We start from the raw sequence: 55,490 nt of genomic DNA on the forward strand, positions 1-55,490 counted from the left end.
TCCATGGCCCTAGGCGCCACCGCCCTCGGCCTGGTCTTCCGCATCGTCGCCCTTCAGGGCGGCCGTTCAATCGACGAAGATGTCGCCGAAGTCGAAGCCGAACTCCGCGACTACGCCCGAACTGTCTCCCGCGAAGCCCGCGCTATTGGCGTTAACCTCGCCGAAGCTCGCGCTGGCCTCGCTGCCCACGGCACCGACCTCGCCACTTTCGTCTCCACTGAGGCCCGCGCCGCCCTCGGGCAAGCTCTTGACACTCTCCGCACCAGCGCCTCCGAGATCGCGGCTGAACTCGCCGTCCAATCCGCGGCTCTGCGCGCGTCAGCCCACGCAATCGACGAAACTGTCCGTGCCCGCGCCGTTGAGCTCGGCGACGCCGAGTCCCGCTCCGCCGAAGCCGGCCAGCGCCTCGAGACGTCTCTTGTCCGCACCGCCGACGCCGCCGGCGCCCTCCACGACGCCCTGGCCACCCTACAGATCCGCGTTGCCGCCTCAATCGGCGAAGCCACTGGCGCCATAACTCGCCTGTCCGTTTCCTTCGAAGCCGCCGCTGCGCTCGCCCCCGATTTGGAATCGCGCGCCGGTGATCTAGACACCCGCCTCACCGCGGTTCACGCTGGCCTCGCCGCAGTCGAAAGCGGCGTCGATCGCATCGAAGCCGGTGTTGGAGCCGCCGGAACCGCTCTCACCGCCGCAGCGTCTCGCGTTGAAGCGACAGCAGTCAAAATCGATTCCGAGGGGGAGGTTGCCCTTGACCGCCTCCGCGAAGCCACGGCCGCGGCCGGCGAGCGCATCGCCGCACTCGGCGCCGACGCGATCGACCGCCTCGGCCGCGAAAGCGCCGAGCGGCTCAACCGCCAGTTCCAGGAGGGGCAGGACGTCATGGCCCCGCTCCGCGCTCAGGCAGACGAATTCGAGCGCCGGATCGCCGCCGCCACGGGCGCCTTCACGACCATCGTTGACCGCTTCGCCGCCGACCTCGCGGCGCTCCACCGGGAAGTGAATCAGCGTTGAAGAGCCGCGCCGCCGCCGAACGTCACGACCAGAACGAACAGGTCGTCACCTTCACCCTCGTCGAATTCCTCACCGCTTTGGTCTTCATTGCCATGGCTCTCGGCCTAATCCTCAGGAGCGAGGCGCTGCGGGATCTCGACCCGGACCAGGAGAAGATGCAACACCTCCGCACTCAACTCGCGGAGCGCGACCGCCGCATTCGTGACCTAACTCGCGAGGTCAGCCTCCTCCAGGCCGAGATTGAAGCTCAGCGCAGCTTGGTCCGCCGTCTTATGAGTCAGGCCGGCATGACCCTTCCGCCTGACGAGCATGTGGTCCTCTCCCGCGCCGACTATGATCGCATTCGCAACGCCGTGCTCGTCTCCCGGGATCAGCAAAGCCAAATCGCCGATCTTCTCCGCCAGATTGCCGCTCTACGCGGTGGCGGCGGCACCGACCTTCCCCGCTGCACCACCAACCCAGGCATGCTCATCAGCATTCGTCTCAACGGGGACGGAAGTTTTTCCGCTGCCCCCGCTTGGCCTGCCGAATCCTCGGCCGCAGTATCCCAGATCGACGGCCTGAGCGATCTCATAAGCGCTGGCGCAATGACGCGCGCAACCTTCCTCCGGCATGCGTCCCGTGTCGACGCCTGGGGCGAACGCCAGGCACTCTCCTGCGCCTTTAACGCCGTCGTCACCCGCGGCCACGGCAATCTAGACCTTTACCTGCGCCAGCTTTCTGCCGTCGAACAGCACTTCTATGTCCGACGCGCTCGCTGAGTCGCTCGCCCGCCTCAACCGCGAAGCCGCCGCGATCATCGACGCCCTTCGCCGTGCTCGCGCGCCCGGATCCGTTCCGCGCCCGGCAGCCCTGCCTCAATCTGCTACGCCCGAACCCGCACCCCATTGGACACCCGCCCTTCCACTTGGACTCACCCCTGATCAGCCAAGCGCCGAACGACCTCTCATCCCCCCGGGGTCTCCCCACGAAGAACTCCTCACGCCGGAACCGCCGCCACCCGCCGTCCGCACCTTCGCCGCCTACGTTGGCGGCCTCGTCAGCCTTCTCTTCCGGCGCGGAAGCTGACCAACGCCGGTGGATGGACAAACGAGCAGGCGCCCCGCCTGTTAGGGAGCATCCTGGTGATAGGTGCCCTCGGTCCGTAGGACTTCTATATCCGGGGTGGGATCCTGGCACCCTTGTATGGGATCGCAGCCATATATTTGCGCATGAGCAATTCGAGGTCGAGCGATCGGCGACTCTCGCTACATTCCGTGGCTCAAGGAGATGCTCATGTCGGAGCGCAAGTTCGAGGTCAGCGGGACCGACGACGACGGCGATGTTTGGACATTCTCGACCACCGATCGGGAGCGAGCGAATGGCGTTTTCGCACAGATGCGGGAAGATTTTACCGAGGTGAAGCTGCGGGTGGGGAACGGATAATCTTCCTCAGCATCATGTTACCGGGACTCCGAAGGTGAGAGCGTGCTCATCCCGCAAGACGGGACGTCCACAGATCGAGAGAGAGAACGCGACGCCCGTTCCGCTCGGGCACTACATTCACGACCTTCAAGGGCACTGCGACCCTTCCGGCGCGGCATCAGTCACAGCTTCATGGCGACCCCCCTCTAGTCTAGGATAGTGCGCCTAATTTGCCGTGTCGCCGAATCACCTTTTCAGTCCGAGCTGGTCGTAAATCCCCGCCATGGCATTGGTGAGCGACTGGCGGCGGCCGAACACGATACAGTCTCGCGTGTCGGGCGGCGGCGTAGTGGCGTCCCGCCAAAAATTGTCGAACGGCCAACGCTCCTTCGCGCCGTTCGCCAGAAAGGCTAGCAGGAACCGCAGCATCACGCTCTTCTCCACCGGCCTCTCCTGGCATTGTCGATATACGTCCTCCAGCGCATAAAGCGCCATGTCGCGGAGGGCATTGGGAACGAAACTAGAACAGAGCGACCGCGACTGGAAGCTGATTGAGAGCCTTCCGGTCGAGGAACGCCCGTTCCGCTTTCGCTGGGCGGACGGCGCGGAGACGGAGATGGCCGGCTTCGATCCGGTGATGTGGGGAGAGGACGGCCACCGGCCCGAGCCCCTGATCGAATGGCAGGATCTGTGACGCGGCGAGCGCCTGCGGGCTACAGGCGAATTGACCGGATCGCTGGCTTGGTCGCCATCCTGGTCATGGCCTGGATTCTCTGGAACATCGTTTGACGCTCGCGGCTAGAGCGCCAAACTGACCGGAGGGAGCCGTCGCGGATTGACTCCAGCGACGGCCCGGCCTTTCGTCGGGCCATGTGCAACCGCTTCCGCCAGGTGAAAACGAAGGAGAACCTATCTCTCATCTTCAACGCGCGCCCGCTGCTTGATCGTCCTGAGCCTCGCGCTGAGCTTTATCCGAAATATCCCGGCGCGGTGATCCGCAAGGAAGAAGGCCAACGAGTCCTCGACGTGATGCCGTGGGGCATCCCGCTCAGCATGAAGGGCAAAAGCGGCCAGCCGCTGGCGCCCAAGCCCGTTACCAACGTCCGCAACCTCGTCAGCGGCTTCTGGAAGTCGACGATCGCGCGCGCCGAGTGGCGCTGCCTGGTGCCTTTCACGAGCTTCGCCGAGCCGAAACCCGGCAAGGGCGACGACGGCCGCCCGGCCTGCTGGTGGTTCAATCTGCCTGCGAACGAGGTGGCAGCCTTTGCGGGCATCTGGCGGCCGTCACAATGGGGCGACGTGTTCGCCTTCCTCACCTGCGAACCGAACCCTCTGGTGGAGCCGCTTCACCCCAAGGCCATGCCGGTGATCCTGGACCCCGAGGACTATGACCGCTGGCTCGACGGCGACTATGACGACGTATGTTCGTTGGCAGCGCCGTTCCCATCGCAGCTAATGGCGGTGTCATGAACCAGTCGCGTCAATTTCAGGCGACTCCCTCTGCTGGGTTCCGTCTGAGGCCGGCCCATGGACGCGGTCGAGATAAATTCCAGCCATCGCATAGTGAGCGCGCACGGCGTTCGCGTGTGTCGCCTTCTGGGCCATTTCGACCTCCGATTCCGCCCGTCGCTCGAAATATTCCGTATCAACGTCCTGCCCCACGTCTCCTCCTTATCTGAGGGCTTCATTGCGCGAACAAAATCGCGTCGAACTGGCGCCTGGTTCCGCGAAAACTGACTAACCTGGCTTGGTCTGCGGGAGCTGTCGATTTCCAAGACAGCCTGGTTCAGCGTGAAGCTTGCGACGCGACAATTCCGTCGGAGCTTTCCTACAGCCTGTGTTCCCGCCCACCTGGATGTGATTGCGGCCCAGCGCCACGCCGTTCGGGGCTTCAGGATCGGCTAATAGACGATACTGTCGGCCGAGGAACCGATGCGTTTGACCGGCGACATAGAGAAGCTCAGGCGTGCGCGGTCGCAAGCGGTCGAAGCACGCCGGGATTTGAGGATCCACGCACCGCGCTTCCTGAGCCGTTCCTCGATAACGTCGAGCGGCGTGCCGGCAGGGGCGGCGATGTTGGCGTCGTCGGTGGACGCAGCTCATATGCGGGGAGCTCTCGGTTTCGAAATAAATTCGTGGCGGAAGGCCTGCGCGACATCGGCGTCTCGATGGGTAGCCTGCCACCGCGCCGCCCACACCTCGAATCGCGGGAAATTGCTCAACAGTTTTACACCAAGATTCAATCGAGTTCGAAGGCAGGGTTGATTGGCCAACCCCCAGCCGATTTTTTTCCGCCGTGCAAAAGGTCAGTTTTCGGGCGCCACGAGGCGATCCCAGTGTAGGGCAGATCTCCGATTGGTTGGCCATCTTTCCTGTCGGTCCTAGGCACAAGGGCAAGCACCCCAGTGCCCGGCATCTCACCAGTCGCTAGAGACGATACGGCGCGATTCGGTGGAACATGCCTTCGCGGGATGTGACGTTGAGCTTCGCGTAGAGCTGTCGAATGTGCGATCGCACCGTCTCGATGGACACGCTCAGGTGCCGGGCCACCTCGTCCGCGGTGTTGCCCTCGAGCATATCCCGCAGCACTCGATATTCGGTGGGCGTCAGCTGAAACGCCTTGTCCAAGTTCGCGAATTTCGCCGTGAACCCGCTGACGCTCGGGAAGAAGATCATTCCAAAGATGCGGCCGCCCACCGATCGGCCGATTTCCTGCACACGAAACAACAGATGCTCGTCGCCGTCCGCGCAGGGCAGGCAGAAGCTGTTCAGATCCTTTCCCGTTCCGTCGATGAATTCGATCATCGTCTCTTGCCGACCACGATCAGCGAAGCAGAGTTGACCCTTGTGGTTGGTGAGGCAGTCACGCCGGGCCAACAGCGCTTCGGCGGCCCGGTTTGTCCACAGCAGGTTGAGATGGGAATCGACGACGGCGCGCGGAAGGGGATCGCGGTCTGCCCAGCCGAGGAGGATATCGCCAAGCGACGTCCCCAGCGCGGCGGCGGCACGCCGGTCAATGGGAGGTTCCCCGGCGCGAGTAGTTGAACCGCCGGCATGCCCACTATCGCCACTCTCCCCATGCATGGAAGGATTCTCTCGCAATGGCGGTGTGCGTTGACGTATTATCGGCGCAGTAGCTGCCATAGCATGGCCACCCCCCGGCCGCGTCAGAACACCCAATCATACGCGAACTACGAATGACGAATGTGAAGCAGCGACTGAAGCTCCACTATCCGGGACTTTCCCGGATGTCCTTCCATGACACACTTGTAAGATTCACCAGCCCAGATCGGGCGCGTCGCAATTTGTTCGTGACTTGGCGCGCCAAATGGCGAAAGTTGACATATGCTGAGCAGCTCGTCGCTTGCCAATGTTTGGCGGACGCAAAAAGGATCTGGCCTCGTATCGATGGTCGTCCTGTTGCTCGGCTATGCGCTCCTTTACATAGCGCTGCACGGCCTCGCGGCATTCTGGGGGGCGGGAAAGCTCTACAGTCTTTGGTTCCCTGCCGCCGGAGTCCGCTTTGCCATCATGTGGCACTATGGCCCTCGCCTCGCCATTCCGCTGGCACTGGCGGAACTGGCCGCCCTGACCGCCGGGGGCCTTGTGGGGCTGAGTTCGGTGAACGACCTGTTGTTCATCGGAAGCATCGTCGCTCCACCCCTTGCCTACGGCGTCGCCGTCTGGATCGTGCGTGCGATTTCGCAGGAGCCTCGAACCTGGTCGAGAAGCGCCCCGCTGCCATTCGCACTCGCCGCTCTCCTCGCTCCGTTCCTTGGCAGCCTGGCCAGCTTCCCCTGGCATCTGCTCCTTGATCCGGCCCGCCTGTCGCCTCCGGCCGACGCGGCTGCGGCGTTGACGACCTTCATACTGGGCGACTTGCTTGGCGTGCTGCTCGTCGCGCCGCCGCTTGTCTGGCTCGCCAACCGTCGCGGTGGCCGTCCGCTTGTTCGATCGATGCCCTGGCCCCGCCCGCTAGAGGCGCCATTTGCATTGGCATTGGCCTGGGCGGGGGTGGCGGCGATTGAGTTCGCCGGCGAAGGCCTTCGCCTGACGCCGGTCCTGCTGGCGACCATCTGGATCGGGTTGCGTTTCGGTCGCTTTGTCGCATGGGTCGCTATCCTTGTGGCCTTCCTCGTGGTCCTCTCGCTGCCGGACTTTGGCCTGGCCGGCGCGACCCGCTTTCAACTCCACCTGCTGCTCGCCGGCATTGCCGCCACCGGCTATTTGGCCGGCAGCTATGCCGACGCCGAGGCAGGATTTCTCGCGGACATCCGGAAACGTGACCGCCTGTTGTTTCAGGCGGAGCGGCTGAAGGCGCTCCGCGCGATGTCGGTCGCGATCGTGCACGAGATAAGTCAGCCGCTGTCGACCCTTTCGATCGAAACGAAAAACCTGGCGCGACTCGGCCATGCCGGACCGGTGGCGGCGGAACTGAGCGAGAGCATCGCCCTTGTGGAGCGCAAGACCGCCCATCTTGAACAGATGGTCTGCCGCCTACGCCGCTTTGGCGGCCGCGCCACCGACGCCCCCGCCCATATCTCGGCCGCGTCTCTCGCTTGCGAAGCGGCCGAATTGGTGGCGCCCGAAGCACGACGACTGGAGGTCTCGGTGCAAACTTCGTCCGAACCGGGTCTCGCGATCTGGGGTAATGAGATAGAGCTCCAGCAATCGCTCGCCAACCTGATCCGCAACGCCGTTCACGCCTCTCCTGGGGGGATGATTTTGGTGTCCGCCATGGCGGCCAAATGGGGGGACGTTCGCTTCGATGTCGTCAACCGCACCGGTCTCTCCGAATCCGCTCGACCGGGAATGGGGGTGGGGTTGCTCATCGCTCGCGCCATCGCGGCAGCGCATGGTGGCCGTATCGTTTCCACGGAAACGGGAGGGGAAAGACGCGTCTCGCTCATCCTTCCCGAGCGATATGGATGTCCCACTGAGGCCGAGTGCGATGGCTGAGCAGGCGACTCCCCTAGTTTACGTTGTCGATGACGATGTCGATCACGCAGCGGCCGTGTCGCGCCTGCTGCGCCGCCGCGGCTACGCTGCTCGCGGGTTCGAGGCTGCCGACCCCATGCTGCGCGAGCATGAGCGGACACCGGCCGATTGTGTCGTCACCGACGTGATAATGGAGGGCGCAAGCGGATTCGTCCTGGCCGAACGGCTGCGCCGGCATGGCCCTCGGACGGCGATTCTGTTCATGACCGCGTGGCCGAGCAGCTCCGATGCCGTCGACTCCGTTCGTCGCCTCGGCGGCATCGACTATCTTGAAAAGCCTCTGGATACGGATCGGCTCCTATCTTCCCTCGCCGAAGGCATCGTCTGGAGTGAGCGCGGGCGCGTCGCCACGATGCGCCTTTCCGCCCTGACGCACCGCGAGCGCGAGGTATTCGACCTTCTCGTCAAGGGAATGAGCAACAAGGCCGTGGCCGTCGCGCTTGGCATCAGCCCCAAAACGGTCGAAGACCATCGCGCGGCCATCACCGCCAAGACAGGCGCCGGCAATCTGGCACAGTTGATCGCCCTCGCCGCATCGCAATAGCCGCCGTTTCCCGCCAACTACCGAACGTCCATGGGAGCCGTGTAAGGTCCCCGTTTCTATCGTCAATGATACCCGGGATTGCCCCGCGCCAAGGAAACGGCGCAATTTCAATTATGTGAATCAAATGATCTCCCCAATGTTGGGGATGCTCAAGACGACTTTCCCGTTTACGACTCGTTAAACCAAAACGAGAGCAGAATCGCCAGTCCGGCGAGGGGGAAAGTTATTGTCCACATCATCATAGCGAGCATGGCGTAGTTAGTAGCTTGCACGAGTGCGCAGCCGCACTCGTCGAGCCAATCCGCCTACTGCTCCCGGTTACATATCATTAATTTACGTCACGACTGACTGGTCGCGATGAAGGACTCTTATTGTCTCTGGCATTCCTGAGAGGAAGAAACCATGAATCCTGTCACGCTGTATGATGAAGACGGTGATCTCGTCGACACCTTCGCGACTATTCAGGAAGCGATCGATTTCGCCAGGAATGGCGACACGATCATTCTTTCCGCGGGAACCTATGCCGAACAGATCGTCGTCGATGACTTGAACGATTTGACCATTCGCGCCGCCGACGGCGCCGACGTCACAATCCAGGCACCCGCCGACCTGGTCGAGACCGGCCGCTCGGGCGGCGATCGTGAAATTCACTCGGTGGTCACCGTCACCAACAGCGTGAACGTCGCGATCGAGAACATCACCGTCGATGGCGCCGGGGCCGGCAATACGGTCAGCGAAGGCGGCGGAGCTGGTCAGGCCAATTTTTACGGTGTCTTCTACCGCAATGCTTCCGGGGGGCTCGAGAATGTCGACGTCACCGGCGTGCGCGATCCCTATCCGGGTGGCATGGCGGCCGGCGGCGAGCCCATCGTCAGCGGCGTCCAGCGCGGCGTTGCCGTGGTCGTGGACAATGACGCCCCGGCCCTGCCCGGAGATCCGCTCCTCTCCTTCTCCATGACCGGCGGCACGATCGACGATTTCCAGAAGAACGCGACCGTCTTCAGCAATGCGGATCTCAATGTCACCGGCGTGACGATCACCGGCGGTGGCGCGCAGACGATCATGGCGCAGAACGGCCTTCAGGTCAGCGGCTCGACCGGAACGATCTCCGGCAACACCATAACCGGCATCGGCTATGCCGGCCCGGCAAACGCTTATTCGGGCCTTATTCTGGCGTTCGGCAATACCGACCTGGACATGATCGACAACGTCATCACCGGATCGAACGACGACAATTTCGGCGCCAAGACAGTTGGCATTTTCGTGCTCGACTTCGGAACGCCCAACAGCGGCGGCGAGATCAGCGGCAACACGATAAGCCATGTGGACACAGGTATCGGCGTCTATGGCGGAATCCTGCCCGACGGCATGCTTATCGAAAACAATGCGATTACGGACGTCGATAACTCGGACCCCTTCGCGGCCGGAGTGGATTTCGAGCCTGATCCGGCATTGACCACGGCATTCGACGTCGATGGTTCGGACGCCTCGGACATCCTTTTCGGCGCGGCCGGGGACGACAGCCTCTCCGCGCTCGGCGGAGACGATCTGCTCGCCGGCAACGGCGGCAACGACAACCTCGACGGCGGCAACGGAACCGATACCGCTACCTATGCCGGTGACCATGCCGACCATGCCGTCACCGCCGTCACCGACGCCGGCGGCCGCGTGACCGGCTTCAGCGCGGTGAGCGATTCCAACGCTGGAGACGGCGATAATGGCAGCGACACGCTAGCCAATGTCGAGGTGCTTCAGTTCGGCGACGTCACCCTCGACGCCACCCAGGCGGTCCAATTGTTCGACTCGGGCGGCAATCTCGTCGGCACGTTCGACACAATCCAGGAAGGGATCGACGCGGCGTCGGACGGCTACACAATCCGCGCGAACGCCGGAACCTATGACGAGGATCTGGCCATCGACAAGGCCATCACTATCCTCGGCGCGGATGCCGGCGAAGCCGGGACGGCCCGCGATGCATCGGACGGAAGCAGCGCCACCAACATCATCGGCCATGCCAAGATCACGGCCGCGGACGGGGTCACCATCGACGGCGTCCGGTTCGTCAACGACTCGACCACGTCCGGCGGCGGAGCCTCCAATCCGTCGCTCCAGATCCTCACCGGCGGCGGCGCGAGCGGCCATCAGGTGGTCAACTCGATCTTCTGGTCGACGGTTGCCGGCGGCGCGGGTGGCGTCGACGATCGCGCCATCTCCATCTCTCCGATCGCCGATGGCGCTATCGAGATCATCAACAACGCCTTTTCCGGCGCCTCGCAGGGCCAGTTCTCGACCGCCTCCTGGGGGCGGGCGATCTGGTTCGACGGCGGCGGAGTGGATCTCACCGCCACCGACAATCTCGTCGAATGGGCGCGCACCGCGGTAAACCTGGACATGGGCGGCGACTCCACGGCCACTGTCGCGAACAACAACCTCCACGGCCTCGGAACAGCCATCTCGGTGGGCGTCGATGACGATGGCGTTACGATCACCGGCAACGACATCAGCCAGGTCGGCACGGACTTCAACTTCCGCAACCTCACCGACGGCGTCACCTTCGACGCGGAGGATGCGATCGACGCGCTGACGCCGACCGATGCCAACAACGACATCGTCGTCAGCCTCGGCGGATCGGGCGGCGACGACCTGACCGGCACCGCGGGCGCCGATTATATCGACGGCAACAACAGCCCGACCGCGCCGGCCGCGGCCGACGCCGATACGCTCGACGGCGCCGGCGGGGCCGACCTGCTATTCGGTCGTGGCGGCGACGACAGCCTGACCGGCGGCGCGGGGGACGATTCACTGAACGGCGGCGCGGGCACCGACACCGCCCATGTCGGCACCGGCGCGGGTTTTGTAGCCAATGGGCCGGATTGGACGGTGACCTCCAGCGACGGCAGCGACACGCTGGCCGGCGTCGAGATCGTCAGCGACGGCACCGCCACGACTTTGCTGGTCGGTTCCGGCGGCTTCGCCACCATCCAGGAGGCCATCGACGCGGCGAGCGCTGGCGACACGATTCTGGTCGCGACCGGCACCTACGCGGCCTTCACGGTCGACAAGGCGGTCACGATCGAGGGACTCGGCGACGTGGACATCGTTGGCAGCTTCCGCACCGACAATGGCGTGCCGTCCGGCACGTCCGTCGGCGAGTGGCTTCAGACGGCAACCGCCTACAGCGGAGCGGCGGGCGCGGGAGCGACAATTGGTGCGAATGGCGTCACGCTCACGAACCTCAACTTCTCGAGCTTCCTCTCCGGCGTGGACTTCGGCGACAGCGACGATCTCACACTGAACAACATCGACATTTCCGACAGCGTCCGCGGGATCGTGAAGCTGACCGGCGGAGAAGCCACTGGCTTCACCATGACCGGCGGCTCGATCACCGACAGCTACCAGGGAGTGATCGTCGATTCGAGCGGCGGCACCGACGCCGCGTTCGATGGCGTGACCCTTGACGGCGTCACCTTCGAAAACCTGACCGAAAAAGGCTTCTACGCCGATCATCTCAGCAATGCCGCTCTGCTCAACCTCGTCATGACCAATGTCGGCGAGTTCGGCCGAGGTCCGGCTTTCGGCGCGTCCGGCAAGGGCGAGTTCGGCGCGGGCATCGACATCAACGTGAAATATGGCGACTATGCGAATATCGAGATCGCCGGCTTCGACTTCACCAATGTCGGATCGAGCAGCGAGCCGGACACGGTGCCGGGAGATTTTGGCGGCGCCATCACCATCAAGGCCCGCGACGACGCGCCGAGCTATAGCGGCAATCCCGCGACGCTCGATGGCGTATCGATCCACGATGGGACCATCGACGGAACCAGCACCGGCATCCGAATCGGTGAACCGGGCAAGAACAATGCGGGACCGACCAACGTGACGGTCGATGATGTCGCGGTCACCAATGCCGATGTGGCGACCGTCGATAACGCGTCGCAGGCGGTGCTGACCGTCTCCGGCACCGGTGGCGCCGACCAATTCACGACCGCACCGACCACGACCGGGCCCATCGTCTTCAATGGCGAAAGCGGCGCGGATGAAATAGCGGGCGGCGGTGGCGACGACACGATCAACGGCGGCACCGGCGGCGACACGCTTGCCGGCGCGGGCGGCGACGATCTCATCGAGGGCGGCGCGGGCAACGATTTGGTCGACGGCGGCGGCGGGATGGACACGGCAATTATCGGCGCCGGCTCGTCATTCGCCGCGACACCACTCGGGTGGATCGCTACTTCGGCCGACGGGACCGATATTCTCGTCGATGTCGAAATCGTTGACGACGGTTCGGGAGCGCGAACGCTGCTGGTCGGCGAAGGCGGCTTCGAGACCATCCAGGAAGCGATTGACGCCGCTCTGGACGGTGACACGGTCCTGCTGGCGGCCGGCACCTATGCCGGCAACGTGACGATCGACAAAGACATCACGCTGGCCGGGCCGAATGCCGGAACGTCGGCTTCCGACTCCCGGGCGGGCGAAGCGATCATCGACGGCGGCGTCCATATGCATGCCGACGGCGCGAGCCTCGACGGCCTGACGATCTTGGGGGGCGGGACGCTCGCGGGCAATCCGGCAGGCATCTATGTCGACACCGACAACGTCACTCTTGCCAATTTGATCGTTCAAGGGGACGGATCCGCCAACACCGGCATTCTAACACCCTTCAACGGCGGAGTTTCCAATCTGGTGCTGTCGCACAGCGCCATCAATGACTGGACGAACGGCACCTATTTCAATCCGACTACTAAATTCTCCGCGACCGGCAACAGCTTCGATGGCAATTCGGTGGCGCTGACGGGCGATGATTGGGAAAACGGCTCGATCATCAGGGCCAACGACTTCACGAACAGCAGCCTTGCCCACATCGGCTACGGGTCCTTCGACAGCGTCGAAAACGTGGGATCCTATCTTCGGGCCAGCAACACCTTCGATGCTTCCGGCGGCCGGTTGGGAATCTTCGCTTATGGCGACGGCGACGCCGGTGGTCAGACCATCACTGGGACCGTCATCGGCGACTATATCGTGGGAGCTGAATTCGTGGTGGGTTCCGGTAATGATGCGACTTTCCGCGGTGGAAGGGGAGACGACTACCTGGACGGAGGCTCTGGCGATGATTCCTTGTCCGGAAATGCCGGCGACGACACGCTGATCGGCGGGGATGGCGCTGACCAGCTGAACGGCGGCGACGGGCTCAACCTGCTTGAGGGTGGGGATGAGGACGATCTCTACTTCGTGAAGGAGGCCACCGATGTCATTGTCGAGGAGTTGAACCAAGGATACGATGTGGTTCGAAGCAACGTCGACTTCACCCTCGCAGACAATGTCGAAGAGTTGCGGCTTTCGGGATCCGCCTTCTCCGCTACCGGCAACGGGGAGAACAATGAAATCTATGGAAGCGCCTCTGCCAACCTTCTGTCCGGTCTGGGCGGCCATGACGTCCTGGTCGGGCGTGGTGGCGCCGATGATCTTCAAGGCGGCGGGGGCGAAGACAGACTGAGCGGAGGCAACGGAAGCGATGTGCTGACGGGGGGAGCAGATGAGGATATCTTCATTTTCGGCAGTGGTAGCACCAGTGCGGATCGAACGAAGGCTGACCGCATCACGGACTTCATCGGAGGTGAGGACAGGATCAGCGTGAGTCAGATCGATGCCGATGCGGATACGGTCGGGGATCAAGCCTTCACCTTTATCGGTGCCACTGGATTCTCAGGAGCGGCCGGAGAGTTGCGCACCGAGGTGTTTGGTAGCGATCTTTATGTCGAGGGCGACATCGATGGCGACAGTATCGCCGACTTCTCGATTTATGTGGAGAATGTGACGGCTATGGCAGCGCCGGACTTCTTCTTATAGACTGGGAGGCGACCGCTGGCGACGTTTGCTCTTCGATCGATTACTGAGCTCGCTCCTCGGGGATGGCCTGCCTCAGCACCTCGTAGCTGACCGCGCGCTGAAGCAGCTGGTCGCCGACGATGAAGGTCGGCGTTCCGGTGGCGTTGACCGCGCGGCGATCTCTTGATTCTTCTCGATCTCGGTCGCGAGCTTTGGCCTCGGAAGCGGTGCCTGCCCGTTCCGTCGAAACAAGAAAGGGAACAGGATGCGCAAGTTGACAGACAGCGAGCTGCGCCACATCGCGGGCGCCGGCAAGAAGCCGAACTACGGCGGCGGCCCTGGCAACAGCGGTCCCGGCGACAAAAACGGGAAGAACGAGAAAGGACACGGCGGACAGCCGACCGACCGATAGAGCGGCGCTATCGGGGGGGGGGACGGCTTCGTCTGCCCCTCTCCTGATAGAAGATGCAATGCCTACCGCTCATGCTGGCGCAAAAGAAGCAGTGTCCTACACACGCAAAATTTGCCTAGCTGGCGACATGAAGCGAATCGATCCCATCGAAATTGAGTTCGGCATCGTCCTGGCAATTGTCGCCTCGGCGCTGCTCTACGGCATTGGCTCGGCCCTGGTCGCGCTATGGCGATAGGCGAGTGGGAGCTGTGGGCTTGCGCTGATGAGGCGATCCGCCAGCATCGGCTGGATGCGCCCATCTTCGCGGCCATGCGGGCCGATGAGCTGCTGGAACAGGGAGATCAGGAAGGCGCGAGGACTTGGCGCCTGATCGTGACGCGGATCAATGGACTGCTGTCTCAGCCGGCGGGTGCGCCGCATTGAGCGGCCTAAGCATCGGGGTAGCAATTTCCCGCTCGCGTTTGGGCACGTTGAAGAGGACGCGGCACCGCCAAAGCGGGACACTGCTCGATGGACCCTGCTAATTTTCGGCGCGCATCTTCTGCTCGTATGGCAATCTCGGCGCATCCTCCGCTCGATCCTCGGGATGAGAACTAGGAATTCCACGGCGTCGGTCCGTCGGTCACCTCTAGGCCCGAGTTCCTGCATCTCAACGCGATCAATGGGCTCTCGGTCTGCCACTGGGCTCCCCGCACCCACTCCTGGTTGAACGAGTCAACCGTGGCCTGCCGGACCAAGAAGAGCTAAACCCGCGTTTTACAGACGAAACCGCAGGGACCTGGTGTAGGGCAAAAGCGTTCCCTCCCGAGATTCTGTCGTGAGCAGCCGGACCGATCAGGCTAGAAATCGTCGAAAACCGTCAACTTTTATACAACTTTTTTACAACCACACCGACCAGCCGTGCTCGACCGCGGACCGACTGCCACCGGCAGGAGCGCCGCCCAGGGGGCACCAGCTATCTCTGCCTTTGGCTCATTGCGGACATTCTGAGACAGGTTCATACATTTGGATGATTATGGCTCGAAGCAGACGCGGCGCGGGCGGAATCGCGCTAATGATTTTCCTCTCCTGCTGCGCGAGTCCGGTCCTTCGGGCTGCGCCCGAACGACTGGCTTCGTGGACCACAACGCTTCGAGCTCAACAACCCGATGATGCCTTCACGGCTGTCTATGACGCCGGCCCCCACCAGCTCATCTTCATCGGTGCGCAGCATAGCAATGCCACCGACAGCCGAACCTTCCATCTGATCACCGACGCTTATGCCCTCTTCAACATCGACACTGTCATCACCGAGGGATCACCCAGGTCCCGAGGCCCCAATTCCGAACGTCTGATAACTTACGCCTCTCAACCACCTAAGGACGGCTTCCAAGAAGCGGGTGAATTGGCGCCCTCCGTGGTTGGCGCGTTGCAAGAAGGCGCGACTATCTGGGGTGGTGAACCGGACGACCTGGACATCAAGTCGCGGGTGCTGGCGCAAGGCTTCCCGCTGGAAGACTTGCTCGGGTTTTACACGCTCCGTTCGGTTCCGCAGTGGGTGCGTGAACAGAAGATCGAGAACGCAGGGGACCCCCGGCTACGCGCTCTGGTCGAGGAAGAACTGACCCAGAATCGCACGCGCCTGGCACTGGAGCCGACCGTGCTCCCCGCCTACGCCGATTGGGCGAGCTGGTATCAAACCAGGAACGGCAAACCAATCGGGCCCGCTTTTGCGAATGAGGAAGTGGGACCTTTAGCCGACGGGCCATTCGGCTCGAACAAGATTGCCGCGGCGATCTCGCGAGCTCGTGCAGCTTACCTCCATGAGTTGGTGATATCTCATTTGAACGCGGGGGAGACCGTTTTGGTTGTGTTTGGCGGAAGCCACCTGATGATCCATCGCCCTGCGCTGGACGCCGTGGTCGGCCCACCATGCTACGCCGGGGCCGACCTGCGAGCAGCGCTCAACTGCCGCGGCTGACGTATTCGACGAAACTTCGCGCTTGCGCGGTTCACTTATGTCCGCTTCCACTCAAAGGGGACATTCCGCCGGTGGATGGCTCGAGCCGAGCGGCACCCCCTGATCGGCGGCATCCGGGTGACGGACTCCGCGCGAGTGTAGGACTTCTCTCTTTACACGAAGCAGCCGCTCGCGGGAGCAATGCGACGGGTTCTACCTAAGTCGCAGTCTCAGTGGCACGAGCCGCCGTCCACATAAGCGGCGAGTTCTCCCGGCGCGAGGACGGTGACCGACTTCACCTTGCACGGATACGGCTTACCGATTGGGGATTAACACGCGAGACTAGCGATCATTCTGGAGCTCCTCAACGCACCGATATTCCGAAAGGAGCTTGTCTCGAAGCGGCTTACCAGTTTGAGGCAAGGTGTTTCTGGTAAGCCGCTTTGGTGCAAGCTGTTGGGCCGCATAAGGCTTCCGGCTGACGCTCAGGCACGCTATCAATGTCCGCGAGCTGCCGGGGGATCGAGTTGCCCATATTGGATTGGATGACGCGCGGAACGGATGTGCGTGCCGCCGAGCGCGTGCCCTACCGGCTCGTCGAGCCCCAGCCAGAGCTCGATGGTGGCAATGGTGACGCCGGCAACATGCTCATTCAGGGCGACAACCTCGACGCTCTCAAGGCGCTGCTGCCTTACTATGCCGGCCGGGTGAAGTGCATCTACATCGACCCGCCCTACAACACTCGCTCGGCGTTCGAGCATTACGACGACAATCTGGAGCACAGCCAGTGGCTGGCCATGATCTACCCGCGGCTGGTGCTCCTGCGTGACCTCCTCGCCGAGGACGGCAGCATCTGGGTCAGCATCGACGACAACGAAGGCCACTACCTCAAGGTCGTCATGGACGAGGTTTTCGGCCGTCGAAACTTCGTAACGAACGTGGTGTGGCAAAAGGCTTACACGTCAAACCAAACAGCCAAGCATGTATCCGACACTCACGACCATATACTGGTTTACGCACGGTCCGAACCTCAACTTCGCTTGGGCAAAGTGTCTCGGTCGCCAGAGCAGGAAGCGTCTTTTAAGAACCCGGACAACGACCCGCGCGGACCATGGAAAGCGGAGAATCTCTCGGCTGGCAAGTTCTACAGCGCGGGCCAGTTCACCATCGTTGGCCCCACCGGACTGGAGTTTCGCCCGGCAATTATATACTTTACTTAGCAAGCCATCTTTGGCATAAGGCTCCTACAGGGAGCGAATGCCATGAACGTCAACATCACCGACCCCATCTTCCACAACGAAGAAGCCGCCCTTCGCCACATCGAGGCGTCGCGCTGGCCGGATGATGAGCCCGTTTGCGCCCATTGTGGTTCAACGAACGTCACCCGCATGGGCGGCAAAACCCAGGCCGGCATGTTCCAGTGCAACGATTGCCGCGACAAGTTCACGATCCGCACCGGCACCGTCATGGAGCGCAGCCACGTTCCCTTGCACAAGTGGCTGCTCGCGACGCACCTCATGGCCGCTTCCAAGAAGGGCATGAGCGCCAAGCAGATGGAGCGCATGTTGGGCGTGACCTACAAGACCGCGTGGTTCCTCTGCCATCGCATCCGTGAAGCGTTTGACGGCGCCGCCGGGAACGCTCCCCTCGGCGGCGGCAACAAGGTCGTTGAAGCCGATGAGACCTATGTCGGCGGCAAGGCGAAGAACCGTTCCACCCGTCGCCCCGCGCCCAAGAAAGCCGTTGTCGCCCTAGTCGAGCGCGAGGGTCACGTTCGCAGCTTCCACGTCGCCAATGTGACCGCCAAGCAGCTTCGTCCCCTGATCGTTACCAACGTCGATCGCGCCTCGCACCTCTGCACCGACGAAAGCATGGTCTACACCCGCGTCGGCCGCGAGTTCGCCGGTCACAGCGTCGTCAATCACAGCGCCCGCGAATACGTCACCACCGGCGGCTTCAAGCACTCCAACACCGCCGAAAACTTCTTCTCCATCTTCAAGCGCGGCGTGATCGGCACCTATCACCACATGAGCGAAGCCCACCTTGGCCGCTACTGCTCCGAGTTCGATTTCCGCTATAACACCCGCTCCATGACGGACGGCGAGCGCGCCGCCATCGCCTTGAAGGGCATGGAGGGCAAGCGCCTCACCTATCGGCGGACTGATAAACTCGCCGCCTAAGATGGCGAAGCCGATCAAGGTTATCGGCGAGCCTCGCAAACGCTGGACAGGCCGCTAATGAGGGCGGCCGACCTCCACTACCGTCGCGCTCCTGATCTCACCACGGTGCCGGATAACTTCAACGCGAGCCCAGAACGGCGTCTGCGTCCATTCTGCTTCGGAAATGATCTTACGGTCATCCCCTGCAACCAACGCGTCACGAATTCCGGCAAAAAACTCTTCGCCATCATCTGCGATCAGTCTGATCCGAAATGCACCATTCGGGTCCGCATCGTTTCGCCTAACGCGAAACATTCCGCGTAGCTCCTCGATTTCAGGCTCGGTCCGTGCGTTGCGCGCCATGCGTTTAGCAGCCTCCGGCACGATCTCAACGCCAGCCACATCGGTGGCATCCACACGGGCCGCCGCGCGCAAAACGCCCTGTTTGCCCTCGTCACTGGCATCAATCATCGCGCGCGTGCCCATCGCCTTTTCAATCGCGCTAACCAACATGCGCGTCTTCTCAACGTCCGCCTCTGTCGCAAATCGCTGTGCCGCCAGAAAATCCCGAGACGTTTGGTTTCGAGCCTCTTCCGCTGCTGATTTGGACTTATGATCCAGCCAGGCCCGCCACGCGGCACCGCCCGCAAACAGCAAGGCAAAGCCTATCACGGTAATGGTGATCTGGGTTCCGGTCATGTTGGCTACGACCTTGCTTATAAACGTATTCAAGAGGCCATCCCAGTCAGGAATGAGCTTTGTGCAACCCTCCCCAACCTTGAACCGCATTTCGTACTCGCGCCGCTCCTCATTCGAGAGGCCGCGCAGGTTCGTCGTGTCATCTGTTACGAGAAGGAATGACCGATATAGGCCGGCTTGGTAGGCGAGCAAGGCCTCCATCATGGGCGCAGTGAGCACCTCGTGCTCCTCACCCAACCAGAAGACTATCTCGTTGGAAGGCCATCCCTCAAAGAGAGGAATTATGGGTGCGTCGCCGTGCTCGCCTGACTCGATGATGCGCAACAATTCCCACGCATCATCCTCAGAACGAATGACGCTGAATAGATCGCCATCCTTCTCAGTGACTGCGATAGCCATGCATGGTGCCCCCTTGCCTACATAGGAACGGGGATTCCGTCGGTTGTCAAACGCCTTACCTTTTCGTTGGCGCCGACCGGGGCTTATGCGGCTTATGCGGAGTCGCCAGCATCCGCTTTAGCGCGGCCTCGCGACGCGCTACCGTCTCCTCTTCGGAGTAGGTTTCATTCTTAGGATCGGTTTTTGACATGGATGAAGACCCCAAAGGCACGTCCTACAACATCGTTCCTACGCTTACGGCGGCTCAAGCGCAGGAGCTTGGCTACCTTGTAGCTTGGTGGGCCTTCCTTGAACACCAGGTCGCCGTCATGGGAAAGGATCTACTCGCCATCAGCGAAGAAGAAGGGCGAGCAGTGTTTACCCAGATGAACATCCGGCCCCGCCTCCAGACCATAAGCCTGCTGCTACCGAGCCGCGCCATCTATGACCGAGACGTAAAGAGGTTCGCAGAGTTCCGAACAGCCATTGAGGAGGTGCAGGCAAAGAGAAACCTGGTCGCGCACGGATTGTGGTCCGAGGATCACGATGGTGGCCGCTTTGTCCTGCAAATGTGGGGCGGCAAGGATGGGGTTAAGCGTCTAGAGCCCGAAGCGCACCCAATGGATGATGAAAAGATCAGCCAGATATGCGGTGAGATTGCGATGCTGGCGGCTGAGTTTACGAATTGGTGGGGAGAGGCAAGCCAGAGGCTAATGCCATCGACGTATAGACCCTGGTGAGAACCGCCTCATCCGACTCCCACCCTGGTTGGTAGCCGCGCAATTCCCCACGACCCGCGTCAATCATAGCGCGAGTGACTTGAACCTCAGTGGTGTCGCCGGCCTGTCTCTCTAACACTTACTCGACTCGCCTCTGCTAAGTAAAGTATATAGTTGCCTTTCGCCCTCCGGTAAACCGCTACTGGCGGTGCAACGAGGCTCAGTATCGTGCTTGGTTAAGCGATGATCGCATTACGTTCGGACGCGCTGGCACTGGCCGACCAATGCTCAAAAAGTTTCTTGTGGAAATGCAGCAAGGGCTGACGCCGAACACATGGTGGATCCATCAGGAGGTCGGCAGCAACAAGGAGGCTAGCCTCGACCTGAAGGCCCTGTTCCCTAAGGAAGAGGTCTTCGGCACGCCGAAGCCTGAGAAGCTCCTTGCCCGCATCATTGCTTTGGCGTCGGCACCTGGGGATCTTGTTCTCGACAGCTTCATCGGCAGCGGCACCACAGCCGCCGTCGCTCACAAGATGGGCCGCCGCTGGATCGGGATCGAGACAGGCGAGCATGCGGTCACCCATTGCAAGCCGAGGCTCGACAAGGTCATCGCCGGCGAGGAGGGTGGCATTTCGCAGGCCGTTGCCTGGCAGGGCGGAGGGGGCTACCGCTTCTACCGGCTTGGAGACCCGGTGTTCGACACTGACGGTGCCATCGCCGCGGGGATCCGCTTCCCCACGCTGGCAGCGCATATCTGGTTCAGCGAGACGGCGACGCCTTACGTCAGTGACGGCTCCAGCCCGTTCCTCGGCGTCCATGATGGCACGGCCTATGCCCTGCTCTACAACGGCATCCTCGGCGATCGCAGCGTCAGCGGCGGTAACGTGCTCACCTCGCCCTTGTTGACGCGCCTTCGGCAGGACGGCACTGGCTGGGCCGGACCCATGGTCGTCTATGGCGAAGCAACACGGCTGGGGGCAGCACGCTTGCGGGAAGAAGTCGTGACCTTCAAGCAGACGCCATACGACGTGAGCGCACGCTGATGGAGCTCAAAGCCTATCAGGTGCGCGCCCTCGACGCACTCCGCACCTTCCTCGCGTCAGCTGCCGTGAAGCCGCACCACAGAGCATACGGGGATGCTGTGGAGGTTGGGCAGCCCGGCGCCTTTGCAGCGGCCTACAGGCCGCTCTCTGGGCTCGCTGGGACGCCCTATTGCTGCCTCCGCCTTCCAACAGGTGGAGGTAAGACCCTTCTCGGCGCTCATGCGGTCGGGGTAGCTCGTGACGCCTATCTCGACAGGCGCTTCCCGCTCGTTCTGTGGCTCACACCGTCCGCAACGATCGCTCGGCAGACTGTCGATGCCTTGAAGAAGCCGGGACACCCTTACCGCCACGCTCTTGCCGATGCGTTCGGCGGAGCCGTCCGCGTCTACGAAGTCGACGAGCGTCGTCAGATCCGTCCGCAGGACCTGACCGATGCCGCGGCGGTGATCGTCGCCACGGTCCAGTCCTTCCGCGTCTCAAACGTCGCCGACCGGAACGTCTATCGAGAGGACGAAGAGCTGGAGCCGCACTTTGCCGCCGTGCCGCCGTCCGCAGGTCTCGCGGTGCACACCGAAGGTTCGCGTGCAGGCAAGCCTGTTGCGAGCTTCGCCAACCTGCTGAAGCTCCACCGGCCGCTCATGATCGTGGACGAGGCGCATAACTTCACATCGACCCTGTCGGGCGAAACCATCGGCCGCATCGCACCAGCCGCCGTCATCGAGTTCACCGCGACGCCGGTGCGCTCGAACGTCATCGTCTCAGCCACGGCCGCGGAACTGAAGGCGGCCGACATGATCAAGCTGCCCATCCATTTGTCGCAGCATGTCAGCTGGCAGCAGGCGGTTCACCACGCCGTGATGCAACGCGCCTGGCTGGAGAGGATCGCCGCGAGCGATGCCGGCCGTATTCGGCCGATCGCGCTTTACCAGGCGCAGCCGGCCCGAGCGGGTGCCGAGGCGACAGTCGACGTCTTGCGGGTCTACCTGATCGAAGACCAGCAGATCCCGCCGACCAGCATCGCCGTCGCAACTGGGGATCAGCGCGAGCTCGATGGCATTGACCTGTTCGATCCTGCCTGCACTATCGAGCACGTCATCACCGTCGACGCGCTCAAGGAGGGGTGGGACTGTTCGTTCGCCTACGTCTTCTGCTCCCTCGCCAGCATCCGCAGCCCCGGTTCAGTGGAGCAGCTTCTCGGTCGGGTGCTACGCATGCCGTTCGCGACCCGTCGCGCGTCGGAGGAGCTCAACCGGGCCTATGCCCATGTCTCGGAGCTCAACTTCTTTGAGGCCGCCGAGGGGCTGAAGGATCGCCTTACCGCCATGGGCTTCGACGAGCGAACAGCGCTCGCCGCAATCGTCGAACAGCCGGCCGAGTTCGATTATGAGCATGGCTTCGTTCTCGAACACCGCGCACAGCTGCCTCCGCTTGTGGTGCAGCAGCGACCTGACCAGACCAGCTGGTCGCCCGACATGATCGCCGCCGTCAGGATGGTTGAGGACGCCGCTGGGAGCGTCACCATCGCCTTTGAGCCCACGGCGCCGGACGAAGTGCTTCGCTCGCTTGCGACCGCTCTGGCGAGCTCTGAGGCGCCTTCCCTCGCCGCCGTCGAAGCCTTCATCGAGCAGCGCCGGGCGAACTCCTCTCCCGCCGAGCGCGGTGAGATCATACAGGTGCCGCAGCTGGTCCTCGACCGGGATGGCCAGCTCGAACTGATCTACCCAGAGACCCTGGTGGACCTCGGAGGGTGGGACCTCCGCCAGGTTGACACTAGTTTGCCAGGCTTCGAGGTAACCGAGCGGCCCGATACCTTCGAACTCGACCTGGACGGCGACCACATCACCTACCGCAGCATCGCCGCCCCGCTGGAGTTGGCGCTCGATGACTCGACCAGCTGGGATGCAGCTGCACTCTCGCGCTGGCTCGACCGCACGACCAAGCAGCAGGACGTGCCGCAGCCCGTCTACCTCGAATACTGCCGGCGGGTCTGCGAGTGGCTGCTGGAAGAACAGGGGATCCCCCTCGCCACCCTCGTGCGCGGGAAATATGCGCTCCGCAGGGCGGTCATGGCGCGGGTGCGACAGCTGCGTGACGCTGCTGGTCACCGCGGTGCGCAGCTGCTGCTCGACGGTGTCACGCCGGTCACGATGCAAATCGTCAGCTTCACCTTCTCGAAGGCCGGCTACGATCCGCGCACGCCCTATGCTGGGCCATGGCTCCCACAGAAGCACCTGTTCGGCCAGATCGGTGACCTCCGCCACGGCGGCGAGGAGTGGCATTGCGCAGTGGCCATCGACCGGCACCCAAAGGTCCGGCATTGGGTCAGGAACGTGGACCGAACGCCGTGGTCATACTGGCTGCCGACATCCACCGACCGCTTCTATCCCGACTTCGTCGTCGGCCTCGAAGACGGCCGCACCCTCGTGGTGGAATATTAGGGCGCCGACAGGACCGATAACGCGGACAGCCGTGAGAAGCGAAACATTGGTCTCCGAGCCCAGGAGATGAGCGGCGGGACCATGCTCTTCATGTGGGCGGAGGAGAACCCCAACATGAGCATCAGCGACCAGATCAGTCAGGCGATCGCCGGAGGGTAGCTGCCGACCCAAACGAAGCTGCCCGACCGCGAAGCAGCCGGGCAGACCAAGTCAAACGGATCGGGCGCTCTCCTCATGGGGCATGTCGATGCGCCAGCCAGTGCTCTCATCGTAGGTGCCGACACCCTCCATCCCCAGCTCCAGGGCTTGCCGGAGGTGAGTTCGGTGAGGCTCGACGATACCACCCACGGTAACGCGCTCACACCAATACCGGCAGACCGGCACGTTGTTGAGGACCTGGTGGGCCAAGAAGAGTTCCGAAGCCCTGTGCTGACCGATAGCGAAGACGTTGCGATCGAAACCACGATCGTTCGAGAAGAAGAAGAGCATCATTGGTAAACCTCATCGTTCGTTGTTGGTAAGAGAGGTTTAGCTTCGCGTGATGCTCTGGTCGGGTGGCTTCGACCATAGCTTCGTTGGCAAGCTCGATGCGGTTAATCACGCCGCGCATGCCAGGCCAAAATACGTTATCTTCCGAGGCCCAGTTTCCATGGTATGAACTTCGCTTCCAAAGGGTCCATCCCCTTCCGTATGCGCCCATGCGAATCCGACAACGAAGACTACTGTATATGCTTGATATGGATGTCCGGTGTCGCCGCTACGCGCCGACACCAGGCGCGCCTCCGCTTCGCTTCGGCTTGCCTTGCCTTTTTTCGTTCGCTCTGGTGGACCTGAACCCTTCCCAGAGAAGCTCTATTCCCCCCCGCACCTGGCTTCAGCACGAAACTCGCGCGGAACCAGATGCAGGGGGATTGTTCGACTTCCCGTCGAAGTGGAGAGGGATCATTAGCTTACAAGGCAGGTCGGCGGAGTCCTTGGTCCGACCAATTAAATCCCCAATCCGCCGCCTAAGCGGCACTCGGTTATCCAGACATGCTGGAAGCACCTCGGGATCGCTCTCATCTCCAACTCCTCCGAGGTCGGGAGCTGCGGCCACGCAGAGCTCCCGTCTTTCAACGTCCATTCGGCGGCCCTGACCCACCTCGGCGACAACCGGGGATTGCACCCGATCCTCCGTTCGCTGCACTGCTCATAGCGCCGGTCTTCGTCCCGGTGTCACCGTTGCGCCGGGAGGTGCCGGCGTTGATCCTCTGTGCGTATGGCACCGTGATGTCTCACAATGTGCCGGCATTATAAGCGGAATGCATGTGTGTTGCAAGACACGCATTAACTTCACTTCAGCGCCGCGATGAGAGCGGCCCGTTGGGAGTGGCTCAAGCCCTCGGTGGTGAAGCCGGGCAACAGCTCCCTTAGCAGCTGCACCGCAGGGATCTCCGCGTGTAACAACCAGCGACGCCGCGGTCGCGCGTCCGTCACCAGCTGTCGCATTATGTCCTTCTGATCCGACGTCAATCGTTCCAGGGGGACACCGGCGATGGACTCCAACTCGTGGGCGAAACCCACGTCGATATCGTCGCAGGCGTCGACGCCACTCACCAGCAGATGAGCCACTTCTGGGTGCCGTTGGTCCATGACGGCCATCAAGAACTCGCTTTGCGATAGCCCTACCGCCTTCGCAATCTCCGGCGCCTTGTCGATCGGGATCGGCACCCGACCGTTGGCCATGTGGCTGAGCACGGTGCCCTGGCTGTAATTGAGTTCCTTCGCGATGTCGCGGATGCTCTTCTTCTGCACCTGCATCCGCTTCAGAGCCTTAGCCAGCATCATCGCCGCTTCGCTGTCGGCGTGGGGGAAGGTCTCGGTGGCCAACTCGCTTACCTTTCTACGTCACGGAGCATTTTCGACCTCGACATTATCGAATGCGTGTCATATAACACGCGAATGTTATGCGAAACAACACCCGCCAGCGAGCTGGCTGAGAAGCTTCGATCCTGTGCGCGAGTGGGCCGAACGCTTCGTCTTTCCCCCGAGCTGAGCGCGATCCTGCTCTCAGAATCTATCTACAACGAAATCTGCCGCTTGGAAGCCGAAGAGATCAGACAGCAATGCCGCGTCCACATAACAAGCGCCATCAAATCGGAAACTTCTGGCTCTGGCAGCGGCCCGGCATCGGCACCTGGTGCATCTGCTGGCTCGACCACGTCGATGGTCGAGGAGTCACGAGGCGCAAGTCTATTGCTGCAAGAGGCGGCAATCCAGACGCTCCGCCGCAGCAAGCACTCGACGCACTAGCAGCGCACCACCTCGCGCACTGCACGCCGCGTAAGGAAGCGAAGGACGAGGCGCTCGTCGAGGCGCTCATGGCCGACTGGTTGACGCATCATGTCACGACGCTGGCAGCCCCCGACCGCTACGTCTATTCGGTCCAGCACTGGATGGCCTTCTTCGAGGAAGAGCGCCGCCATGGCCGTATCGTCTCTGGCCCCGTCGTGGCCGATCTCACCCCCGACCTTCAGGCCCGCTTCCGTAAGGCGCGTGCCGCCGCTGGCGCCGGCGGTCACACGATCAGCCGTGACCTCGCAGCGCTTCGAGGCGCGTTGACCTGGGCATGGAAACACCAGCGTATCGATCATCCCGCTTTCATCGCGGACATCCCGGCGCACCAGAAGGCGCCTGCACGCGACCGTCTTCTCGCATTCGAGGAGCTCGCACGCATCCTCGATGCGTGCGCCGACCGACCGGAGCGGGAGCACATTGTCCGGTTCATCGTGATCGAGCTGGGCATTGCTGGCCGCCCTGAAGCCGTGCTCGGCCTTACCGACGCCAACATCGACCTCCGACGTAACCTGATCGATCCCAACCAGCCGGGACAGGTTCACACCCGCAAGCGGCGGCCGATCGTGCCGATCGCCAAGGCAGTCCGCCCCTGGCTTGTCGGCATCGAGGGGAAGCTCATCAAGTATAAGGTGCCGATTGCGGAGCGTCATAGAACGCCGGGTGGGCCGACCCACTTCGAGCGGGAAACCGCCTCGATAAAGACCAGCTGGAACGCGGTGTGCCGCGATGCCGGTGTGGAAGGCGCTACACCCAAGACCCTACGCCACACCATGCTGACGTGGTTGGCGGAGCGCGGGGTGCCCAAAGAGCAGCGCGAGATGCTTGCTGGCCATCGTCCCCAAGGCACGACCTCCAAGAACTATGAGCACCTCTCCCCAAGCTACCTGCGGCGCGCGATACGCGAGGTCGACACTTTTTTCGACGAGCTGTCGAAGCACACGAAAGCGCACTTGCGATACACCAGCGATACACGCGACGACGTGCCCGTCGCGGCGTGATCCGGATTGTCGTTGATCTGGAGAGACTTAGGTTGGTGGAGCCGAGGGGAATCGAACCCCTGACCTCTGCAGTGCGATTGCAGCGCTCTCCCATCTGAGCTACGGCCCCGCGCCTTCATGCGGACCCCGGCGAAGTGGAAATTTCGACGGGCGCCCGTTGGCGAAGGCGCCCCCAATAGCGGCGCCGATGGCCCGGCGCAATGCGCGAATGCCGGGGGCCGCGACAGCCTTGGCCGCGGGCGCCGTTTCGTTCCGCCGACGCACCGCCACGGATGGGCCTTGCCGCCGGAACGGCCCGCCCGCCTGCTTCGTTTCAATGGCGAAGATGGGCGCGGCCCGGCCGTGTCCCGCGATCCGATCCAACCCGGAAAGAAGGAGAATCCTCATGGCCTATGAACGCGGCGACAATCGATATGGCGGCAACAATTATCGCTCCGGTGGCGACCCCTGGCGCGAGCGCGACCGCGGCTATCGCGGCGGCGACGATGACCGGGGCTTCTTCGAGCGCGCCGGCGACGAGGTCCGCTCCTGGTTCGGCGACGACGACGATCGCGGACGGCGCGAAAAGGGCCCGTATGAAGGCCGCCGCCGCGACTATGGCCATGACGTCGGCAACCGGGGCGGCGGCCGTTCGGCCGACCGCTACGGCTCCGGCTATTTCGGCGGCGACGAACATTATGCCGGAACCGGCGGCGGCGCCTCCGACAGTTGGGGCGGTTCCGGCTTCGGCGGCGATTTCGATCGCGGCCGCCGGTTCGACCGCATCGATGCGGGCAGCACCGGCACCCACGGCGCCCATCCCATGTCTTCGCCGGTCGGCGGAGGCGTCTATGGCGCGGGCTATGGCGCGACCGCAGCGGGATTCAGAAGCTCGGCGCGCGAACAGTCCATGGTCCAGGGCGGCCGAGGCGGCGCCACGAACGAGATGCACGACCGCCATTATTCCGAATGGCGCAACCGCCAGATCGATCAGCTCGACCGCGACTATGACGAATATCGTCATGAGCATCAGTCGAAATTCGATCAGGAATTCGCCGGCTGGCGCGAGAAGAGGCAGGGGCAGCGCAATTCCCTGCGCAACGTCTCGGAGCATATGGAGGTGATGGGATCGGACGGCCAGCATATCGGCACGGTCGATTGCGTGAAAGGCGATCGGATCATCCTCACCAAGAGCGACGAACGCGCTGGCGGCCGGCACCATTCGATCCCCTGCTCGTGGATCGAAACGGTCGATGAGAAGGTGACGGTCAACAAGAATGCGGACGAGGCGATGGCCGCCTGGCGTGACGAGGACAGGAGCCGCGCCCTTTTCGAGCGCGAGGACCAGGGAAGCGACGGACCGCATATGCTGAACCGCAGCTTCTCGGGCACCTATTCCGACCGCGAATAGGCTCTGGCATCCCCGTGGGGGTGACAAGGCTTCCTTTGCCCGGCCTGTTCATCCGGCCGGGCTTTTTTTGTCGGTCTTGCGCGCGTAGGTTGCGGATCGAAACGAGAAGGAGAGACACATGACCGGCTCCCGCGCCTGGCATTTGGCATCGCGGCCCTCGGGCCTTCCGGACATGAGCCATTTCGAGCTGAAGCCTGTCGACCTGCCGCCGCTCGCCGACGGCGAGGCGCGGGTCGAGAATATGTGGCTGTCGGTCGATCCCTACATGCGCGGGCGGATGAACGACGTGAAAAGCTATGTGCCGCCGTTCGAGGTGGGCGCGCCGCTCCAGGGCGGGGCGGTCGGCAAGGTCGTCGAATCGCGCTCGCCCGATCTCAAGGTCGGCGACACGGTGTTCCACATGATGGGCTGGCGCGAGCAGGCGTCGGGGCCGGCCGCTTCCTTCAACAAGGTGCCGGCCATGGGGGTGTCGGACGAGCAGTGGCTGGGCAATCTCGGCCTTACCGGCGCGACCGCTTATTTCGGCCTGCTGCGTGTGGCCGAAGCAAAGGAAGGCGACATCGTCTTCGTTTCGGCGGCGGCGGGCGCGGTGGGGTCGGCGGTGGTGCAGATCGCCAAGGCCAGGGGCATGACCGTGATCGGCTCGGCCGGAGGCGAGGAGAAATGCGCCTGGGTGCGCGAGCTCGGCGCGGATGCGGCGATCGACTACAAAGCGGGGCCGGTCGTCAAATCGCTCATAGAGGCGGCCCCGAAAGGCATCGACGTCTATTTCGACAATGTCGGCGGCGACCATCTCGACGCCGCTTTCGCCGCCGCCCGCAACAACGCCCGCTTCGCGATCTGCGGAATGATCGAGGGCTACAATGCCGGCCCGCCGCCTTCTTTCCGCTACATCATGCGGGTGATCGCCGCTCGGATCAGGATGCAGGGATTCATCTACACCGATTATATGGCGGAGATGGACCAATTCTATCGCGACATGGGCGGCTGGATCGCGAGCGGGCGGGTGAAGTCGCGCGAGACGGTGCGCGAGGGGATAGAGGCCGCGCCCCGGGCTTTCCTCGACCTTTTCTCCGGCGGCAACATGGGCAAGATGCTGGTGCGGCTCTGATCCGGGCCCGCCGCGTCGGTCAGGCGCCGTCCTGGGCCGCCCGCGCCGCCTCCGCCAGCGCCCGCATGGCGATCCGGTACGGGCCGGGTCCGTGGCTGATCCGCGCCACGCCAAGCTGGGCCAGCCGCCGCGCCGGCGGAGTCGCGGACGAGGCCATGACGTTCACCGGGAGCGGCGATTTGGAGCAGATAGTCGCTATCAACCCTTCGTCCGCGAGGCCCGGCACGAACATTCCGCTCGCCCCCGCCTCGGCATAAGCGCAAGCGCGATCGACGGCGGACCCGACGAGGGCGCCATGCTCGCCAGGGCCGGCCTGAAGGAACAGATCGGTGCGGGCGTTGACGAAGAAGGGGATGCCGGCCGCGTCCGCCGCCGCTCGGATGGCCTGCAGGCGCTCGCACTGGTCGTCGATATTGTGGAGCCCTTCGCCGCCGACGATCTGGTCCTCCAGATTGCAGCCGACCGCGCCGCCCCCGATCGCTTTGGCCGCCGTCGCGCCGACCTCCGCCGGCGCCAGCCCGTAGCCGCCCTCCAGATCGATCGTTACCGGCAGCGCCACCGCCGCCGTGATCCTTTTCAGATTGTCGATCGCGAGGTCCAGCGGCAGCTTCTCTCCATCCTCGAAACCGAAGGCCGCGGCGACGGACCAGCTCCCTGTAGCCACCGCCTTCGCCCCGGCATCGGCCACCGCTCTGGCGCTGCCCGGGTCCCAGGCGTTGAACAGGATCAAGGGCGTGCCCGGCCTGTGCAACGAAGCGAATATCCGGGCCTTTTCACTCTGCATCATCGATTTCCTCGTCATAGCCGCGCAAGCGGGAATCCCGCTTTTCTAATCCGCCTTCTCCGAAAAAAGGAAGCGTGATCCCCACCTTGGCGGGAATGACGGGAAAGGCCGCTCCGATGCTTGCGATCAAACCCCGAGCTAATGGACGAAGCGCGCCACCACGTCGCGATAGGAGCGGCTGACCTTCACCTGGCTGCCCGAATCGAGCACCAGGAAACATTCGCCATTGGTGTGCGGCTTGACCTGCCGGACGAGGTCGAGATTGACGATGCAGCTCCGGTGCACGCGCTGGAAACGGCGCGGGTCGAGGCGCTTTTCGAGATCCTTCATCGTCTCGCGCAGGATCAGGGTGTTGTCGCCGGTATAGATGCACATATAGTCGCCGGCCGCGTCGATCTTCTCGATCGAATCGACGTCGACGCGGAATATCTGGCCCCGGTCCTTGATGTTGATGAGCTTCTCGTAACGGCTGGACGAGTGGGAATCCTCGACGCCTTCGACCGCCATCGATTCCGGCGCGACCTCGGCCAGCACTTCCTTCAGGCGCCCCACCTCTTCGGCGCCGCGCTTTTCCGCGAGGCGCTGGCGCACCCGGTCGAGCGTGTCCGCCAGGCGGTCCTCCTCGACCGGCTTCATCAGATAATCGGCCGCTTGCGCCTCGAAGGCGCGGATGGCGTGGTCCGAATAGGCCGTGACGAAGACGAACAAGGGCGGCTCCACCTCCATCAGCCCCTGGATGACGGAGAAACCGTCGAAGCCGGGCATCTGGATATCGAGGAAGACGAGGTCCGGCTTGTGGGTCTTGATCGCGCGGATCGCCTCCCGGCCGTTGGAGCAGGTCTCCACGATCTCGACATCGTCATGCTTCTCCAGGCGCAGCTCAAGCCCCTGGATGGCAAGCGGCTCGTCGTCGACCAGGATCGTGCGGATGGTCATTTCGGTTCCTCGGTTTGGATCTGGAAGGGAATCTCTATGATAACGCCAAAGCCCCCCTGTATGTTCGTTTGAGTCTCAAAACGATGTTCCGCGCCATAGGCCTGCGCCAGACGGTCGCGAATATTCGCCAGTCCGACTCCGGTGGACGATTGCCCGGCCTGCAGCGCCTGCCCGTCCGCCCCCGGACCGCTGTCGGACACGGTGATCACCACCTTGTCGCCCACCTTGCGCGCCTCGACCGATATGTCGGCCCCCTCCTCCTGCGGCGTCACCGCATATTTGATCGCATTCTCGACCAAAGGCTGAAGAAGCAGCGAGGGCAACCGCGCGCGGGCCGCCGCCGGATCGATATGGAAACGCGGCCTCAGCCGCTCCTCGAAACGCATCTTCTCTATTTCGAGATAGAGCTTCAGCGTTTCAACCTCCTGCGCCACCGTGACATAGCCCATCGGCTCGTTGACCAAAGTGTAGCGAAGGAAGGACGAAAGCCGCGAGAGCATCGCGTTTGCCCGTTCCGTCTGCTTGAGAAGGACCAGAGTGGAGATCGAATTCAGCGTGTTGAACAGGAAGTGCGGATTAAGTTGGTAGCGCAGCATGGCGAGTTGCGCCGCGCTCGCCTGGTGCTCCAGCCGCAGGAGCTGATCGGTCTGCTCTTCCAGCAGCAGATAGTAATTGACCCCGTAATAGAGCGCCGACCAGGCCGCGAGCAGCGAGAAATCGAGCAGGATCGCGCCCATGAACTCGACGCCCTCGGGCCGCGTGCCGGGCCGGAGGAAGGTCGCGTGGCTCCACGTCTCGATCGCCGAGAAGCCGGCCGAGGCAAGCAGCACCAGCACGATCGAGACCGCCCAGGTGATGATCGGCCTGAGGCTGATGAGCCGCCGGTAGGCCGCCGCCATCAACAGGGTGATCGAATAGCCGGTGCCGGTCAGCAAGGCGGTATGCACGATGAAGGTGAAGCCGAACGCATTGGCCACGCCCGAAAGCGAGCGCAGCACGAAATAGCCGGCCCATCCCGCCGATTGCAGGATCCAGAAGGCCCGATTCTTGTCGGCGAAGAATGGCTGCTGCTGGAGCCGGAGGGGCTTCCGCCGCTTGCCCGCGTCGCCGCCCAGGGGCGTGGTCAGGGTGAGGGGTTCAGTGGCCACCGCCATTCGCTTTACCCGGCAAAACCAGCATCGACCAGTCGCCAGCGTCGGTCACGTGCTTCGCGACCGCGGCTTGGACATCTTCCGCCGTCATCGTCGCATAATCGGAAAGGAAGCTCCGCGTCTGGTCGATCAGCTCGGGCTTGCCGATCCAGCCCTCCATCGCATTGAGCCAGTAACCGTTGGTCCTGAGCCTCCGCTCGATACCGCTGATGACCGGATTCTGCGCACGGGCGAATTCGTCCGGCGACGCCGGCTTGGCCGCCAGGTCGGCGACGACCTCGCGCGCGATGCGGAAGAAGGTGTCGGCGCTTTCGGGGGGGATTTCGGCGGCGGCGTAGAAGATGCCCCAATCGGGAAAGACCTGCGACGTGCTCGAAATGGCGGTCGGCGAATAGGTCGCCCCTTCCGCCTCGCGCAGCCGCTCGTAGAGGCGCACCTGGAGCATGTTGGCGGCGAGGCTGAGCGCGCGCCGCTCCTTGATCCGGTCGGTGCCGCCGAACGTCGTCCAGCCGACCACCGCATAGGCCTGGTCGGGATCGCCATTGTGGGTGAAGGTCCGGGCTTCCGGATCGGGCGACGGCGGCCGAACGGCCAGCGACGCCTCGGTTTCCCGGACCGGCGTCCGCGTCGGCAGCGCCGCCACGCTCTTCGCCATGGCGGCGACGGCGGTTTCGAGGTCGACATCGCCGACGACGATCGCGTGAACCGGCCCGGCCGCGAGCAAAGGCGCGAAGAAGGCCTCGAACGCCTCCGGAGTCGCCTCCGCGATCGCGTCCCTGTCGGTCGGCGCCCAGCGTTCGTCGCCGCTGCGGCTGAACGCGGGGAATTCGCGTCCCGCCCGCGCCGCCGCCGAGGCGAAGTTGAGTTCGTAGCTTTCGAGCGCGCTCGCCTTGAACCGGGCGAAAAGCGACGTGTCCCAGCGCGGAAAGGCGAGCTTCGTCGCCAGCAGCCGGAGCTGGTCGGCCAGGTCGGTGCCGTTGGTCTGGCCGCGCAGGACCAGGGCGTCCTCGGCCATCCCGAAGCTCATCGCCATCTTCCGGCCGGTCAGCAGCCGCTCCATCGCGTCGAGATCGAGGTCGCCGACGCCCGACGCGCTGACGATGCCGTCGAGCCAGGCGAGCGACGGCTCGTCCGCGGGAAGCCCCGCTTGCCCCTCGCCGAAGCGGAGCTGGACCGAGACCGACCCTTTCTCGAAGTCGGTCTGCTTGAAGGTCAGTGTGGAGCCGTTGGCGAAGCGGACAATGGTGACGCCCATATCCTCGATCGCCTGGCGGGACACCTCCTCGCCCGGAGCCCCGAGCGGCGGCAGGTCGTCCATATCGACCAGCCGCCCTTCGACCCGGTCGGACGGCGCGATGTCCCCGGCCACGGCCAGCGCCGCCTCGACGGCCGGGACCGGGACGGATTCGGGGCCGGCGAGCATGATCCGGGGGCCGGCCCCCTCGAACAGATCGCGGGTCGCCGCGCCGATCAGCTCCGGCGTCATTTGCGGCGCCAGCGCATCGAGGACGGAGAGCGCCGTCGCCGGGCTGGCGACGATGCTGTTGCCGTCGATGGCGTTGATCATCTGCTGCGCCCATTGCTGCGAGCGGATCGTCGATGCCCCTTCGACGGCCGAGGTGGCGGCGGTGCGCAGATTCTCGATCTCGCGCGCGATCTCCGCCGCGCTCGGCGGGGCGCGGAGCGCATCGTTGAGGATCGCAAAGGCTTCGCCCAGCGCGTCGCGCCACCGGCCGTCACGGACGGTGATCGAAAGCTGGGTCATGTCGGCGATATGGGTCGGCCTGGCCTCGCCGAGAGAGGCGTTGATGAAGGCCGCCTGGCCGCGCGCCTTGGAATCGAGCCGGCGGTTGACGATTCGGGAAGCGAGCGAGCGGGCGAGATCGGCTTTCTCCCGCGCCATCGTGTTGGGCAGAGCCTCGTAGGGCCTCAGCCAGAGCAGGGTCGCGCTGTGCGGCGCGCCGGGATAAGCAAGGGTGGCGGCGGTTCGGTCGGTGTCCGCGACGACGCCGTAATCGGGCTCCTGCGGCGCCGGACCGGTCCCCCGCCAATCGCCGAAATGGGTGGCGATCATCGCCTCCATCGCCTGCGGATCAGCGTCGCCCACCATGATGAGGGTGGCCCGCTCGGGCCGATACCAGCGTTCGTAAAAGGCGCGCAGCCCCTCGGCGGTGGCGTCGCGCAGGGTCGCGTCGGTGCCGATCGGATCGCGCTCGGCGACCTTCAGGCCGGCGTAGAAAAGCGGCCAGCTCGCCTCCATCATCCGGGTGGTGAGCTCCGGCCGGCGCCTCTTTTCCGCCAGGATCACGCGCCGCTCGGCCTCGACCAGAGCGGGGTCGAACAAAGCGCTGTCGGCCATGTCGGAGATGACGTCGAGGCTGAGGTCGATTTCGGATCGGTCGGCGCCGGGCAGGTCAAGCTGATAGACGGTCTGGGTGGGGCTGGTCGACGCGTTGGTGTCGCTGCCGAAATTGGCGCCCAGTTTCTGCCAGATCTGCCGCGCCTCGCCGTCGCCGAAATTCTCGGTACCTCGAAACGCCATATGTTCGACGAAATGCGCCCAGCCGCGTTCCTCATCCCGTTCGTTGAGCGATCCGGCGTCGATCCTGAGGCGGATCGAGACCTGCTCGTCGGGCAGCGCGTTCCGCCGCACCGCGTAGCGCAGCCCGTTGGGCAAGGTTCCGAACGTCCAAGCCTCGTCGCGGGGAATGTCGCTGCCGCGATAGAGCCAGTCGGCATCGCCGGCGGCGGCGGCCGGCGCGGCGGCGAGGATGAGAAGGGCGAGAAGGCAGCGGCGAAGAAAGGTCATGAAATTCCCGGATGAGTCCTGTGTCCCTACCTCCCGGGTGCGAGAGAAGTCGAGGAAAGGCCTGGGCGAAGGAGGATGGTTTGGAAAAAACTTCTTTGCTTCCGCCATGTTGACTCTGGATGAATGAGAGGAACATAAAAGGAACAAATGAGTCCCTGGAGTCGTCATGCCTATCCTTTCCTCCTCCCGAGCCGAACGGCTGGCCGCCCTGCGCGCGGAGGTGCGGGCGATCGAATCGGCGACGGTGAAGGGCAAGGAATGCCTCCCCTTCGGCGTCGCCGCCCTCGATCGGCGGCTGGAGGGGGGTGGCCTCGCGACCGCCGCCCTGCATGAAATGGTCGGGACGCGTCCCGGCCTTTCCGATGACGCCGCCGCCACCCTGTTCGTCGCCGGCATCGCCGCTCGATTGCCTGGCGCCGTCCTTTGGACCTTGGCCCGCCGCGACCTTTTCGCTCCCGGCCTGATGCATGCCGGCCTTCCGCCGGATCGTGTCCTCTATGCCGAGGCCCGAAGCGACGAGGAGGTGCTGGCGGTGATGGAGGAGGGGCTGCGTCACGGCGGTCTCGCCGCGGTGGTGGGCGAGATCGGCCGCGCCGCCATGGCCTCCACCCGCCGCCTCCAGCTCGCCGCCGAGGAGGGGGGCACGACGGCGCTGATGCTGCGGCGCTGGCGCAAGGCCGGGGAGGACCCGTTCGCCCCGCCTTCCGCCGCCGTCACCCGCTGGCGCATCGCCTGCGCGCCCTCGGGGGACTTGCCGGTGGAGGGCATCGGTCGTCCCCGCTGGAAAATCGAGCTCGCCCGCCAGCGCGGCGGCGCCCCTTTCACCTGGATCATGGAGGGTAATGATGCCGAGGGTCGCCTCGCTCTACCTGCCGAACCTCCCCACCGACAGGCTGCGCCGGATCGAGGGGACGAAGGCCGCCGCGCGGCCGCCTGAGCTGTCCCCGCGCGCGGAGCCGTGGCCCGAGCCCGCGGCGGATCCGAAAGTCGGTGCCCGCATCGAAGAATGTTCCTGTCCGCGCGGCGGCGGCTGGCGGCCCGGCGCGCGCTGGGCTCGTCGCGAGGAAAGGCAGGCCGGGATCGATGCGCTCCCGGCGCATCGGCGCCCGCCGATGCGCGAGCTCGGCCGCCGCACCGAAGCCGCGCCCGTGGCGTTTCGCGAATCCTCCGCCTGGCGGGAGAACGGCGGAAGGGCCGAACAGGCGATGGTCACCACGCATCGTCTCGGCCAGCGAATCGTCATCGCCGCGGCTTCGCCCGAAGCGCTGGCGGTCGGCATCGAGCCCGGCATGCCGCTCGCCCAGGCGAGGGTGACCACTCCCGGTCTCGACATACGCGACGCCGAGCCGGAGGCGGATGCGGCGCTGCTGACCCGGCTTGCACTGTTCGCCGCCCGTCGCTGGACGCCCCGCGCCGCGGTTGCGGATACGGATGGGCTGTTCCTCGATCTTACCGGCGTCGCCCATCTGTTCGGCGGCGAACAGGCGATGTGCGCCCGCATCCTGCGCTTCTGCGTCCGCCTGGGGTTCGCCGCCCGCATCGCCGTCGCCGAAACCTATGGCGCGGCCCATGCGCTGGCCCGCCACGGCGGCGAGGCGATCCTGCTCTGTCCTGAGGGAAATATCGCGACGGCCATCGCTCCCCTGCCGCTTGTGGCGCTACGGGTCGATGAAAAGATACTCGTCCCCGCCCGCCGCCTCGGCATCGAACGGGTGGGCGACGTCCTGGCGATGCCCGCCGCGCCGCTTGTCCGCCGTTTCGGCCAGATTCTGCTGACTCGCCTGAACCAGGCGCTGGGCCGGGTCGCGGAAGCGTTCGAGCCGATCATACCCACCGATCCGCCCCAGGCCCTTCTTCGCCTGCTGGAGCCGATTGCCACCGCCGAAGCCATCGAGCGCGTGATGGCCGATCTGGTGAGGGCTTTGGTTCGCACGCTGGAGGAGCAGGGTCTTGCCGCCCGTTCGCTGCTTCTCGTCTGCACCCGCGTCGATGGTTCCGAGCAGCGCCTCGCGATCGGCACCGCTCGCGCCACTCGTGAAGCCCCCCATCTGCGACGTCTCTTTCAAATGAAGATCGAGACGATCGAGCCCGGTTTCGGCATCGAGGCGATGCGGCTCGTCGCCGCGCGGGTCGAGCCGCTCGCGCCACAGCCTGTCGAGGGCGGGCTGGCGGACGAGATCAAGGCCGCCGATCTCGTTCCGCTGATCGACCGGCTCGCCATCCGTCTCGGACCTTGCCGCCTGTATCGCCTGAGCGCCGTCGAAAGCGACGTTCCCGAACGCTCGGTCCGCCGCGTCCCTCCGCTCGCCGGCGTCGCTCAATGGCCGAGCTGGCCCCGGCCGGTGCGGATGCTCGTCCCGCCCGAACGGGTCGAGAATGTCGTCGCTTTGCTCCCCGATGGCGCGCCGCGCCGCTTCACCTGGCGCGGCCGCAGCTATTGCGTGCTGCGCGCCGACGGACCCGAGCGCATCCATGGCGAATGGTGGAAGCGCCGCGCCGAGGCCGGAAGCGTGCGCGATTATTTCCAGGTCGAGGACGAGCAGGGCCGCCGCTTCTGGCTCTACCGCCGCGGCGACGCTCTCGACGCCCGCACCGGCGATCTCAGCTGGCACCTCCAGGGGATGTTCGGGTGAAGGGCTTAGAGACGCGCGTCGATGACGCTGACATGGCCGGCAGCGGCGTAAGCCAGAATCCTCTTGTCCGGAGTAAGCAAGGGACAGCCGAGTTCGCGCGCGGTCGCAATGATCAGCCGATCCGCTGGGTCGCCATGTATGGCGCCAGGCAGGCGGCCCGCATCTACCGCAATGGCAGGGCTGATCGATGCAATGCGCACCCCAGGAGCCGAAAAGACGGCCTCAATCCATTTCGAGACTTCTCTGCGCAAATCGAGGCGACCTTTGTCGACGAGCATGGAGATTTCCCAAGCCGTGATCGCCGAAACCCGGACTCCCTCTTCAACTCGGGCGTCCTCGATCAAGGCTCTTCGTTCCGGCTTCAGCCGGGTATCTCCCATGATCAGCCAGACCAGGACATTGGTGTCCAGCAGGATCAATCTTCGTCTCCAAGAATGCCAAGCTCGGCATTCCATGGCCGGTCATATGCCGGGCTGTCGGGATCATCGAAACGATACCCGTCGTTTTTCAGCATTCCGAAAAGAAATTTCGGTTTCTCTTCCTCCACCCGTTTCATCTCCATGAACGGCTTGCCGCGCTTGGTGATGACCACGGTTTCGCCGCTGCGACTGGCTTCCTCCATGATGCGCAGGCAATGCGCCTTGAATTCCGCCGCGCCGATCATCTTGCCCATGGCAAACCTCCTTGAAGTGACCACTTTACCTAGTCACTTACGGCGAAAATCGCAATGACCTACGTCGAGCTTCAGGTCACCAGCCATTTCAGCTTCCTGCGCGGGGCGGTGAGCCCGGAGGAATTGTTCTCGGCCGCCGCTCTGCTCGGCTATCCGGCGCTCGGCGTCACAGACCGCAATAGCGTCGGCGGCCTCGTCCGGGCGCTCAGGGGCTCCAGGGAAACGGGAGTCCGCCTCGTCGCCGGCTGCCGCCTCGATCTGATGGACGGCTCGTCGCTCCTTGTCTGGCCGGAGGATCGCGGGGGCTGGTCGCGGCTCACCCGCCTGCTGACGCTCGGCAAGGCGCGGGCCAATCCCAAGAAGGGTGAAAAGGGACAATGCTTCCTCCATTGGGAGGATGTCGCCGCTTATTCGGACGGTCTGGTCGCGGCTTTGATCCCGAACGAAGCCGATGCCGTCACTGAGATCGCGCTTGCCCAGATGGCGGATGCATTCGGTCGCAAGGCTCATCTTTGCCTAACCTTTCGCCGCCGTCCCGGCGATGCGCTTCGTCTCCATGCGCTGGACCGGATGGCCCGTCGCCATAGCGTCAGGAGCCTCGCCACCGGCGACGTCCTCTACGATTCCCCCGACAAGAGGATGCTGCAGGATGTCGTCACCGCGATCCGCAACAAATGCACGATCGACGATCTCGGCTTCCGCCGCGAACTTTATGCCGACCGCCACCTCAAGAGCGTGGCCGAGATGGAGCGTCGCTTCCGCGCCTATCCCGACGCGATCCACGCCACCGCCGATATAGCGACAAGCTGCACCTTCTCGCTGACCGAGCTCAGCTACCAATATCCCGACGAGATCGTGATGTCGGGGCGAACGCCGCAGGAATCGCTCGAATTGCTCACTCGAGCGGCGATCGACGGCAAGATTCCCGCGGACACGCCGCCGGAAGCCTATCGGGAGTTGCTGGAGCATGAGCTCCGGCTGGTCGCCCGCTGGCGTTACGCGCCTTATTTCCTCACCGTCAATTCGATCGTCCAATATGCCCGCAGCCAGGGCATTCTTTGCCAGGGCCGGGGTTCGGCCGCCAATTCGATGATCTGCTACATTCTCGGCATCACCTCGATTGATCCGGTGAAGCACGGCCTGCTGTTCGAGCGCTTCCTGTCAGAAAACCGCGCCGAGCCGCCCGACATCGATGTCGATTTCGAGCATGAGCGGCGCGAGGAAGTGATCCAGTGGATCTACGAGACCTACGGCCATCGCCACGCCGCGCTGACCGCCGTGGTCAGCCGCTACCGCACCCGCGGCGCATTGCGCGAAGTCGGCAAGGCGCTCGGCCTTTCGGAAGACATGACCGGGGCCCTCGCCGGCCAGGTCTGGGGCTGGTCGAGCGAAGGAGTGAGCGACCGCCATGTCGACGAACTGAATCTCGACAGAACCGATCCCCGCCTTGTCCTCACGCTCGACCTTGCCCGCCAGCTGATCGGGACGCCCCGCCATCTGAGCCAGCATCCGGGCGGCTTCGTCCTCACCCGCGACCGGTTGGACGATCTGGTGCCCATCGAGCCCGCCGCGATGGAGAATCGTCGCGTCATCGAATGGGAGAAGGACGATATCGAGGAATTGAAGTTCATGAAGGTCGACGTGCTGGGCCTGGGCATGCTCGGCTGCATGCGCCGCGCCTTCGACCTGCTCGCCGAGCATAAGGGCAAGCGTATCGACCTCGCCTCGCCCGAAATGCAGGAGGATGACGAGGCGACATACGAAATGATCCGCAAAGCCGACACGATCGGCACCTTCCAGATCGAGAGCCGGGCGCAGATGAGCATGCTGCCGCGGCTGCGTCCGCGCAAATTCTACGACATCGTCATCCAGGTCGCGATCGTCCGGCCCGGCCCGATCCAGGGCAATATGGTGCATCCCTATCTTCGGCGAAGGGAAGGGAAGGAAGCGGAGGAATATCCTTCCGAAGAATTGCGGGAAGTGCTCGAAAAGACAAAAGGCATCCCGCTCTTCCAGGAGCAGGCGATGAAAGTGGCGATCGTGGGCGCGGGTTTCACGCCCGCGGATGCGGATGCCCTCCGCCGTTCGATGGCCACCTTCAAGGCCACCGGCGGCGTCAGCCGGTTCCGCGACAAGATGATCGGCGGCATGATCGGCAAAGGCTACACCCAGGATTTCGCCGAACGCACCTTCAGGCAGATCGAGGGCTTCGGCAGCTACGGCTTTCCCGAGAGCCATGCCGCCAGCTTCGCCAGGATCGCTTATGCCTCGTCCTGGATGAAGTGCCACCATCCGGACATCTTCTGCGCCGCGCTTCTCAATGCCCAGCCGATGGGCTTCTACGCCCCCGCCCAGATCGTCCGCGACGCGCGCGAGCATGGCGTGGAGATACGCCCTCCCTGCATCAATGAGAGCCTGTGGGATTGCACATTGGAGGGCGACGTCCCTCGCCCTTCGCGGGGGGGATTATTGCCCCTCCGCCTCGGCCTGCGCATGACGTCCGGTCTCGCCACCGGCGACGTCGAAAGGATTCTTGCCGCCCGCGCCGCCGGGCCGTTCGCTTCGATCGAGGATGTCTGGCGCCGCTCCGGCGTCGCCCGTGCCGCGCTCGAACGGCTCGCCAACGGCGATGCCTTCCACGCTTTCGGTCTCAGCCGTCGTCAGGCTCTGTGGCAGGTGCGGGGGCTTCGCGACGGGCAATTGCCCTTGTTCGCCGCGGCCGACCTGCGCGAGGCCGCGCGCGAGCCGGCGGCGGCGCTTAACCCGATGACCGAAGGCCGCGAGGTGGTCGAGGATTATCGCCATCTCCAACTCAGCCTGCGCGCTCATCCGCTCGCCTTCCTGCGGCCGGAACTCGACCGCCTGAAGATCACCCGCTGCGCCGACCTCGCGCGGATCAAGGACGGCCGCAAGGTCGAGGTCGCGGGGCTCGTCCTCGTCCGCCAGCGGCCCGGGGAAGGCAATGTCATGTTCGTCACCTTGGAGGACGAGACCGGCATCGCCAATGCGATCGTCTGGATGCGGGTGTTCGAAGCCAATAGGCGCGTGTTGATGACCGCTCCGATGATCGGCATCAAGGGAAAGGTCCAGCGCGAAGGCGAGGTGATTCACGTCATCACCGACCAGGTCGAAGACTACACCCCCCTCCTCCGCACCGTCGGCGATCTGCCTTTCCCGCATCGCACCGGTCATGGCGATGGCGCGAGGCACGCCGGCAGCCCCGACCGCGGCGAACCGGGGTGGAAGGAGCGGTCTGACCGTCTGTCACCGAGCGCTCGCCACGCGGACTCCGTCCTTCGCCAGAAGAGCCGCGACTTCCACTGAGCAACGCTCTCGGGCTCATGACTGGCGCTTGCCGCCCGCGCCAATTAGATGGGCAAACCCCAATCAGGAATTTCCATGCGCCCTTATCTTCCGGCTTTCGCCACAATCCTCCTCGTCGCGACCCCTGCATCCGCCCTCAAGCCACCGCGCGAGGAATCGCCCGCCAACCGGGAAATCCTCGCCGCGGTCGGCGCCGGCAACAGCGACGCGGCGCTGGAGCAGGCGATCGCGGCGGCCGCCGCTTACCCGCTCGGAAGCCTGCAAAATCCGGTCCGGGTCGCGGGACCGGAAGGGGAGCGAAGCTACCTCGCTCGCCTGCGCTGCGCCGACGGCGCCAGCCCCGATATCGGCGCCAAGCGGCCCGCGGGCGTCAGCGGCTACGGTTCGGTGGCGAATCTCTATCCGCTCGACTGTCGCGCCGCCGGCCCGGGCAAGCTCGATCTGGTGATGGACCAATATCATGCCGAGCATGTCGAGACGCGCGCGCCGGCCGGATTCACGTTCGAGACGCGCTGACCGGTGCCAGGCGCCCGGGTCTGGCTGAGGCGGCTCGGCACCCTATTGCTGTTCGCCGTGGTGGCGCTCTGCTTCGCGCCGACCCTGGCGCCGCCGTTCCTCGACCGCATCTATTATCGCGGCCCCGCCAGCGGCCATTTCGACGGCGAGCGTTTCTTCAACCCCGATGCCGGAGGAAAGGAAGCGGCCGCCCATGCGGGCGGACGAATGGGCTTCCTCAGTCGCTTCTTCACCGGAGACCGCGCGCCATGGCCGGAGCAGGTGCCGGTGCGCCAGGGCCGACCGCCCACCAGGGTCCACGGCGAGACAATGCGGGCCACCTGGATCGGCCATTCAACCATGCTCGTGCAGACCCAGGGGCTCAACATCCTCACCGATCCGATCTGGTCGGATCGCGCTTCGCCTTTGTCGTTCCTGGGCCCTCGGCGCGTGCGCAGGCCGGGCGTGGCCTTCGCTGACCTGCCCCCGATCGACCTCGTCCTCGTCAGCCACAATCACTACGATCATATGGACCTGCCGAGCCTGAAGCGGCTTTGGGAGCGCGACCGGCCGCTGATCGTCACCAGCCTCGGCAACGACACGATCCTGGGCGATGCCGGCATCGCCTCGATCGCGCTCGACTGGGATGGCTCGGTGAAGGCTGGAAAAGCGATCGTCGCGGTCGAACGTAACCGCCACTGGAGTTCGCGCCGGGGCACCGATCGAAACCGGGCTTTATGGTCCGCCTTCACCGTGCGCCTGCCCGGCGGCAATCTCTTCTTCGCCGGCGACACCGGTTATGGTGATGGGGCCTGGATAAGGAAAGCCGCCGCGAGAGGGCCTGTCCGCCTCGCCATCATCCCGATCGGCGCCTATGAGCCGCGCGATTTCATGGCCGCCAATCATATCGACCCGAGCGAGGCGGTGCGTATCTTCGAAGCGCTGGACCCGGCCATGGCGATCGGCGTCCACTGGGGCACGTTCCAGCTTACCTTCGAACCGATCGACGAGCCGGTGCGTCGCCTGGCGGCGCTCAGGCGGGCGGGCGCCATAGCGCCCGGACGCTTCGCCGCCGTCGAGGCGGGCCGGAGCGTCGAGGTGCCGCCGCTCGCGCGGCCTCGCTGACCGCGCCGCTTAGGCCGGCCCGACCCGGAAGACACAGAATTTGTTGCCGTCGAGGTCGCGGAAATAGGCGCCGTAAAAGGCGCTGTCGCCTTCCGGCCCGCGCAAGCCCGGCGCGCCCTCGTCGCTGCCGCCCAGCTCCAGCGCCTTGGCGTGGAAGGCATCGACCTTGGTCCGCTCATCCACCGCGATGGCGACCATATTGCCGTTGCCGACGGTCGCGGGCTGCTGGTCGTAGGGCCTGGTCACCGCCATGGCCGGACGATCCAGCCTGGTGCCGTACATGGTGAAGCCGTTCTGCGGAAACTCCATGATCCGCTTGGCGCCGATCGAGCCGAACAGCGTGTCGTAAAAGCCACGCGCGCGATCGATGTCGTTGGTGCCGACGGTCGCATATCCGATCATTCTTCCCCCCTTTTCAATTTGCAAGCGGCGCGAGCGGCCGGTTCGAGCGGCCGCTCGCCGAAGCGTCACACGCCCACGCAGTCGCCGACGCGCTTGCCGGTGGTGCGGGCCTTGATGGTCATGGTCATGCCGCCGGGCAGTCCGCTCGTCTCCATGTCCATCATCATGTCGTAGCTTTCCGGGCCGTAAGTGCCGTCCATCTTCATCTCGATGGACCCCGGCATCTGGCCGCCGGTGCAGGTCATGGTGCCGGTCATACGGCCATTGTCCATCGCCCAATCCTGGTACGTGCAGTTGCTATTCTCCTGCACGGCCAGGAAGTTGGCGTTGGGCTTGGCCGCCTGCTCGGGCGTGATGCAGTTGCGCACCGTGGTCTTCTGGCCGATCATCTGGCCGAGCGCGTCGTCGGGGACCCCCGGGGCGCTGGCCGAGACGATCTCGTTGGTAGCCTCCCACTCGCCCGGCTCGATCTTCATGGTCGAGAGCTCGCCCGCCACTTCCTCGGCGGTCATGTCCTGATTCTGGGGCTTCTGCACCATCCAGTCGCAGCCGGCGAGGAGCAGCAAGGCGGCGGTGCAGAGCAAGCGATTTTTCATCGGAGCGTCTCCTTGGGAAAGGGTTTACTGGCCGGCCGCGGCGGAGGCGCCGGGCTTGAGCAGGTCGAGGACGGCGACCGTCATCGCCTCGGTGCCGAGGCGAACCGAAGGCTCGGCCGCGACCTTGAAGAAAGGCGAATGGTGGGACGGCACAGGCGGGCCGCCGGCATCTTCGGCATCGATATCGGCCTGGGGCGTGCCGCCGACCGCGAAATAGGCGCCGGGAACTTTATGTTCGGGCTGGACGAAATAAGCGAAATCCTCGGCGCCCATGCCCTCGCGCGGCTCGAAATGGAGCACGTCCTCGCCGAAATGAGCCTGGAAGACTTGGCGCATGCGGGCGGTGAGCTCAGGGTCGTTCATGGTCGCCGGCGTGGATTCGAACGAGACCTTCACTTCCGGCAATTTGTCCTCGGGAAGGCCGTTCATCCGGCCGACATTGGTCGCGATCCGCTTGATGCCTTCGAGCAATTTCTGCCGCGTCTCCTCGTCATCGGAGCGGACGGTGAGCTGCATCTCGGCGCGGTCGGAAATGATGTTGTGCTTCAGGCCCGAATGGAACGAGCCGACGGTGACGACGCCGGGCTTCAGCGGCGCGATCTCGCGGCTGACCAGGGTCTGGAGCGCCATGACGATCTCGGCGCCCATGACGATCGGGTCCTTGCCCATATGCGGGCTGGCGCCGTGCGCGCCGACGCCGTGGACGACGATGTCGACGCTGTCGGACGAGGAATAATTGAGCCCCGGCTCCATGATGAGCTTGCCCGTCGGCGTCCCCGCCGAGACGTGGAAGGCGAGCGCGTAATCGGGCTTGGGAAAGCGGGTGTAGAGTCCGTCCTCGAGCATCTTGCGCGCGCCGCCGATCCGTTCCTCGGCCGGCTGGACGATGAACAGGATCGTGCCCCGCCAGCGGTCCTTCATTGCGGCGAGCCGTCGGGCGGTGCCGACCAAAGAGGTGATGTGCACGTCATGCCCACAGGCGTGCATCACCGGCATCTCCTTGCCGTCTATGTCGACCTGCCGCGCGGTGGACGAATAAGGAAGGCCGCTATCCTCCTTGACGGGCAAGCCGTCCATATCGGCGCGGACCAGCACGGTCGGCCCCTCGCCATTCTTCATGATGCCAACGACTCCGGTGCCTCCGACACCTTCGGTGACCGTCGCGCCGGCCGCGCGCAGCTCCTTGGCCATGATCCTGGCGGTGCGGGTCTCGACGTAGCTGAGCTCCGGATTCTTGTGGAAATCGAGGAACAAGGCTTCGAGATGCTTGTCGTAATCGGCCTTCACCGCCGGCGCGAAATCGGGCGCGGCCAGCGCCGGAGCGGCGAGCAGGGCAGTGGCAAGGAACAGCGGCTTCAGGCGCATCGATCAATCCCCCTCAGTTTGGAGGATTGGTAGCGCCTGGCCGCGCCGCTGGCTATCCCGTAGCGATGGTGCCGATGGGTGTGAGAATGTTCTTTATTTGTTCTCACGCCCGTGCTACAAGTGCGGCGTGCGATCTGCGATCCCAGTTTTTGGTGAATCCAATGTGCGGCGAGACCGATTGGGCGTCTCCGCCTTCGAGATATATTTGCGAACCGGAAGACGCGTCAAAGATATCGAGGTAAAGTTCAATCCTTGGCATGGCCCGGACAACGGTCGGTCCACCTTTGCCGGGACCGGGAGATATTTTCCGGGAGGTGGACAGTTCGGTGGCGGCGGCGCCTCTGGCCGTTGGAACGATTATCAACGACTTAATCCCAGGAATCCGCGCAATCACTCCATCTACGTCGTGAAGCGGGGTGACACTCTCAGCCGGATCGCCGCGCTGCGCAAAGGGTTGCGCGTGTCGGATCTTGGGTGATTCAACAACATTCGGGACGTCGACAGTCTGCGCGTAGGCCAGCGCCTGATGGTTCCCAACCAGGCGTATCTCGACGCCGGACGCCGGACGCGGACGGACCTCCTTAATCTCGCATTCTATGTGGAAACGCACGGAGGGCGCATGCCGCCCGACGTCGCCCAAGTGCCGAGCATCGAGGAGCAGCTCAATTCGAACTGGCGGAACGTTCGGAAGAACGGCTACGCGTTTCATATCGACGTGATCAACAGGACGAGGCGGGCCAATGGAGAGGTCACACTCAATCCCGAGCCGCAGCGGTCAAAACGGTCACAGTCCGAAGCGGGCGGCGCGGATCGGCGTTCCACTGACGATGGCGGTCACTTTATTGCTGCCCGTTTCTACGGCCCGCGCGACACCTTCAACCATTTCGCCCAGGACGCCAGCTTCAATCGCGGCGCCTATCGCGCTCTCGAGGACAGATGGGCGAAGGAGCTTAAGGCAGGGCGTCGAGTCTTTGTCGACATCATTGCCCATTATGAGGGGACATCGAGCCGCCCGGCCAGCCTTACCGTTGCTTGGATTATCGACGGCAAGCGAGAGCGGAAGAAATTTCCAAACGAAAGCAAAGGCAAGTGAAATGAAGGACAGGCTCGACAAGATCGGTCCGATAATAAGCGCGATCGGCGGCGAGGGGGCAGAGATCGTCGGCGGCGATCCCGACGGGCTTTACATCTATGCCGAGCCGGACGGCGGCGCTGTATATGCGGCGGTCTTCAAGGACGAAGGGGAGGCCGTCCGCTACTTCGACCCCACCGACAACCTTTTCGATCTCATTCGTGATGCTTGGGAAGCCGAAAATTCGGATGAGGCAAAGCGTTGGGCCGTCATGGAATATGAGGTTCAAGGCACCAAATTCGACGTCCAATTCAGGTATCCGGAAGAACTCGATCCGAACGACTATTCATCGGATCGCCGCGAGGCTGCGCTCAAGAAGCGTTATGGCGACAAGCCGGTGATTTACCCCCCCATGCCGGAGCATTTTCAGGAACTGAAGAGCGAGTAAAGGCGCGCGCGCACCGGGCTGCGAGCTTCGCTGCTTCTTTGTTCCTCCCTCGGCCATTGCCGACCGGACCACAATCGCCATATTCAGCTTATGCCCATCGCCATTCGCACCGGCCTCGAAGAGCCGGACACCGGGAAAGCGTTCGTCCCGCACCGTCCCCAGCGCCCCGAAAAGGCGGAGGGTGGGAAGGCGTTTCGGATCGTGTCGGACTATTCGCCGGCGGGCGACCAGCCGACCGCGATCGCCGAGATCGTCGAGCAGATGCGCGCCGGCGAGAAGGACCAGGTGCTGCTCGGCGTCACCGGATCGGGCAAGACCTTCACCATGGCCAAGGTGATCGAGGAATTGCAGCGCCCGGCGCTCGTGCTCGCGCCCAACAAGATCCTAGCCGCCCAGCTCTATGGCGAGTTCAAGAGCTTCTTCCCCGACAACGCCGTCGAATATTTCGTCAGCTATTACGATTATTACCAGCCCGAGGCCTACGTCCCACGCTCCGACACCTACATCGAGAAGGAAAGCTCGGTGAACGAGGCGATCGACCGGATGCGGCACAGCGCCACCCGGTCCTTGCTCGAGCGCGACGACGTCATCATCGTCGCCTCGGTGTCGTGCATCTACGGCATCGGCTCGGTCGAGACCTATTCGGCGATGGTCTTCAGCCTCAAGAAGGGCGAGAGCGTCGATCAGCGCGAGATCATCCGCAAGCTGGTCGCGCTCCAGTATAAGCGCAACGACCAGGGCTTCGCGCGCGGCAATTTCCGGGTGCGCGGCGACAATCTGGAGATATTCCCATCCCATTATGAGGACACCGCTTGGCGGATCAATTTCTTCGGCGACGAAGTGGAGGAGATCGTCGAGTTCGATCCGCTGACCGGTAAGAAGGTGGCGTCGCTCGAACATGTGAAAGTCTATGCCAACTCCCATTATGTGACGCCCGGGCCGACCTTGAAGCAGGCGATGGAGGGAATCCGGCACGAACTCGCCGAGCGGCTGAAGGAGCTGGTCGCCGAGGGCAAATTGCTCGAAGCGCAAAGGCTCGAGCAGCGCACCAATTTCGACCTGGAGATGATCGCCGCCACCGGTTCTTGCGCCGGCATCGAGAATTACAGCCGCTTCCTCACCGGCCGCCTGCCGGGCGAGCCGCCGCCGACTTTGTTCGAATATATTCCCGAAAACGCGCTTCTGTTCATCGATGAGAGTCATCAGACCGTGCCGCAGATCGGCGCGATGGCGCGGGGCGACCATCGCCGCAAGATCACGCTCGCCGAATATGGCTTCCGGCTGCCGAGCTGCATCGACAATCGGCCGCTGAGATTCAACGAATGGGACGCGATGCGCCCGCAATCGGTGGCGGTGTCGGCGACGCCGGGCGGCTGGGAGATGGAGCAGACCGGCGGCGTCTTCTCAGAGCAGGTGATCCGCCCGACCGGGCTCATCGATCCGCCGGTCACCATCAAGCCGGTGGAAGACCAGGTCGACGACCTCATCTTCGAAGCCAAGGCGACGGCGCAAAAGGGCTATCGCACCCTCGTTACCACGCTCACCAAGCGGATGGCCGAGGATCTCACGGAATTCCTCCACGAGGCCGGCCTCCGCGTCCGCTACATGCACAGCGATGTGGAGACGCTGGAGCGGATCGAGCTGATTCGCGACCTCCGGCTCGGCGTCTACGACGTGCTCGTTGGCATCAACCTGCTGCGCGAAGGGCTCGACATCCCCGAATGTGGTCTCGTCGCCATCCTTGACGCCGACAAGGAAGGCTTCCTCCGCTCCGAAACCTCGCTCATCCAGACCATCGGCCGCGCCGCCCGCAACGTCGAAGGCCGGGTAATCCTCTACGCCGACCGGGTCACCGGATCGATGGAACGCGCGCTTCGCGAGACCGACCGGCGGCGGGAAAAGCAGCGGGAATATAACGAAGCGCACGGCATCACGCCGACCACGATCAAGCGCAACATCGCCGACGTGCTGGCGGATGTCTCGCAACGCGACAGCGTCATCGTCGACACCGGCGACGACGACCGGCCGCATTTGGTCGGCCACAACCTCAGAGCCTATATCAACGACCTCGAGCAGCGGATGCGCAAGGCCGCCGGCGACTTGGAATTCGAGGAAGCCGGCCGGCTCCGCGACGAAATCCGCCGCCTCGAAGCGGACGAGCTTGGCCTCCCCGACCATGAAAAGAAGGCGCCGCTCATGGGCCGCTCCAACGAAGGCAAGCCGGGAACCCGCAAAACCCGATATGGCAAGCAGAAGCAGATGCGCATGGGCAAGCGGGCTGGGGGGAGCCGTTAGGGCCTTTCCCCTATAGCGGCCGGGCCCGTCGGGGGGCGACCCGCGCCTTCTCGACCACGGCCCCCACCGCGGCGATGCGCTCGACATCGGCGTAAGGCGGCTTCTCCAGCTCCTCGCCGAAGATGTCGGGATCGATCTCCCGATAGCGAAGGCCGCAGCCAAGGTCCGGCAGCGCCCGCTCCAGCGCCTCGCATAATGCATCGCGACCATCGACGATGGCGACGCCGGTGTAGAGCAGCATCCGTCCGCCCGGCTCCAACCGTCGCGCGGCGGCGAGGGTCCAGTCGAGCGAGAGGCGGGCGCCGTGCATGTCCCCGCCGTCGCGATAGGAACGGCCCTCCCCGTCCATGACGTAGGGCGGATTGGCTATGACAAGGTCGACGAGGCCGGACACGTCGTCCACGCTTTTGCCTTCGATGGCTTCGACCGCGACCCCGGCGTGCCGCGCGTTCACCACCGCCAGCCGCAGCGCCGCAGCGTTGAGATCGACCAAGGTCAGCCGGGCGCCCGGGAGCAGCGGCGCAGCCATGATCGCGCCGACGCCCGAGCCCGCGCCGATATCGACGAGCCGCCGGACGCGCCCCGCGCGCGGCAACTCGGACCTTATGAAGTCCACGAAGCGAAAGCTGTCCGGACCAAAGAATATGGCATCCTTCTGCTCGGTGGGATAAGCCGAATGGAGGAAAAGCCTGCCGCCGAGCCTGGACGCGCGAACGCCGCTCCTCAGCAACTTCCCCGCTCGTCGCAACAGCCCGGCCTGCTCCAGGGCCTCTGTCGGGGTCGACGGAAGTAGCTCAGGCGCGAAGGGCAAGCTCCAGCCGAAAATGTCGCGCAGGCTCCGCGCCTCCGCCTTGTCCGCCCGCGCCGTCACCCGCGCATGTGTGGCGGGCGTCGGCGTGACGAAATCATAGCCTTGGCGGTCGAGCCAGGCGAGAAGGCGGAGAAGGGCCGGCTCGCTCTCGTCCGATAGCTGCACGGGCGGTTCTCCTCTGCCGTCTCATCCTCTGCTTAACGCGGTCGCGGGCGGATGGCACCAACGCGCCGCCGATCCGTTCTCTGTCCCGTCAACCACAAGGAGGGGCTCATGATCACCCGCACCGCATCCGCACGCTATGAAGGTCTCGGCAAGGACGGCCAAGGCCATGTCTCCACCCAATCCGGGGTCCTCGCCGAGCAGCCTTATGGCTTCAACACCCGCTTCGAGGACGAGCCCGGCACCAATCCCGAAGAATTGATCGCCGCCGCTCACGCCGCCTGCTTCACCATGGCGCTGTCGTTCGCGCTGGCCAAGGAGGGCTTCTCCGACGGCACGCTGGAGACCACGGCCCGGGTGAAGCTCGAAAAGGACGGTGACGGCTTCAAGGTCAGCCGGTCGGACCTCAACCTCGAGGCCACGCTCCCCGGTATCGCCGCCGAACGCTTCGCCACAATCGCCGAAGGCGCCAAGGCCAACTGCCCGATCTCGAAGCTCCTCAACGCCGAGATCACGCTGGAGCACCGGCTCAACAGCTGACATCTCTGGCTTCCCGGACCGCCGGCGCTCGCGCTCGAACACCGCAGGCCAGCGCGGCCGCGCTAGCTCCCGGAAGCCCCGCTGCCTTTGGCGCCGCCGCTCTTCGCCGATCCGGCCTTCGCGGCGCTCCCCTTTTTGGCCGTCGCGCTCCTGGCGGTCGTCTTGCTCGCACCGCCGCTCGACTTGGCCTTAGGTTTGTTCGCCGACGCGGTTTTCGAGGCGCTACTTTTCGCGGTTGAGGATTTGGTGCCGGCCGTTTTCCGAGCGCCGCCGCTCTTGGCCTTCGGCGCCTTGGCCTTGGCAGCGTCCGCTCCGCTCTTCGTGGAGGCGGATTTCGCGCCCCCGCCGCCGCCCGCCGTGTCGCCGCCTCCGGTCGAGGCCATGAAGCGCCGCACCGCTTCGGTCGCGGCGGTGACGATGGCCGCGCCGATCTTGCTGGCGCCGTCGGCCGCGGCCTCGGCGCTGTCCGCGGCGTCGCGTCCCGCTTCCTTGACGGTTTCGCGCACCTTGCGGCTGGAGGTCAGCGCCGCCGCCGCCGTCACCAGCCCGGCCGCGAGCATGCTGCGGGCCACCGGATTCTGGGCCAGCTCGGCCGCTTTCTGCCCCGCCTCGCGGAGCGCTTCGTTGAACTTGGCGGAACCGGCTTCCTTCCGGCCATTCTTTGTCGGACCATTCTTTTTCGAGCCGCCCTTGTCGCCCGATTTACCCGTCGATGACTTCGCCTTTGCCATTGCCGTCTCCAGCCTCTTTTATAACTGATGCGTAACAGACGAGCGGGGCGGCGAACAGTTCCAAAAGAAGGGGCCGCCCTTGTCGGACGGCCCCGAACTTTCGGCAGATTTCAATCTTTAGCGCTCGCTTTTGAACTCGATGTCGCCTTGGCCCCGGTCCTGGTGCGACTTTTGGTCCTGCTCGAATTCCACGTCGCCATCGCCCTGCTGGCGCTCGTCACCGCGCCGGCCCTGCTGCTGGTCCCATTCGCTTTTGTCGCTGTAGCGGCCGCCTTGCGTCGGATCCGATCCACCGCCGCCGGTGCTGCCCATCTGGCGCTCGGGTTGAGCACCGCGCTGCTGCTGGTCCCAGCCGCCGCTGACGCTTGCTGCGTCGCGGCCGCCGCCTTGCTGTTCGTCAAAGGCAGCGCCGCGATCCTGGCCCGGGCGTGACTGGTCCTGCTGTTGCTGGCCCTGATGATTCTGCTGGTTCTGCATATCGCCATACCCGCCGGAGCCGCTGCTGCCGCCGCCCTGGTCCATGTCGCTTTCAGACGCGCCACTGCCAATCTGCTGGCCGCCGCTGCCCTGCGCGGCCTGTTCCTGACCTCGATGGAAGTCGCCGCTTTGCTGGCTCGCGTCGCCGCCCTGCTGCGATTGCTGGAGATCGCTTCCGCGCATGCCCTGCCGTTCGCCCTGGCCGCCCGGCCGTTCGTTCCGATTCGTCATTTCATCCTCCTCAGCAAGAGAATGAAACAACGTCAGGCGTCGCGGCCCGTTCCGGCAGCGGGACGGTGCATGACACTGCAAAATAGCGGAAAACGGCGCCCTTGGCCGTCACGCCCGCGCCGGAAGGTTCTAAGAATGCGCCGCGCGGCGCGAAGTCCGCGGGCCGCGTCCGAGATCATCGTAGCGATAGGGTTCGCCATCGGGGGCGACCGCCTCCGGCGCCGGCTGAACCGGCGCCCGATCGTCGTCGCCGACGCCCTTGTCGCGCTCCTGCCCCTCGGGAATCTCGCGATGCCTCGCCTCGTCGCTGGCGGGAAGAGGATGGCCGCCGCCGCCGCCGGTCACGCCGCGTCTCCCTGATGCTTTTCCTCCGGCTCGCGGGCGGCCTTGTCGATCGGGCGGGGACCACCGGACGGCTCGGCTCCGGCGCCGGCCATCGGGTCGCTGTCATAATCCTCATCCGGATTTCCGCCCCCGCCCGCGCCCGATCCGCTGCCATGAACGGCGCCCGATCGGGGATCGAAGGAAGCACGCCGGCCTCTTTCGCTGGCGGAAGCGGCGGGAATGGCCGTTTCGCGATGGGGTTTGTCGCTCATGGAGGCTATCGGCCGGTGTCTGCTGGCGCCGTCGGAACGACCGCGCGCGACGGATCGGTGGGAGACGGTCGACAATCCTGGAACAGCAGCTTTTCCTGCCGCTGTCGCTGGAGCTGCTCGTCATAGAGTCCGCGGGCGCGGCCCTGGTGGTTCTCGGCTCTACTATCCATGGTTCCAGAACGAACGCCACGACGCGGCGTTCCCGATCACGCGCCGCACCCCTCGGCGAGGAGCCGCCGCAGTTCGGGCGGAGGCGGGGCGTGAGGTCCGGTCTGCTGCGATCCGTAGAGCGCCCGCACGTCGCCGGCCGCGTTCAGCAACGCTTCGAAATTGTCCGGGACCGGCCCTTCACCGGTAACGCCAGGCCGCGCGTCCTGCTCATAAGGATTGGCGACGAGAGTGACCGGTTCCTCTCCCAGGCCGAACGCGAACCGGTCCTCGCTCATCACCGGCTCGAAACCGGGTACGTTGACGGCCAGCCGCGTCGGCCCTGCAAGGCAGACGATGCTGAGCACCAGGCTGCCATCGGCCGACATCAGGCGGAGCGCCGCCCCTTCCCCACTCGCGACGCTTACCCAAGCTGGGGCGGGGAGCGCGGCTGTCGGCGGGGGAACGGTCGGCCTTTCCGGGCGGGGCGCGGGAAGGTTAGATGTCTGAGGAATGTCTTCTGGCGCCGCCCCGACCGGCGCGGACGCGGGCTGCTCAGAACAACCCCAGAGCAATGCTGCGCCGGCGAATAGAAGGATGTGCCGCAATGATCGTCTCCTGCTCCGATGGAGAACGGCAGGCGGCGACGGGCGTTCCGCTAGCGACCGGAGCGGGTCCAGAACGGGCGTATAAACCGGGCGAGCGTGGGGCCGCGCACGAACAGCCAGTCGACGATGTCGGGTCCCGGCCTGGCGCCCATGGTCGATTTGTATCCGCTGTCGCCCGCGCCCCAGTCGATCCGTTCGACACCCCGCTCCATCGCGGCCGCGAAGCTGCGATAGACCAGCACCCGGCCGGGGCTGTGCTGGGCGAAGGCTTCGTCATAGCTGTTGGCGATGGCGAAGGCCGTCGCACCGGTCTCGATGCCGAATTCGAAGGCCACGGGGGCTCCGCCGATGCTGAGGATATTGACGTTGAGCATCGACGCCAGCGCCGGATCGGCCAACGCCGCCTCCCAGATGCGGCGGTGCGACGACAGGAATTTGGCGTCTCCGCCCCGCTTGGCGACCCAGCTCTTCGCTTCGATCGCTGCGAGCTGGTCGAATATGGCGGGCGTCCAGTCCCCGCCGCTGACGAACCGCCATTGCAGCTCTCCGCTCCGGCCCAGCCGGCGTTCGTACCATCGGTTCTTCTGCAAGGTCGATGTGCGCGGCCATGCTCCGTCGGCGCGGAGCGCGGCGATGTCGAGCCCGTAGCTCGTCGCGATGCGCCGCTCGAGCAGCGACCAGCCGCTCGCGCGGGCGATGTGGGCGAGGCGAAGGCCGGTGGGGTCGTCGGCGTTGATCGGCCCCAGGCGCCAGGCGCGGCCGAGCGCGCGCCGCGCGATCGGGTGGGAAAGCAGCGCGGCGATCTCCGCATCCTCGGCGTCGGCGGCGATTGGAAAGCTGCGGAAGGGCCAGTAGCAGCCGGGCACGGATCTCAAGCCGAGCGCGGCCGGGCCGACGCATCGGGTCGGCAGCGCGGCCAGGGTCCGGCCGTCGGGCCGGCGGGCGACAAGGGTGGTGACGCCGCTTCCCCCCGCGGCGGCGAACCAGGCGCGGCGCAGGAAGTGGTGGCGCGGATCGGCGGCCTCGGCGGCGGCATCGATGTCCGCGGCAAGACCGGGCGTCAGCGTGACGTCGATGGCGACGCGAGCTGCCGTCAGGGACGTCTCCCGCATGCCTTTCCCGCCTCCCGCTTGTTCGTCATCGCCGTCTAGCGTCGAAAAGCTACCATCCGGTAAGTCGCGGTTGACGGACGCGGCCATGCCCCGCCAAGGATGAGCGACATGACCGGGGCCAGCATCTCGACCGTCGCGCAAATCATCCAGCTTTCGGTGGCGCCTGTCTTCCTGCTCGCCGGCATAGGTGGAATCCTGAACGTGGTCGCCAACAGGCTCGCCCGGGTCGTCGATCGGGTGCGAAGCCTCGAAAGGGATGTGGGTCAGTCCGACCTGTCGCTTCGCGGCGGCGACCTGCGCAGGCTCTCCGTCCTCGATCGCCGGATGCGGTTCTGCCACTGGTCGATCGCCTTGTGCGTCGTCGCGGCCCTGCTCATCTGTCTGGTTGTGGTCGTCCTCTTCATCGCCGATCTGGTGTCGATCAACTTCGCGATCCCAGTGTCGCTGCTCTTCATCGCCGCGATGATCAGCCTGACCATCGGCCTGCTGCTGTTCCTGGCCGAAGTGACGATCGCCACGCGTTCCGTGCGGGTGAACGAGGAGTTCATCAGTCGCGGAAGG

At 64.4% G+C, this 55,490-nt stretch carries 51 protein-coding genes and 1 tRNA gene (2 of these 52 only partly in view); 29 read left to right on the forward strand and 23 right to left on the reverse strand.

Features of this window, described 5'->3' with window-relative positions:
- The 3 genes from ACFQRC_RS07300 to ACFQRC_RS07310 form a co-directional block, all read left to right on the forward strand.
- Positions 1 to 1,011: the 3' portion of a hypothetical protein gene (locus ACFQRC_RS07300; RefSeq protein WP_379959482.1), read on the forward strand. Its footprint begins 369 nt before the window's first position; the window shows 1,011 of its 1,380 coding nt (coding positions 370–1,380); its start codon lies off the left edge, out of view; its stop codon occupies positions 1,009 to 1,011.
- Positions 1,008 to 1,772 carry a hypothetical protein gene (locus ACFQRC_RS07305; protein ID WP_379959485.1) on the forward strand — a complete coding sequence of 255 codons (765 nt, stop codon included), beginning with the start codon at positions 1,008 to 1,010 and terminating at the stop codon, positions 1,770 to 1,772. Before ACFQRC_RS07300 ends, ACFQRC_RS07305 begins: the two co-directional genes overlap by 4 nt.
- A 514-nt stretch (positions 1,773 to 2,286) precedes the next feature.
- The gene (locus tag ACFQRC_RS07310) at positions 2,287 to 2,436 is read left to right on the forward strand and encodes a hypothetical protein (RefSeq protein WP_379959487.1); all 150 of its coding nucleotides are present in this window, start codon (positions 2,287 to 2,289) and stop codon (positions 2,434 to 2,436) included.
- A gap of 225 nt (positions 2,437 to 2,661) precedes the next feature.
- Here the strand turns inward: ACFQRC_RS07310 and ACFQRC_RS07315 are convergent, their stop codons facing one another.
- Positions 2,662 to 2,859, reverse strand: coding sequence for a hypothetical protein (locus ACFQRC_RS07315; RefSeq protein WP_379959489.1), 198 nt, complete (start codon positions 2,857 to 2,859; stop codon positions 2,662 to 2,664).
- Between the two features lie 64 nt (positions 2,860 to 2,923).
- Between ACFQRC_RS07315 and ACFQRC_RS07320 the strand changes: the two genes are divergently transcribed.
- Both ACFQRC_RS07320 and ACFQRC_RS07325 read left to right on the forward strand, forming a co-directional pair.
- Positions 2,924 to 3,109 carry a hypothetical protein gene (locus tag ACFQRC_RS07320; RefSeq protein WP_379959491.1) on the forward strand — a complete coding sequence of 62 codons (186 nt, stop codon included), beginning with the start codon at positions 2,924 to 2,926 and terminating at the stop codon, positions 3,107 to 3,109.
- Between the two features lie 176 nt (positions 3,110 to 3,285).
- Positions 3,286 to 3,885 (forward strand): SOS response-associated peptidase, encoded by a 600-nt coding sequence (locus ACFQRC_RS07325; protein WP_379959494.1) that lies wholly within the window; start codon positions 3,286 to 3,288, stop codon positions 3,883 to 3,885.
- Between the two features lie 957 nt (positions 3,886 to 4,842).
- Here the strand turns inward: ACFQRC_RS07325 and ACFQRC_RS07330 are convergent.
- Complete coding sequence (locus ACFQRC_RS07330; protein WP_379959497.1) at positions 4,843 to 5,499, reverse strand: LuxR C-terminal-related transcriptional regulator; 657 nt, start codon at positions 5,497 to 5,499, stop codon at positions 4,843 to 4,845.
- 324 nt (positions 5,500 to 5,823) lie between these two features.
- Here ACFQRC_RS07330 and ACFQRC_RS07335 point away from each other — a divergent pair, with 324 nt between their 5' ends.
- The 3 genes from ACFQRC_RS07335 (at position 5,824) to ACFQRC_RS07345 (ending at position 13,804) form a co-directional block, all read left to right on the forward strand.
- Positions 5,824 to 7,374: an ATP-binding protein gene (locus ACFQRC_RS07335; RefSeq protein WP_379959500.1), complete on the forward strand. Its 1,551-nt coding sequence runs from the start codon at positions 5,824 to 5,826 to the stop codon at positions 7,372 to 7,374.
- On the forward strand, positions 7,367 to 7,957 hold the full coding sequence (locus ACFQRC_RS07340) for a response regulator transcription factor (protein ID WP_379959502.1): 591 nt from the start codon (positions 7,367 to 7,369) through the stop codon (positions 7,955 to 7,957). Before ACFQRC_RS07335 ends, ACFQRC_RS07340 begins: the two co-directional genes overlap by 8 nt.
- Before the next feature lie 402 nt (positions 7,958 to 8,359).
- A complete protein-coding gene (locus ACFQRC_RS07345; protein ID WP_379959504.1) occupies positions 8,360 to 13,804 on the forward strand; it encodes a beta strand repeat-containing protein in 5,445 nt (1,814 codons plus the stop codon).
- Between the two features lie 40 nt (positions 13,805 to 13,844).
- On the opposite strand, the gene ACFQRC_RS07350 is transcribed toward ACFQRC_RS07345, so the two are convergent.
- Entirely contained in the window at positions 13,845 to 14,171 is a 327-nt protein-coding gene (locus ACFQRC_RS07350) for a hypothetical protein (RefSeq protein WP_379959506.1), read from the reverse strand.
- 82 nt (positions 14,172 to 14,253) lie between these two features.
- On the opposite strand from ACFQRC_RS07350, the gene ACFQRC_RS07355 reads away from it, so the two are divergent.
- The 5 genes from ACFQRC_RS07355 (at position 14,254) to ACFQRC_RS07375 (ending at position 18,314) form a co-directional block, all read left to right on the forward strand.
- On the forward strand, positions 14,254 to 14,430 hold the full coding sequence (locus ACFQRC_RS07355) for a hypothetical protein (RefSeq protein ID WP_379959508.1): 177 nt from the start codon (positions 14,254 to 14,256) through the stop codon (positions 14,428 to 14,430).
- Complete coding sequence (locus ACFQRC_RS07360; protein WP_379959510.1) at positions 14,421 to 14,618, forward strand: DUF6961 family protein; 198 nt, start codon at positions 14,421 to 14,423, stop codon at positions 14,616 to 14,618. Before ACFQRC_RS07355 ends, ACFQRC_RS07360 begins: the two co-directional genes overlap by 10 nt.
- A 631-nt stretch (positions 14,619 to 15,249) precedes the next feature.
- Complete coding sequence (locus ACFQRC_RS07365) at positions 15,250 to 16,155, forward strand: hypothetical protein (protein ID WP_379959513.1); 906 nt, start codon at positions 15,250 to 15,252, stop codon at positions 16,153 to 16,155.
- A gap of 524 nt (positions 16,156 to 16,679) precedes the next feature.
- Positions 16,680 to 17,354: a site-specific DNA-methyltransferase gene (locus tag ACFQRC_RS07370; RefSeq protein WP_379959515.1), complete on the forward strand. Its 675-nt coding sequence runs from the start codon at positions 16,680 to 16,682 to the stop codon at positions 17,352 to 17,354.
- A gap of 42 nt (positions 17,355 to 17,396) precedes the next feature.
- A complete protein-coding gene (locus ACFQRC_RS07375) occupies positions 17,397 to 18,314 on the forward strand; it encodes an IS1595 family transposase (RefSeq protein WP_379959518.1) in 918 nt (305 codons plus the stop codon).
- 54 nt (positions 18,315 to 18,368) lie between these two features.
- Here ACFQRC_RS07375 and ACFQRC_RS07380 read toward each other — a convergent pair whose 3' ends face one another.
- Complete coding sequence (locus ACFQRC_RS07380; protein ID WP_379959520.1) at positions 18,369 to 19,391, reverse strand: hypothetical protein; 1,023 nt, start codon at positions 19,389 to 19,391, stop codon at positions 18,369 to 18,371.
- 188 nt (positions 19,392 to 19,579) lie between these two features.
- On the opposite strand from ACFQRC_RS07380, the gene ACFQRC_RS07385 reads away from it, so the two are divergent.
- The 3 genes from ACFQRC_RS07385 (at position 19,580) to ACFQRC_RS07395 (ending at position 23,570) form a co-directional block, all read left to right on the forward strand.
- Positions 19,580 to 20,110, forward strand: a complete 531-nt coding sequence (locus tag ACFQRC_RS07385) for a hypothetical protein (RefSeq protein WP_379959523.1) — start codon at positions 19,580 to 19,582, stop codon at positions 20,108 to 20,110.
- A gap of 263 nt (positions 20,111 to 20,373) precedes the next feature.
- The gene (locus ACFQRC_RS07390; protein ID WP_379959526.1) at positions 20,374 to 21,132 is read left to right on the forward strand and encodes a DNA methyltransferase; all 759 of its coding nucleotides are present in this window, start codon (positions 20,374 to 20,376) and stop codon (positions 21,130 to 21,132) included.
- Positions 21,132 to 23,570 (forward strand): DEAD/DEAH box helicase, encoded by a 2,439-nt coding sequence (locus ACFQRC_RS07395; protein WP_379959528.1) that lies wholly within the window; start codon positions 21,132 to 21,134, stop codon positions 23,568 to 23,570. The genes ACFQRC_RS07390 and ACFQRC_RS07395 overlap by 1 nt, the downstream gene beginning before the upstream one ends.
- Positions 23,571 to 23,780: 210 nt before the next feature.
- Here ACFQRC_RS07395 and ACFQRC_RS07400 read toward each other — a convergent pair whose 3' ends face one another.
- Both ACFQRC_RS07400 and ACFQRC_RS07405 read right to left on the reverse strand, forming a co-directional pair.
- The gene (locus ACFQRC_RS07400) at positions 23,781 to 24,062 is read right to left on the reverse strand and encodes a hypothetical protein (RefSeq protein ID WP_379959530.1); all 282 of its coding nucleotides are present in this window, start codon (positions 24,060 to 24,062) and stop codon (positions 23,781 to 23,783) included.
- A gap of 840 nt (positions 24,063 to 24,902) precedes the next feature.
- Positions 24,903 to 25,439, reverse strand: coding sequence for a helix-turn-helix domain-containing protein (locus tag ACFQRC_RS07405; RefSeq protein ID WP_379959532.1), 537 nt, complete (start codon positions 25,437 to 25,439; stop codon positions 24,903 to 24,905).
- 236 nt (positions 25,440 to 25,675) lie between these two features.
- Here ACFQRC_RS07405 and ACFQRC_RS07410 point away from each other — a divergent pair, with 236 nt between their 5' ends.
- The gene (locus ACFQRC_RS07410) at positions 25,676 to 26,905 is read left to right on the forward strand and encodes a tyrosine-type recombinase/integrase (protein ID WP_379959534.1); all 1,230 of its coding nucleotides are present in this window, start codon (positions 25,676 to 25,678) and stop codon (positions 26,903 to 26,905) included.
- A 33-nt stretch (positions 26,906 to 26,938) separates the two neighbouring features.
- Here ACFQRC_RS07410 and ACFQRC_RS07415 read toward each other — a convergent pair.
- Positions 26,939 to 27,014: transfer RNA gene (locus ACFQRC_RS07415), tRNA-Ala, on the reverse strand.
- A 276-nt stretch (positions 27,015 to 27,290) separates the two neighbouring features.
- Here ACFQRC_RS07415 and ACFQRC_RS07420 point away from each other — a divergent pair.
- On the forward strand, positions 27,291 to 28,295 hold the full coding sequence (locus tag ACFQRC_RS07420) for a DUF2171 domain-containing protein (RefSeq protein WP_379959537.1): 1,005 nt from the start codon (positions 27,291 to 27,293) through the stop codon (positions 28,293 to 28,295).
- A gap of 118 nt (positions 28,296 to 28,413) precedes the next feature.
- The gene (locus ACFQRC_RS07425; protein ID WP_379959539.1) at positions 28,414 to 29,406 is read left to right on the forward strand and encodes an NADP-dependent oxidoreductase; all 993 of its coding nucleotides are present in this window, start codon (positions 28,414 to 28,416) and stop codon (positions 29,404 to 29,406) included.
- Positions 29,407 to 29,425: 19 nt separating this feature from the next.
- Here the strand turns inward: ACFQRC_RS07425 and ACFQRC_RS07430 are convergent, their stop codons facing one another.
- From ACFQRC_RS07430 to ACFQRC_RS07445, 4 genes are all read right to left on the reverse strand, one after another.
- Positions 29,426 to 30,193: an isocitrate lyase/phosphoenolpyruvate mutase family protein gene (locus tag ACFQRC_RS07430; RefSeq protein ID WP_379959542.1), complete on the reverse strand. Its 768-nt coding sequence runs from the start codon at positions 30,191 to 30,193 to the stop codon at positions 29,426 to 29,428.
- Positions 30,194 to 30,328: 135 nt separating this feature from the next.
- Positions 30,329 to 31,126, reverse strand: a complete 798-nt coding sequence (locus ACFQRC_RS07435; protein ID WP_379959544.1) for a LytR/AlgR family response regulator transcription factor — start codon at positions 31,124 to 31,126, stop codon at positions 30,329 to 30,331.
- On the reverse strand, positions 31,123 to 32,274 hold the full coding sequence (locus tag ACFQRC_RS07440; protein ID WP_379959547.1) for a sensor histidine kinase: 1,152 nt from the start codon (positions 32,272 to 32,274) through the stop codon (positions 31,123 to 31,125). Before ACFQRC_RS07440 ends, ACFQRC_RS07435 begins: the two co-directional genes overlap by 4 nt.
- The gene (locus ACFQRC_RS07445; RefSeq protein WP_379959549.1) at positions 32,264 to 35,086 is read right to left on the reverse strand and encodes a M16 family metallopeptidase; all 2,823 of its coding nucleotides are present in this window, start codon (positions 35,084 to 35,086) and stop codon (positions 32,264 to 32,266) included. Before ACFQRC_RS07445 ends, ACFQRC_RS07440 begins: the two co-directional genes overlap by 11 nt.
- 166 nt (positions 35,087 to 35,252) lie before the next feature.
- On the opposite strand from ACFQRC_RS07445, the gene ACFQRC_RS07450 reads away from it, so the two are divergent.
- Together ACFQRC_RS07450 and ACFQRC_RS07455 are read left to right on the forward strand one after the other, a co-directional pair.
- Positions 35,253 to 36,023: an ImuA family protein gene (locus ACFQRC_RS07450; protein WP_379959551.1), complete on the forward strand. Its 771-nt coding sequence runs from the start codon at positions 35,253 to 35,255 to the stop codon at positions 36,021 to 36,023.
- Positions 35,932 to 37,719 carry a DUF6504 family protein gene (locus ACFQRC_RS07455; protein WP_379959554.1) on the forward strand — a complete coding sequence of 596 codons (1,788 nt, stop codon included), beginning with the start codon at positions 35,932 to 35,934 and terminating at the stop codon, positions 37,717 to 37,719. Before ACFQRC_RS07450 ends, ACFQRC_RS07455 begins: the two co-directional genes overlap by 92 nt.
- A gap of 5 nt (positions 37,720 to 37,724) precedes the next feature.
- On the opposite strand, the gene ACFQRC_RS07460 is transcribed toward ACFQRC_RS07455, so the two are convergent.
- Together ACFQRC_RS07460 and ACFQRC_RS07465 are read right to left on the reverse strand one after the other, a co-directional pair.
- Positions 37,725 to 38,138, reverse strand: coding sequence for a type II toxin-antitoxin system VapC family toxin (locus ACFQRC_RS07460; protein WP_379959557.1), 414 nt, complete (start codon positions 38,136 to 38,138; stop codon positions 37,725 to 37,727).
- Positions 38,135 to 38,392, reverse strand: coding sequence for a type II toxin-antitoxin system Phd/YefM family antitoxin (locus tag ACFQRC_RS07465; RefSeq protein WP_379959559.1), 258 nt, complete (start codon positions 38,390 to 38,392; stop codon positions 38,135 to 38,137). Before ACFQRC_RS07465 ends, ACFQRC_RS07460 begins: the two co-directional genes overlap by 4 nt.
- 54 nt (positions 38,393 to 38,446) lie before the next feature.
- Here ACFQRC_RS07465 and ACFQRC_RS07470 point away from each other — a divergent pair, with 54 nt between their 5' ends.
- From ACFQRC_RS07470 to ACFQRC_RS07480, 3 genes are all read left to right on the forward strand, one after another.
- Entirely contained in the window at positions 38,447 to 41,716 is a 3,270-nt protein-coding gene (locus ACFQRC_RS07470) for an error-prone DNA polymerase (RefSeq protein WP_379959561.1), read from the forward strand.
- Between the two features lie 75 nt (positions 41,717 to 41,791).
- Complete coding sequence (locus tag ACFQRC_RS07475; RefSeq protein WP_379959563.1) at positions 41,792 to 42,232, forward strand: hypothetical protein; 441 nt, start codon at positions 41,792 to 41,794, stop codon at positions 42,230 to 42,232.
- A 3-nt stretch (positions 42,233 to 42,235) separates the two neighbouring features.
- The gene (locus ACFQRC_RS07480; protein WP_379959566.1) at positions 42,236 to 43,336 is read left to right on the forward strand and encodes an MBL fold metallo-hydrolase; all 1,101 of its coding nucleotides are present in this window, start codon (positions 42,236 to 42,238) and stop codon (positions 43,334 to 43,336) included.
- Positions 43,337 to 43,345: 9 nt separating this feature from the next.
- Here ACFQRC_RS07480 and ACFQRC_RS07485 read toward each other — a convergent pair whose 3' ends face one another.
- The 3 genes from ACFQRC_RS07485 to ACFQRC_RS07495 form a co-directional block, all read right to left on the reverse strand.
- Positions 43,346 to 43,738, reverse strand: coding sequence for a VOC family protein (locus ACFQRC_RS07485; protein WP_379959569.1), 393 nt, complete (start codon positions 43,736 to 43,738; stop codon positions 43,346 to 43,348).
- A gap of 65 nt (positions 43,739 to 43,803) precedes the next feature.
- Positions 43,804 to 44,334, reverse strand: a complete 531-nt coding sequence (locus ACFQRC_RS07490; RefSeq protein WP_379959572.1) for a DUF3617 domain-containing protein — start codon at positions 44,332 to 44,334, stop codon at positions 43,804 to 43,806.
- Between the two features lie 24 nt (positions 44,335 to 44,358).
- The gene (locus ACFQRC_RS07495; protein ID WP_379959575.1) at positions 44,359 to 45,699 is read right to left on the reverse strand and encodes an amidohydrolase; all 1,341 of its coding nucleotides are present in this window, start codon (positions 45,697 to 45,699) and stop codon (positions 44,359 to 44,361) included.
- Positions 45,700 to 46,318: 619 nt separating this feature from the next.
- On the opposite strand from ACFQRC_RS07495, the gene ACFQRC_RS07500 reads away from it, so the two are divergent.
- From ACFQRC_RS07500 to uvrB, 3 genes are all read left to right on the forward strand, one after another.
- A complete protein-coding gene (locus tag ACFQRC_RS07500) occupies positions 46,319 to 46,792 on the forward strand; it encodes a DNA/RNA non-specific endonuclease (RefSeq protein ID WP_379959577.1) in 474 nt (157 codons plus the stop codon).
- A 1-nt stretch (position 46,793) separates the two neighbouring features.
- Positions 46,794 to 47,219 carry a hypothetical protein gene (locus ACFQRC_RS07505; protein WP_379959579.1) on the forward strand — a complete coding sequence of 142 codons (426 nt, stop codon included), beginning with the start codon at positions 46,794 to 46,796 and terminating at the stop codon, positions 47,217 to 47,219.
- 90 nt (positions 47,220 to 47,309) lie between these two features.
- Complete coding sequence (uvrB, locus tag ACFQRC_RS07510) at positions 47,310 to 49,514, forward strand: excinuclease ABC subunit UvrB (RefSeq protein ID WP_379959581.1); 2,205 nt, start codon at positions 47,310 to 47,312, stop codon at positions 49,512 to 49,514.
- Between the two features lie 10 nt (positions 49,515 to 49,524).
- Here the strand turns inward: uvrB and ACFQRC_RS07515 are convergent, their stop codons facing one another.
- Positions 49,525 to 50,490, reverse strand: a complete 966-nt coding sequence (locus ACFQRC_RS07515) for a methyltransferase (RefSeq protein WP_379959584.1) — start codon at positions 50,488 to 50,490, stop codon at positions 49,525 to 49,527.
- Between the two features lie 108 nt (positions 50,491 to 50,598).
- On the opposite strand from ACFQRC_RS07515, the gene ACFQRC_RS07520 reads away from it, so the two are divergent.
- Positions 50,599 to 51,027, forward strand: a complete 429-nt coding sequence (locus ACFQRC_RS07520; RefSeq protein ID WP_379959587.1) for an OsmC family protein — start codon at positions 50,599 to 50,601, stop codon at positions 51,025 to 51,027.
- Positions 51,028 to 51,089: 62 nt separating this feature from the next.
- Here ACFQRC_RS07520 and ACFQRC_RS07525 read toward each other — a convergent pair whose 3' ends face one another.
- The 6 genes from ACFQRC_RS07525 to ACFQRC_RS07550 all read right to left on the reverse strand — a co-directional run bounded on the left by ACFQRC_RS07525 (position 51,090) and on the right by ACFQRC_RS07550 (position 54,929).
- Positions 51,090 to 51,758 (reverse strand): hypothetical protein, encoded by a 669-nt coding sequence (locus ACFQRC_RS07525; protein WP_379959590.1) that lies wholly within the window; start codon positions 51,756 to 51,758, stop codon positions 51,090 to 51,092.
- Between the two features lie 117 nt (positions 51,759 to 51,875).
- A complete protein-coding gene (locus tag ACFQRC_RS07530; RefSeq protein ID WP_379959592.1) occupies positions 51,876 to 52,466 on the reverse strand; it encodes a hypothetical protein in 591 nt (196 codons plus the stop codon).
- 129 nt (positions 52,467 to 52,595) lie between these two features.
- Positions 52,596 to 52,811 (reverse strand): hypothetical protein, encoded by a 216-nt coding sequence (locus ACFQRC_RS07535; protein WP_379959595.1) that lies wholly within the window; start codon positions 52,809 to 52,811, stop codon positions 52,596 to 52,598.
- Positions 52,808 to 53,062, reverse strand: coding sequence for a hypothetical protein (locus ACFQRC_RS07540; RefSeq protein ID WP_379959597.1), 255 nt, complete (start codon positions 53,060 to 53,062; stop codon positions 52,808 to 52,810). Before ACFQRC_RS07540 ends, ACFQRC_RS07535 begins: the two co-directional genes overlap by 4 nt.
- A 206-nt stretch (positions 53,063 to 53,268) precedes the next feature.
- Positions 53,269 to 53,598: a hypothetical protein gene (locus ACFQRC_RS07545; RefSeq protein ID WP_379959599.1), complete on the reverse strand. Its 330-nt coding sequence runs from the start codon at positions 53,596 to 53,598 to the stop codon at positions 53,269 to 53,271.
- A gap of 269 nt (positions 53,599 to 53,867) precedes the next feature.
- Positions 53,868 to 54,929 (reverse strand): GNAT family N-acetyltransferase, encoded by a 1,062-nt coding sequence (locus tag ACFQRC_RS07550; protein ID WP_379959602.1) that lies wholly within the window; start codon positions 54,927 to 54,929, stop codon positions 53,868 to 53,870.
- A gap of 108 nt (positions 54,930 to 55,037) precedes the next feature.
- On the opposite strand from ACFQRC_RS07550, the gene ACFQRC_RS07555 reads away from it, so the two are divergent.
- A protein-coding gene (locus ACFQRC_RS07555) for a DUF2721 domain-containing protein (RefSeq protein ID WP_379959604.1) crosses the window boundary here: on the forward strand, positions 55,038 to 55,490 show its 5' portion. Its footprint extends 18 nt past the window's final position; 453 of the gene's 471 nt are visible here — the first part of the coding sequence; its start codon is at positions 55,038 to 55,040; its stop codon lies beyond the right edge, outside the window.

Origin of the sequence: Enterovirga sp. GCM10030262 (genome assembly GCF_042666435.1) — a bacterium.
Taxonomy (GTDB): Bacteria; Pseudomonadota; Alphaproteobacteria; order Sphingomonadales; family Sphingomonadaceae; genus Allosphingosinicella.

Excerpts from the sequence above, each read along its gene's own strand:
- ACFQRC_RS07310 (WP_379959487.1), top strand. The coding sequence starts at position 2,287 with ATGTCGGAGCGCAAGTTCGAGGTCAGCGGGACCGACGACGACGGCGAT.
- ACFQRC_RS07325 (WP_379959494.1), top strand. The coding sequence starts at position 3,286 with ATGTGCAACCGCTTCCGCCAGGTGAAAACGAAGGAGAACCTATCTCTC.
- ACFQRC_RS07330 (WP_379959497.1), bottom strand. The coding sequence starts at position 5,499 with ATGCATGGGGAGAGTGGCGATAGTGGGCATGCCGGCGGTTCAACTACT.
- ACFQRC_RS07335 (WP_379959500.1), top strand. The coding sequence starts at position 5,824 with ATGGTCGTCCTGTTGCTCGGCTATGCGCTCCTTTACATAGCGCTGCAC.
- ACFQRC_RS07340 (WP_379959502.1), top strand. The coding sequence starts at position 7,367 with ATGGCTGAGCAGGCGACTCCCCTAGTTTACGTTGTCGATGACGATGTC.
- ACFQRC_RS07345 (WP_379959504.1), top strand. The coding sequence starts at position 8,360 with ATGAATCCTGTCACGCTGTATGATGAAGACGGTGATCTCGTCGACACC.
- ACFQRC_RS07355 (WP_379959508.1), top strand. The coding sequence starts at position 14,254 with ATGCCTACCGCTCATGCTGGCGCAAAAGAAGCAGTGTCCTACACACGC.
- ACFQRC_RS07360 (WP_379959510.1), top strand. The coding sequence starts at position 14,421 with ATGGCGATAGGCGAGTGGGAGCTGTGGGCTTGCGCTGATGAGGCGATC.
- ACFQRC_RS07365 (WP_379959513.1), top strand. The coding sequence starts at position 15,250 with ATGATTTTCCTCTCCTGCTGCGCGAGTCCGGTCCTTCGGGCTGCGCCC.
- ACFQRC_RS07370 (WP_379959515.1), top strand. The coding sequence starts at position 16,680 with ATGACGCGCGGAACGGATGTGCGTGCCGCCGAGCGCGTGCCCTACCGG.
- ACFQRC_RS07375 (WP_379959518.1), top strand. The coding sequence starts at position 17,397 with ATGAACGTCAACATCACCGACCCCATCTTCCACAACGAAGAAGCCGCC.
- ACFQRC_RS07380 (WP_379959520.1), bottom strand. The coding sequence starts at position 19,391 with ATGGCTATCGCAGTCACTGAGAAGGATGGCGATCTATTCAGCGTCATT.
- ACFQRC_RS07385 (WP_379959523.1), top strand. The coding sequence starts at position 19,580 with ATGGATGAAGACCCCAAAGGCACGTCCTACAACATCGTTCCTACGCTT.
- ACFQRC_RS07390 (WP_379959526.1), top strand. The coding sequence starts at position 20,374 with ATGCTCAAAAAGTTTCTTGTGGAAATGCAGCAAGGGCTGACGCCGAAC.
- ACFQRC_RS07395 (WP_379959528.1), top strand. The coding sequence starts at position 21,132 with ATGGAGCTCAAAGCCTATCAGGTGCGCGCCCTCGACGCACTCCGCACC.
- ACFQRC_RS07400 (WP_379959530.1), bottom strand. The coding sequence starts at position 24,062 with ATGATGCTCTTCTTCTTCTCGAACGATCGTGGTTTCGATCGCAACGTC.
- ACFQRC_RS07410 (WP_379959534.1), top strand. The coding sequence starts at position 25,676 with ATGCCGCGTCCACATAACAAGCGCCATCAAATCGGAAACTTCTGGCTC.
- ACFQRC_RS07420 (WP_379959537.1), top strand. The coding sequence starts at position 27,291 with ATGGCCTATGAACGCGGCGACAATCGATATGGCGGCAACAATTATCGC.
- ACFQRC_RS07425 (WP_379959539.1), top strand. The coding sequence starts at position 28,414 with ATGACCGGCTCCCGCGCCTGGCATTTGGCATCGCGGCCCTCGGGCCTT.
- ACFQRC_RS07430 (WP_379959542.1), bottom strand. The coding sequence starts at position 30,193 with ATGATGCAGAGTGAAAAGGCCCGGATATTCGCTTCGTTGCACAGGCCG.
- ACFQRC_RS07435 (WP_379959544.1), bottom strand. The coding sequence starts at position 31,126 with ATGACCATCCGCACGATCCTGGTCGACGACGAGCCGCTTGCCATCCAG.
- ACFQRC_RS07445 (WP_379959549.1), bottom strand. The coding sequence starts at position 35,086 with ATGACCTTTCTTCGCCGCTGCCTTCTCGCCCTTCTCATCCTCGCCGCC.
- ACFQRC_RS07450 (WP_379959551.1), top strand. The coding sequence starts at position 35,253 with ATGCCTATCCTTTCCTCCTCCCGAGCCGAACGGCTGGCCGCCCTGCGC.
- ACFQRC_RS07455 (WP_379959554.1), top strand. The coding sequence starts at position 35,932 with ATGCCGAGGGTCGCCTCGCTCTACCTGCCGAACCTCCCCACCGACAGG.
- ACFQRC_RS07465 (WP_379959559.1), bottom strand. The coding sequence starts at position 38,392 with ATGGGCAAGATGATCGGCGCGGCGGAATTCAAGGCGCATTGCCTGCGC.
- ACFQRC_RS07470 (WP_379959561.1), top strand. The coding sequence starts at position 38,447 with ATGACCTACGTCGAGCTTCAGGTCACCAGCCATTTCAGCTTCCTGCGC.
- ACFQRC_RS07475 (WP_379959563.1), top strand. The coding sequence starts at position 41,792 with ATGCGCCCTTATCTTCCGGCTTTCGCCACAATCCTCCTCGTCGCGACC.
- ACFQRC_RS07485 (WP_379959569.1), bottom strand. The coding sequence starts at position 43,738 with ATGATCGGATATGCGACCGTCGGCACCAACGACATCGATCGCGCGCGT.
- ACFQRC_RS07490 (WP_379959572.1), bottom strand. The coding sequence starts at position 44,334 with ATGAAAAATCGCTTGCTCTGCACCGCCGCCTTGCTGCTCCTCGCCGGC.
- ACFQRC_RS07495 (WP_379959575.1), bottom strand. The coding sequence starts at position 45,699 with ATGCGCCTGAAGCCGCTGTTCCTTGCCACTGCCCTGCTCGCCGCTCCG.
- ACFQRC_RS07500 (WP_379959577.1), top strand. The coding sequence starts at position 46,319 with ATGCCGCCCGACGTCGCCCAAGTGCCGAGCATCGAGGAGCAGCTCAAT.
- ACFQRC_RS07505 (WP_379959579.1), top strand. The coding sequence starts at position 46,794 with ATGAAGGACAGGCTCGACAAGATCGGTCCGATAATAAGCGCGATCGGC.
- uvrB (WP_379959581.1), top strand. The coding sequence starts at position 47,310 with ATGCCCATCGCCATTCGCACCGGCCTCGAAGAGCCGGACACCGGGAAA.
- ACFQRC_RS07520 (WP_379959587.1), top strand. The coding sequence starts at position 50,599 with ATGATCACCCGCACCGCATCCGCACGCTATGAAGGTCTCGGCAAGGAC.
- ACFQRC_RS07525 (WP_379959590.1), bottom strand. The coding sequence starts at position 51,758 with ATGGCAAAGGCGAAGTCATCGACGGGTAAATCGGGCGACAAGGGCGGC.
- ACFQRC_RS07530 (WP_379959592.1), bottom strand. The coding sequence starts at position 52,466 with ATGACGAATCGGAACGAACGGCCGGGCGGCCAGGGCGAACGGCAGGGC.
- ACFQRC_RS07540 (WP_379959597.1), bottom strand. The coding sequence starts at position 53,062 with ATGAGCGACAAACCCCATCGCGAAACGGCCATTCCCGCCGCTTCCGCC.
- ACFQRC_RS07545 (WP_379959599.1), bottom strand. The coding sequence starts at position 53,598 with ATGTCGGCCGATGGCAGCCTGGTGCTCAGCATCGTCTGCCTTGCAGGG.
- ACFQRC_RS07550 (WP_379959602.1), bottom strand. The coding sequence starts at position 54,929 with ATGCGGGAGACGTCCCTGACGGCAGCTCGCGTCGCCATCGACGTCACG.